Raw genomic sequence first — 55,673 nt, 5'->3', positions numbered from 1 at the left:
CGCCCGCTCTCGATCCGGGCCATATCCAGCACTTCATTGATCAGTCCCAACAGATGACGACTGGACTTTGTGATCTTGCCAAGGCACTCGACCACCCTGTCCTGACTCTCGATATTCGCACCCGCAATGGCGGTCAAGCCAACGATTGCATTCATCGGTGTACGGATATCATGGGACATATTGGAGAGAAATTCTGTCTTGGCGCGGCTTGCGTTTTCCGCCGCCCGGTACGCATCCTTCAGTGCCTTATGGGATTCGATCTCGGCCTTTTTCTCCTGTGACACATCCATAGATGCCAACAGTGCTTTGACCAGCTTTGTGCCCTCCCACTCCAGCGGAATGAAGGAAGCGATCTTATAGGTGTTCTCATCCATGGAGCAGTACTCAAATTTGTAGATGTCGTTCTCGCCCTGCAGATTCTTTCGGATATTTTCCGGTGAAATCAAAGCAGTCAATGCGTCCAGCGGTTCCAGTGTCTTATACTTTGCAACCACCTGCTCCACAAAATCATGGTAGGTTCCCGTCGGCGCGTATATCATTTCACCTTGCAGATTATAGAACCGATACCGGTCATTCTCCAGATCGCAGACCACAAAGCGGTCCAGCAGACGCACCACACTCTTGATCAAAAGATCCATCGATGCGTTATCTGAGGCCATCTGCATCCGCCGTGCCATCTCTATTTTGGACTCTGTGATGTCCCGCAGAAAAATCATCGCATATTCAGAATCTTCGATCTCACCGCGCATGACCACGTTGCTGACCCATCGTTCCTCCCCATTCAGAACGATGCGGCAATCCTGACGCAGCTCCGTCTCCAGCCCCTTTAATTTTTCTGTGATGTAGGCGCGATTATAGAAATCCGTTACAGACTTTTTGTCCTCTTCCACCACATAGTTGTCCACCAAGAATCTGACCAATCCATCCCATGTGTGGTTCTGCTCAAAGGCCGTCATCAAAGAGGGCTCCACTTTGAAGGTATCAAAGGTGTTCTTTTCCAGATTTACAAAGTATTCGCAGAGGTTTGCGCTGGTAAATGCACGGTGAAATGCCGCTGCCCGCTGCGCCTGCATCCGGCTTCTTTTTTCCGCGTCAATGTTGCTGATGATTCCGGCTATTCGATTGGCCGAGCCATCCAGACGGCGTATCACCTCCGCCGATGCCCGGAACCACTGGTATTGGCCATCCTGCATTTTCAGCCGGTACTCAACATTATATTTTGTAGTATTGGTTTTGTCCGCAATCGTTTCCAAAAGCAGCTGCATTACCCGGTCATAGTCCTCCGGGTGCAGAAGGTTCGACCACGAATCCAGTTTGTTCGGAAAATCCAGAATGTCATGATATCCAAGGATCTGCCGGAACGCATGGCTCCAGTTCACATGAACGATCTCACCGTTTTCATTACACTCAAAATACCACAGCGCAGAATGGATGGATTCGTTAACCAGCGCAAGGTTCTCATACGCCCAGTTCATCTGTACTGACATGATCCAGATCGGTGTTCCATCCGTATCGACTGCATCTTTTTTGTAGAGACGCACATAGACGGGAGAGCCATCTGCTGTAAGGATCCGGCCTTCTCCTTCGCCTTGGAGCTGACGAAAGCGTGCATTGTCAAGGAATGTGCCATCTTTCTTGTAGAAAAGATTCTTCAGCGAACCCTTTGTCTGCTCCATCAGGGATGCATAGCTGTGGTTCAGATTATGCAGCAACAGATCACTGACCGACAGGATCGACAATTCGGCATCATAGTACCCGGCAATGGTTCCGACACCGCCATTATGATAGATCGTCTCCTGCATGGCCTGAAATGCATCTTTTCCCAGCCTTACCGTATCGGAAGTGTAGATTTCATCTGTAAGTCTTCTATCGAATTTCATTTTCTTCTTCATCCTCGTAGGGTTTTGACCCCGCCGCACGCTTCCATTCTGGTATGTCTTTTATGGTCAACTGGCATACTGATTTGTGATCACGCTTGTACAATATAACTAGTATAGTATACTTGCGCAGCGTTTCGATTTCAAGCGCTAATTGGCATTGGCTGTGTAAAAAAGAGAGGCCCATCTGCGTGAAAATTTACGCAAGTTGCTCCCTGTACTTTTCCGCAATCCGGCCATCCGTATAGACAGCCGCCCTGCGATGCGGTATACTCGAACCAGATCAACCGTTTCAGGCGGAAAATCATGGCAGGAGAAGACAACAAGGTGGTCGTTGTGACCGGAGGAAGCTCCGGCATCGGACGGTGCACGGCATCCATGTTACCGTCGTGGAATTGGGTGACATCTGCACCGGGTTTACAAAAGCACGTCAGAAAAGCATTCTCGGCGATGAGGAATACGGCGGGCGCATCTCCCGGAGCGTCAGTCAGATGGAGCACGACGAACAAAACGGCATGGACCCGGCACGCATTGGACGATACATCGCCGGTATTGTGGAGAAAAAGAACCCGGCAGTCGTTTATGTTGCCGGCGCACAGTATAAATTCCTGAGCCTTTTGTGCAAACTCCTGCCCGCCGCAGCACGCGGAAAGATCGTGGGGAAACTATACGGGTAACAGACGCATTGCTCCGTAAAGCTGCTATACACCAGCAGAACCTTCCACAAGAAGCTGTTGGATGCCGGAATGACGCAAAGTATGTCCCGTGTTGGCCGCTGTATTGACAATGGCCCGATGGAGGGCTTCTGGGGAATCTTGAAACGTGAATGCTATTACGGACAGACATTCACCAGCCGGGAACAGTTGGTTTCCACCATTGAAGATTACATTGCCTCTATGATACCATCAACCCCGTGCTCTTACAAGAAAAACAAGGAACCACTTTTCTTCTTTGAAATACCAAACGAACATTGCCGGCATATTCAAGATACGTTTTACCCGCCCTGCAATTTCCCTTATAATAGCACCGCAGTCTTGAAACGGCTGCAACATTCCCATATCACAAAGGAGGCTTTCCGGTATGGGACAACGGCAAAGTGAGATCATCAAAAATCACATGGAAGTCTACTGGCACGACTATGCGTCGGCCAGCAAGGGCGTTCCCATTACCGAGGCGGGGCTTGTGGAAAAAGCCTCCGTCATTGGACGCACCGGGCTGATGCTGCTGGAATGCGGCACCGGCGCATGGCGTGTCCGAAGCTCCATGAACACCCTTTCGCGGGAGCTGGGAGTCACAACAACAGCGGACATCGGCCTGTTGTCCATTGAGTTCACCTGCTTTGACGGTGACCAGTGTTATACCCAGTCACTCTGTCTGACAAACACGGGCGTGAATACCTCCCGGCTGAACCGGCTGGAGCATTTCGTCAACGACTTCGACCGGGAAGGAAAATTTATGACCGGCGAAGAACTGCACAGCCACCTCGATGAGATCGAGCGCATCCACGGCTTGTATTCGCCCATCGCACTGGGCTTTGCAGCTGCACTGGCCTGCGGCTGCTTCACCTTTCTGCTGGGCGGCGGCATTGTGGAAATGCTGTGTGCCTTCTGCGGTGCAGGCATCGGCAACTTTGTACGGTGCAAGCTGACAAAGCACCATTTCACCCTGTTTCTGGGCATTACGGCGTCGGTCTGTTCAGCAAGCCTCGTGTATGCCATCCTGCTGAAGCTGGCAGAAGTTCTGTTTGCCGTATCGGCGCAGCACGAGGCGGGGTATATCTGCTCCATGCTCTTCATCATTCCGGGCTTTCCGTTCATTACCAGCGGCATCGACCTTGCCAAGCTGGATATGCGCTCCGGGCTGGAACGTCTGGCCTACGCCGTCCTCATCATTCTGGTGGCAACCATGACGGCTTGGATCATGGCACTGCTGCTGCATTTGCGGCCGGTGCAGTTCCCTGCCCTGAGCCTGACACTCCCGGAAGAGATCGTGTTCCGGCTTCTGGCAAGTTTTGGCGGTGTGTTCGGCTTTTCGCTCATGTTCAACAGTCCCCGGAACCTAGCAGTCTGCGCCGCCCTTATCGGTGCGGTAACGAACACGTTCCGGCTGGAGCTGGTGAGCCTTGCGGGCTTTCCGCCCGCTATTGCAGCGTTTCTGGGCGCACTGCTGTCCGGATTGCTGGCCTCCTGCCTGAAGAGCGCCGTCGGTTATCCCCGCATCTCCGTCACCGTGCCGTCCATCGTTATCATGGTACCGGGACTGTATTTCTACCGTGCCATCTATAATCTGGGCATCCTGTCTCTGATGGACTCCGCCACATGGTTTGCAGATGCCATTCTCATCATCGTGGCCCTGCCGTTAGGGCTGATCTTCGCCCGTATTGTCACTGACAAAACTTTCCGTTATTGCACCTGATGTGCAGCATTTCCATTCTCCTTTATAAGGCAAAACGCAGCGAATCTTTTAACGGTTCGCTGCGTTTTGTTTTGCTGTGATGCACTTTATAAAGGGAGTTCGTTTACAGGGCGTTTACTCGCCGTAAACGATCTTGGTAGCAGTTTCCACATGGCGTTCCAGCCGGTCGGCAAAGTGTTCCAGCGGCAGAAAAACGCCAAGTTCATCGTAGCGGGTTCCGCCGTCCTTGAGCGTATCCTGTCCATAGTAGACCACGGAACGGGGCAGTGCGTGCTGCAGCTTCATCTGGATATCCCAGACGGTGGAGTAGGCCTCCGCTTCCGTTACCTTCTGCTTCACGGTGTCCGGCAGTTCGTAGATCAGCAGCAGCCCCAAATGCTGGTTGTAGTGGTACTCCACCACATCCATCGAGCCTTCGTCGTAGCCGTGATACTTGCAGTAGCCGCTGGCAAGGTACATTTTTACCTTTTCCTGCTTCTGGAACACTTGGATGAACCGGTCGTATACTTTGCTGCTCACGGCAAATTTGTTGTTCGGCAAAAGAACACCGTCATCATCCGTCAGGATCACCGGGTTCGGCTGGCCATCGGCGTTGAATTTAAACGGAATCAGGGCAGCGTTCCGTAGCAGGTCAAACATACTGTGCTGGCAGATCGCCATCAGAAAGGCAGACAGATCCTTGTTCTCGTAGGCGTTGAACAGCGCTGCGGCAAACTGCTGTGCACTCACGGTCGGCGCATCCAGTACGTCTGCCATGTCCAGCGAGTCGTTGAAGGTATCCATCAGGCGGCGGCAGGCTTCTGGATTTTTCAGAATCTCCCCGAACAGTGCCTCTGCCTTTTCTTCTCTTGGAAATATCGTTGCCATCAAAAAGACCCTCTTTCTGTTTATTTCCAACTACCTATTATAGATTCATAATGCCCCGCTGTGAAATACTGCTTTCATATTGCTGCTATATGCAGAACACTTTTTGCACATTTTCCAAGTGACCGTATAATGGACACTGCAATCTTGAAATTGCACGAGGGAAATTGAAAAGTATATAAAGTTGGTTTGAACGGAGGCAGTTCCTATGTCCGAGGTCAAAAAGGTCGTGCTGGCATATTCCGGCGGTCTGGATACTTCCATTATCATCCCGTGGCTGAAAGAGCACTATAACAACTGCGAGGTCATTGCCGTGTGCGGCAATGTGGGGCAGAAAGGTGAGCTGGAAGGCTTGGAGGAGCGTCTCGACCAGATGCTGCCTTGGGGAAAGATCATTCAGGAAAACTTTGCATGACAAAATGAGGCACCCGATTCTGAGTCGGGTGCCTCTTATCTTTCTGTGAACACACTTTCACTGGGCGGTCACTTTCTTGTATGGTGGCCATGAACTCTGCACGATGTCAAGTCCTAGACAACTTTTTTCACATATAAATTTGAAAAAGCTCAAAAAACAAGCCCTACAAGGTTTTCGGTCGGTCTTGTGGTCCAATTTGAGCCTTGTAGGACTTTTTCTCTATTTTACTTCTAATACTTCATCGGATAGCGAATTATCTCAACAAATCGAATAAGCTGCATTTTGCTCTTAATGGCCGACCGTCAGAAGTCCCACCGACACGATAGAACACCCTGTTTCCTGCTTTTCTTGCAGTAAGCAGCCCCATCTCATGGAATTTCATCACAAACGTCCGAATGGTTGCATACGCAGCGTTTCGGAAATCCTTTTCCAGCTGCTTTGTGGTAAACTCCTCTGCACCATAAGCAGACAGAACATACTCCCAAAGCAGCCGTTCTTTTTCTGTGATTTTTCCTTCCGCAAGAGCAGTTTGATATACCTCAAGATCAGTTTTCGGCGGGACTGCATCCACCTGCAGGCGGTTATAGACCTCATTGCAGAAGTAGAACAGAAAGGGAGTCACATCCGTATAGCCGGAAATCAGAGCATTTCTCTCCACGCGTTCGTAGGCTTTGTAATATGCGTCCTTGTTTTCAGCGATGTATCGAGAAAACGGCGTGAATAGTGCCGCAGGATAGCCCTGCTGAACAAGATACCAGAGGTGGAATAGCCGTGCAGTGCGTCCATTCCCGTCAAAATAGGGGTGGTAGTATGCAAAAGCAAAGTGCAGAATGGCAGCCTTATGCAGCTCATTGATGCCGTCATTGGCATTCGCAAAATCGACAAGACATTTCATAGCACCGGGAAGCCGCTCTGCCGGAAGTCCCGGTCTGGGTTCTTCACCGCCCACAATAAAAACATCGCCATGCCGATAAAAGTGGTTTAGCAGTAATCGATCTTCATCCGGGAGATAATCCCCTGTGCTGATCTGATATAGGTGATGCAGATTCTCCTCGGTGATCCTATTCTGACGATTCGCGATAAACTCCAGTCCGCGCTTCATACCATAGATGCGGGCTTCTTGTTCATCACGAGGGGCATAACCATTGAGGATATAACGGATACTGCTGCGGGTCGAGCGGATACTTTCAATTTGAAAAGTAGCATAAATTTCCTCGGTCATCGCCGACAAACCGAAGTTTTGTCCACTGACAGGGACAGAGAGCAACTGCTTCATACCATTTGTTGAAATTTGCGCGAGGTTCGGCAGGTAAAACAGCTTATTCCCCACTTCGTCCAGATTCAAAGCAATGCTTCTGAATCATTTTTACACTCCGAACACTGCTTTCGTCAGCCGGACACCTGCTGCCGTCTTCATCGTATGTTCCATAAAGGTTCGGATTGCCTGTCGGCCGTACCCACTTTCGGACGCATTGACGATATAATCTGCCTCAATCAGAATCTGATAGTCAATGCCGTCGATCTGCGCCGGACTATGGTGGTGCCCTACCAGATAGGCCACACGGTCGATCTGTTCTGCTGTCATGCCGGTATCCGCCAAGAACTCCCGCACCAGCGGGGCACCCTCCTGCTCCTGATATTTACCATTGGTGTTGCCGTACTTTTTGCGGCAGAGCGGGCAGGCGATATCGTGGGTAATGGCCGCCACCTCCAGAATAAACTGCGTGTCTGCGTCCAGCCCCTCCAGCTCACCAATGGTTTTGGCATCTGTTATTCTCCTATGGAGGTACCGCTATCGTCTTTAAGACCACAAATCGCAACTATACCATTATTTTTATAACTCACAACGAGAATGGTATCATTTCCTATTTTCCAACATGCTGTGCCGTTTTCACTGGTATCAGGCTTCCCCCATACCTCTCTAAGCTGGTCAATATGATACCCCGGCAAAAGGCTATTAACATCGGCTTCACTCATTTCTGCGATTGCCGCCAGAGTGGGAAGATTGTCGTTGCTTTTGTGATTGTAGTATCCATAAAACCACGCCGATACACATATCGCAAGAACCAAGATGATTACAGCTATAACAGATAGCTTCTTTTTCATACAATCACACTCCTCGTCAAGTTCCGATTCACAAAATCCCCGTCAGCGCCACTGCAACCAGAACTGTGCATCCAGATCAATAAGTTCACCCAGCAGCGCACCCAACGCCAGCGATAGAATCATGACCATAGAGCCACCGGTGCTCAAAGTTCCATCTGGCCTAACCGTCAGTATCTTGGAGATCGTTCCCAATCCCCGCATTTTCGTTTTTCCTTTGCTTACTGATTCCTGTATTTGTTTAAGACTTCATCCGGGATATGACAGTAGCTGCAATCTTCCGGGTATCGCTCCAGATGGTGCTGATGCTCCTCTGCACTCCGGACGTAATTCGTCAGCGGCAGCACTTCTACAACAATTTTATCCCGGTCCTTCCGGCTGTCAATAAAGGCTCTTGCTTCTTCCAGATGTCCGGGATTTGTGCTGTAAAGCCCCGTGCGATACTTTTTTCCAACATCAACGCCCTGTTTGTTCAGGCTGTACGGGTCGATGATTTCAAACAGATGCTCCATAAGCTCTGTAACACTGGTACATTTCTCATCAAAGACCACTTTAACGCACTCTGCGTATCCATCATACGGGCCGTCCAGCGTGTTTGTTGTTCCGTTGGCTCTCCCGGCTTCGGTCGTCCGTACACCGGGCACCGTGTCAAAAAAATGCTGGACGCCCCAAAGGCACCCGCCTGCAATGTATACCGTTTCCATACTCTTGACTTTCCTTCTTTTACTGGTACAGTTTGCATCCATGCTCTGTACTCCTTACGGTTTCCTTGCTAGCTGCAAATCGATCCATCATACCAACTCACAAAAAGTGCTTCCGCACCATTGGAGAGTAATTATCATATTGTTGAAAGCCATATCGCTCATAAAATGGGATCGTTTTAGGATCAGACGGCATAACTTTCACATACAGAAGATTTTGATAGAAACTCATGATCCGTTTCATCAGCTCATCTCCAATGTACTGTCCCTGATAAGCAGGAGCCACCAAAAAATAATGCAAAAATGCGACGGTTTCTCCATCATCAAGCGCACGAACCAGCCCGACCAGCTTATCACCATCCCATGCAGAAATAACTCGTGTGGAATTGTGCATCGCACGGACAAGTTTTTCGGGATAATTGCCGGATTCCCAGTGAACGGATAAAAACAGTTTCTGCAATTCATCGGCCGTGAAATCTTTTGTTTGTTTATACTCGATTTCCATGATGCACCCCTTTATAACTTCCACAAACGCGAATTTGTTATTGTAAATCATTTTTTGATATTTCAATCGATGGATAGTGTTCTAAACTTGTTAAGTCAACATCTAATGGAGTAACGTATTCCATATAAAATTTTTCAGGATTTTTATCTTGCAATTTTTTAAGTTTATTCTTAATTTTTTCCTCCTCTGTAGAAACAAAAACCACTGATACTACTCCTACCTTTTCACTTGGATTCATTCTGCTATCTTCAACATTTCCACATAAAATCATTCTAACTGTATTCATAATAATCCTCCTCCACATATAACTTACGATTTATCAAATAAGAATTTCCGTCAATTTTTCTCTTGATGTGGCTCGCTTCTAAGAGTAGGAACGAACTGTTCTGTTGCCGGAGACGGACCATTCAGGTCGATCTCCGGCAGTATTTTTGTTATCGCCTATTAAAAAACAGCCGGAACGACTTTCTGCTGCGCTACATCGATGATGCCGTATGTATTCAGTCTGAGTTTTGGAATGACCGGAAGGCTGACGAAGGCGAGGGTCATAAAGATGCCGATATCTTCCGCTACACCATGTGCCTTGAGGGCATCGTTCAGCGCCTGCATTTTCGCCGCAACGCTCTCTGCGCTTTCGGTGCTCATCAATCCGGCCACCGGAAGCGCAAGTTCTGCCACGACCTGTCCATCTGCCACAAACGCAAGTCCGCCTTTGTTTTTCCGCACAGTGTTGCCGGCCAGCATCATATCGGTATCGTTGTCCCCTGCCACGATCAGGTTATGGGAATCATGTGCGATGCTCGATGCAACGGCTCCGCATTTCAGGCTGAAGTTTCCTAAAAAGCCAATGCCCACATGGCCGGAGTGATGATGCCGCTCAAAAACGGCCAGTTTTACGATGTTGTGTTCCGGGTCCACACCGGGAGCTTTGCCCGGCTGCCGTTGGAACGGGATGATTTTTTCCTCCGTAAGCAGCTCGCCCCGGTTCAGGCAGATGACACGCTCCTGCTCCCCGCTCTCCCGAAGTTCCAAATCCTCCAGTGTGATCTCATCCAAATCGAACGAGTTCATGACGCGTGCAAAGCGCGCATGGTCGATTTCAAGCGATGCGGGTTTCTGCACCCTTCCGTGTTCTGCCACCAGCGTGCCGTTCTTGTAAACCTGTTCGACCGTAAAGGATTCCAGATCAGAAACCACAACCAGATCTGCCCGATATCCCGGTGCTACGGCACCGTGCTGCTTGAATCCAAAATACTGTGCCGGGACCAGCGTTGCCATTTTGACGGCCACTGCTGGGTCTGCGCCCAGCCGGATCGCTTTACGGATGTTGGAATCGATGTGTCCGCTGTCCAGCAGGTCACCGGGGTGCTTATCATCCGTCACCAGCATGCAGCGGCTGCAATAAGGCTCCCGGAACAGCGGCATCAGGGCCTCCATATTTTTGGCAGCCGTTCCTTCCCGGATCATGATATATTGTCCGAGCCGGAATTTTTCCATGGCTTCCTTAATGTTGGAGCACTCGTGATCAGACTGAACGCCTGCCGCAATATAAGCATTCAGGTCCTTATCGCTCAAGAGCGGTGCATGGCCATCCACGATCTTTCCCGCTTCGGTGCAGTCGCGGATCTTCTGCAGGATCTTCGGGTCACAGCGCACCGTTCCATAGGCGTTCATCAGTTCCGCAAGCCCCAGCACACGAGGATCGCCGTAGTAAGGCCGCAGCTGTTCTGCGTTCAGCACCGCGCCGGATTCATCCAGATCCGTGGCCGGCACACAGGAGGGCAGCATGAAATAAACCGAAAGGGTCAGATTTTTTGTTGTTTCCAGCATAAAATCCAAGCCTTCCAGCCCCGCAACGTTCGAGATCTCGTGTGGGTCTGTGACCACCGCAGTGGTACCGTGGGGCAGCACTGCCTGCTCGAAAGCCGGACCACAGAGCATGGAGCTTTCGATGTGGATATGCCCATCGATCAGGCCCGGGCAGACATATTTGCCGTGCAGATCAACTTCTTTCCGGCCGTGATACGCACCCACACCCACGATCGAATTTCCGCTGACGGCAATGTCAGCGGTGTCGACCTCATCGGTAAACACATTGACGATTCTGGCATTTTTCAAAACCAGATCGGCCAAAGCATCTCCTCTGCCTGCCGAGATCCGGCGTTTCAGCTCATCAGACTGCATAGAAACATCTCCTCTCTCTGAAGTTCGATTTTCTCACCTGTGGATTGGTTCTGTCCTTATTCTACCACGCCTTGCCGCTGCGGAAAAGATGTCGGGAAACAAAAATGGCCCCGGTGGGCTTGCTGCAGCTCTCCGGGGTCCCTTTGTGTGCGTTGTGCCTTGGCGCAGACCGTCAGCACTCCACTGCCACCTTGATCACGCCGTCCCGTTTCTTTTCAAACAGCTCGTAGCCCTCTGCGATCCGGCGCAGGGGGTAGGTGTGGGTGATGAGCGGTTCGGTATCGATCTTGCCTTCTGCGATGAGACGCAGCGTTTCTTCACAATCGCAGCCGTCCACGCCGCCGGTCTTAAAGGTGAGGTTTTTGCCGTACATTTCCGGCAGCGGCAGGGTCTGTGCCTTATCGTACAGCGCCACCACCGTCACAACGGCGTTGGGCCGTGCGCACTCCCACGCCAGCCGGAAGGTAGTGTCCGCCCCTGCCACCTCCAGCACCACATCGGCCCCGCCGTGGTCGCTGTGGGCGCGCACAAAGGCGGCGCAGTCCTCCGGCTGCACCGTGAGCACCTGCGGGTAGTGCCGACGGATGAACTGCAACCGGTTCTCGTCCTTTTCGCACACGATGATGCGCTTGGGGCTGTGCAGCATGACGCACAGCAACGTACAGATGCCGGTAGGCCCTGCACCGAGGATCAGCACGGTATCCTCGGGGGTAATCTCCGAAATGCGTGCCGCCCAAAAGCCGGTGGCCAGCACATCGCCCACCAGCAGCGCCTGCCGATCGGTAACGCCGTCCGGGATCTTGTTCAGCCCCTGATCCGCAAAGGGCACCCGGACATACTCGGCCTGCCCGCCGTCGATGCGGCAGCCCAGCGCCCAGCCGCCGTTTTGATCGGTGCAGTTGTTCACAAAGCCTTTTTTGCAAAAGAAGCACTCCCCGCAGAAGGTCTCCACATTCACCGTCACCCGGTCGCCGGGTTTCACATTGGTCACCGCACTGCCCACTTCTTCTACGATGCCCACCATCTCGTGCCCTACCGTGATGCCGGGCACCGCCCGGGGCACGCTGCCGTGCTTGATGTGCAGATCGCTGGAGCAGATACTGGCAAGGGTCACCTTTACAATGGCGTCCCGCTCGTGCTGCAGCACCGGCTTTGGTTTTTCCATCAGGGCAAACGTCCCCTCTGAAACATAGGTATAGGTCAGCATGCTTATTCCCTCCATGCGCTTTGATCTTTCCGAACGGAGTATACCGCAAAAGTCAGCCGCTCACCCGGCTCACAGGATATACTCCATCTGCCGTTCCTTTGTTTTCATCCCCATTTTTTCGTAGAAGTGCTCTGCCGAGGTGTTTCCTGCCCAGACGTTCAGCGTCACCTCATAGCAGCCTTGCTCTTTTGCCTGCTGCTTTACATATTCAAACAGGCTTTCTCCGATGTGCTGTCCCCGTGCCTGCTGGTCAACGCACAAATCGTCGATGAAAAGTGACTTAAAGGGCACCATATTCGTAGAAAATGGCTGCTCCTGCATTTGACAGAAAGCGTAGCCCACACACACATCATCCTCGTTCACGGCAACGTAGATGGGTCTATCCTCCTGCTTCAAAAGCTCTGCCAGCTCGCGGACGGTGTATTTGGTGGTGCCGGAAATAAAAACATCGGGACGGATCTCTGCGTGGATCTGCAGTACCTGCCCCAGCAACGCAAGAAGTCTGGGAATATCTTTTTCCTTTGCCTTACGGATTCTCATTTTACGTTTCCTCAAATCTTTCTCCGGGCCGCTCGTTTTCCTGCGGCGGCTCCGAATTCCATAGTGAAGTACCTCTATAAATTCTGAGTTGCTGTTCTCAGTATACCATGTTTTTCCCTTGCGGAAAAGATAGCGAAACAAAAATGCCCCCGGAGGGCTTGTTGCGGCTCTCCGGGGGCATCTTATGTGCGTTGTGCTTTGGCGCACACGACCGGCGTTTTACTCGATCTCGATCAGGTTCGGGTTCTCAGGCAAAGCCTTCGTCTGCTGAGGAGCAGGCAGCTCGACGTGCAGGACGCCATCCTCGAACTTTGCGTGGATGTCTTCCTTCTTCACATCGCCTACGTAGAAACTGCGTGCGCAGGTGCCGGAGAAGGATTCGCGCCGCAGATAGCGGCCCTTCTTATCCTTTTCATCGTTGCTGTGGCTGCGCACTGCCTGAATGGTCAGGTAGCCGTCGTTCAGATCCATCTGAACGTCTTCCTTCTTGCAGCCCGGCAGATCAACCGCTACTTCGTAGCCGTTGTCCGTCTGTTTGACATCGGTCTTCATCATGTTTGCACCGCGCTTACCAAAGGTATCACGAGCCTCACGGTTCATCATACGTTCCAGTGCAGCGTCATTCCAGAACGGATCGAAGAAATCATCGAACAGGTTTTCATGGAAAACAGTCGGCATAAGCATAAATCATTCCTCCAATCCCGGCGTTCGGGTCGGGGCAAAAAATCTGAAGCGTCCACTCGGAAAGGCTTTCCGGGGAGCCTTGCGGCTCTCCTTTTGCCCTTCCTCCTGAGCACGCCACTGTTATAGCACCGTTAATTAGCAGTGTCAATAGAAGAGTACTAAAATTCATGAAAGAATAACACTTTTATAAAATCCTATGCAATCTTTTCAAAATTCAGTTGCATCATCGTGTTTTTATTATTTCTGCCGGTACATCGGCGTAGACAGATATTTCATGCCGTTGTCCGGGACGATGACCACGATGTTCTTTCCCTGATTCTCCGGTCTGCGGCCCACCTGCACCGCTGCGTGCAAAGCCGCTGCTGCCGATGTGCCCAGAAACAGTCCTTCCGCCCGCAGCACCTCATGGGCCGTTTCGTAGGCTTCCTCGGTGCGGACATTGATGCACGCTATGGGGCGTTCCTCTACCGTCCGTAGCGATGCCCGGAAATTTTGATCGATGGCTTTCAATATCTTTTTTACTCCATTCTCTGAATCACCGCACCCAGCCATCGGCACAGGGTATCGCCTGCCTGATTTGCGATCTCCAGCACGCGGGCGTGGCTATGCTTGACCGTCTGGATGCCGGTGGCCATGTTGGTGATGCAGCTGACGGCCAGTACCTTCATGCCCATGTAGTTGCAGACCATGGTTTCCGGCACGGTGCTCATGCCCACGGCATCGGCTCCCATCCCCGCAAAGGCGCGAATTTCAGCCGCCGTTTCATAGCAAGGGCCCATAAAGCCCATGTAAACGCCCTCCTTGTAGGCAATGCCCAGTTCATCGGCGGTCTGCTTGGCAAGGTTCCGCAGTTCCAGACTGTAAGGTTCGGTCATGTCCGGGAAGCGGGGGCCGAAGCGCTCATCGTTGGGGCCAATGAGGGGGTTCGTGCCCATCATGTTGATGAAGTCGGTAATGAGCATCAGGGTGCCCGGCGCAAACTCCCGGTTGATGCCGCCGCAGGCGTTGGTCAACACCACCTTTTCCACGCCCAACAGCTTGAACACATAGAACGGGTAGCAGACTTCCTTCATGGAGTAGCCCTCATAGAAATGGAAGCGGCCTTCCATGGCGTAGACTTCCGTGTCCCCCAGCTTGCCAGCCAACAATGCGCCTTTGTGTCCTGCCACCGTGGATACCGGGAAGTTGGGGATATCCTTGTAGGACAGTTCTTCCGTGTCCGTAAAGTCCGCGGTCAGCTTGCCAAGGCCGGAGCCCAGCACCACTGCGATCTTCGGGCGCTTTTTCGTGTGCGTCTTGATATATTCCGCACTTTCCAGTGCCTTTTCATAAAGATGTTCCATACCGTTCTCTCCTTTTCCCAAAAAATTCGATATACTCTCTGGGTTCAGTATATCGGATTTTTCAGGCCGATGCAAGACACCCTTCATCGAGTCTTATTAAAAACCAAGGAGCAGATACTTCACATCACGAGTGTGTTGTATCTGCTCCTTGGTTCTCCGAATGTCTTATCTCTGGCCGATGTTCCACCGAAACAGCTCATATCCTTCCCGGATATCCTCCGGCAGACGTTTCAAAGTCTCGTCCCGCAGTTTCTGCGGCATCCCATAAAAGGCTTCGGCAATGCCGCCGGTGATGCAGGCAAGGGTGTCGCTGTCGCCGCCCAGAGAGACCGCATTGCGAAGTGCATCCCTTTATATCAAGTTTCGCCTTTGAAATCAGAGAGAATCATAGTATTGATGTATTTTCTCGGCCATCAGTTCCCGACGCCTTTGTAGAAAATCCTGATAGTCGCCAATCTCCATGCTTTCAAATCCGTCTGGAATACAATTCTGTTTAAGATTTTCAGCCAGCCTATCTTGTTCTATGATTCCACCATAAACAGGCTTTTTCGTATTGCATTGCCCTATCACTTCAGTCATATAGTGGGCTGGCGAACTATCTTTAATTTTAATGTTGATTTCCTGTTGAATAAAAGCATAATTCGCAATTTGATTGTATTGTGCTTGCACAATTCCATTTTTTATCAAGTAATTTTTCGGGAACAAATGGTGAATATCGCCTCTGTTTTCCAACATGGACTCAATATCAATTTCCATCGACAAAAAGCCTTTATCGTGTGCCTTGACCTGTGCCACAAGGAACATATTAAAATATGGACTGCTCGCAACCGATGTGTTCAGCCGTTGAACAAGATTTACCTTCCAGTACGCCTCAGATAATTCGCCCGCCTCTGTGATATTCAGGTACTGCATCGGATCATCATAAGCAAAGAATCTCTTAATGTCGTAATCAAATGCAGACTCTGGCGAGCCAGAAGAATATCTTCCCGTCAAAATAGACAAAGCCAGCCACTTGCGTACAATCTTTTCAATTTGATTACTATCCACTTTTCGTTCACGAAGTGCAAGAAAAAGCGCATAGCCAAAGTTCAAAACATTTTGTGAACGAATCAGCGATTTTTTCACAATTCCCGCTGAGCGCACAATCATCAAATACCGTTCGTAATTTGTCTGATTCACCGCTTGCAGAACTGCCTCACGTAATTGATTGAACGACCTCTCTTCTATTTCGATCTTAAATTCACGCGTTTCAAAATCTCGACCTGAAAGCAAGCTAACCAAATCTGCTAGCTTTCCTCGCTTGAATTTATATGTAAATGCAACACGAAGAATATCCGTATAACATGTGCGATAAATCAGTGCATTCTTTGCAGCTGCCCACTTTATAGCTTCGAATTCCGGTCTCGCCGCAAATTCAGCATCATTTTTCTTGATTTCTTTCAAATCCTCCGGAGACTCCAATAAATGACAGAAGTAATCAATCGTTTTTCGGGTCACATTTCCATTATATATTTCATTCGAAGAAATCTTAGACATTGCAAAATCTGCTTGCGACAGAACCACACCCTTAGAATTGATTCGAATAAAAATTTCCGTTACACTGTCAATATCCAAATCTTCTGCCAGCGTAATAACACCAATGCTATTATTTTGTATTGCCCTCAACCGATTGATTGTGTCATTGATTTCCTGTGCTTTGTCCATAATTCCGTTTTTCTGGCAATATTCCATCACAAAAGAAAAAGAACCAAAGGACACATCCAGCACTTTTGCAATATCCGGAATCCATTTACTGCTTTTTTGATTTGCGGAATTTGCCACTTCAAATATTTCGTCAATGGGGTTAAACGCAATACAGACCCGTTTCCATTTATAGTGGCTGTCTAAAACCTCCTGTCCCACAATTGCAGCCGCCATAGCAGTAATACGCTGTTGCCCGTCGATCAGAACTTTTTTCCCTATTGCAACTGTTCCGTCTTTCAACTTTACACTTGGATTTTGCCATACGATAATATATCCGACCGGAAAGCCCTTATAGAGCGAATCCATCAAATCACGCACTTGCGTTGCGTCCCATACAAATGGACGTTGCATTTCCGGAATCGCAATATTACCGGATTTTATATCCGCCAAAAGCACATCCACCGTATAATTATTCACGCTATATCGTGCCATAGTCAAATTCCCTTCTATTGTATCATACTGGAATTCTATCTAAAGTTGTTTTCATACAAAGCGTTATTAAATTTTATTTAATCTTATCACATCCGGCGGGGCGGCGCAAGGGGTGCTCTTGTTTCCTGTCCGCGCAGCTATTATAATAGGTACAGAAAGAAGGTGAGCTTCCTGCACGACATCTGGAATCCATGGCACGGCTGCGTCAAGTGCAGCGAGGGCTGCCAGAACTGCTACATGTATTTTCTCGACCGGATGCGGAACCAGAACGGAGCCGAGATCTACAAAACGAAAAGCGGCTTTTCCTATCCGCTCCAGAAAGACCGCACCGGACACTACAAAATCCAGAGTGGTGAGCAGATCCGGGTCTGCATGACCTCGGATTTCTTCTTGGAAGAAGCCGACCCGTGGCGGGCTGAGGCGTGGAACATCATGCGCCAGCGCAGCGATGTGGTGTTTTTTCTGCTCACCAAACGGCCGCAGCGGGTACGGGAGTGCCTGCCGCCGGACTGGGGCAGCGGTTGGGACAACATCTTTTTCAACGTCACCTGTGAAAATCAGCGCCGCGCCGATGAGCGCATTCCCATTCTGTTTGACCTGCCCTTCAAGCACAAGGGCATCATGTGCGCACCCTTCATCGGGCCAGTAAGCATCCGGCAGTACCTTTCCGCCGGGCAGATCGAGCAGGTCATCTGCGGCGGCGAAAATTACGATGGTGCCCGCCCCTGCAATTTTGATTGGGTCAAGTTTCTCCGGCAGGAATGCGTGGATGCCAACGTGACCTTCTGCTTTATCGAGACCGGCACCGTGTTCATCAAGGACGGCAAGCGTTACCACCTGCCCAGCAAGCAGCTGCAAAGCCGGATGGCTTATAAATCCGGTATGAACTTTCAGGGAAGGCCCATCCGTTTTGACCTCGTGGACGACTGGGGTTACCCCATCCCGCAGGAAGATCTCTATGTGCCTCATTTCCGCACAAACTGCGAGACCTGCGGCAGCAAGTTGATCTGCAACGGCTGCAGTGACTGTGGAAAATGCTTATAAAATAAAGGAGTTCTATGGCCGGGACTATTTTTATTATTCCGCGAACCAGCACTCAATACAAATGGAACTTATGGCTGATCTGGTGTGCAATTTCGTCCGGCAGCGGACGGAACCCGATGCAGGTCAGGGTCATGCCTTCTCCGTTTTCATCAAATTCTTCCGGCTCCAGCTCGGTGTGGCAGGCATCCCGGATGAGGAAAAAATCACGGTTTTCCACAAGGCCCAATTCCTCGGCAATGGTCTTTGCTTTCAGCAGTTGATTGCGGTTCTTTGCCCCGCAGATAGTTTTGGTAAAAGAGCCATCGAACCATTCTTCATAGGTTGCTTTCTCCAACATGATTTCTGCCCGATAGCCGGTAATTTCTCCGTCTTTCTCGATGGGTTCCACGCCCTGTCCCATGCCGATGGGGTCGGTAAGGAACGCCAGCGAAGCGTGGCAGCACTGCGCCGCCAGCTTACCGGGAGACATCTGCAGATCTTTTCGTGCAATGATGAGTTGACGCATTTTCTCTCCTTCTTACGACAGCTTGATCTTCAAATCTGCCAGCAGATTCACCGCTTCCGGCAGGGAAAACTTTGCATCCTTCAGGCGGCTGCCCAGAATGTCCACCTTATAGCCTGTAGCATCCCGGAAATCCGCCTTGCGCAGATCACACTGGTAAAACTCCGTCTCGTGCAGCTCTGTGCCCTTGAAATTTGCCAGCTGCATCTCGCATTTGGCAAACATGGAGCCGACAATTTCGTTGCCGTCCGAAAAGTTGAAACGGTTAAAGTTCATTTCGGTGAAGGTGTTATATTTCAGACTGCACTCTTTCAGCGTGTGGATAGGGTCCGGGAAGGCACCGTTGGACATCAGCGGTGCCCACTCAATTTCATTCAGGCGGCAGTCCTCAAAATCCAGCGACTGCACCGAAGAATGGGTGCTGCGCAGACCTGTGATCTCACACCGCACGAATTTGCACTCGTTCAGCGTGGTATGATCCAGTTCGCATTTGGTAAAGGAGCAATCCACAAACACGCAGTCGGTAAAGTCGCAATCCTCAAAAGTCTCCTCGGTGAACGACAGGTCAGCAAACCGTTCACCCTCACAATAACGCTCTGTCATAAAATTCTCCTGTCAGCGCAGTTCTTCCAGCAGAGCCGTGCAGCCTTCCAGCACGTCCTGCCAAGTGGCCTCAAAGTCCCCGGTATACCACGGGTCGGCCACATCGCCGGGGCGGCGGGTATGATCCATCAGCAGAGACACTTTATGCTCCGGGTCGCCGCCCACAAAGCGCGCCATATTGCGCAGGTTGTTGTGATCCATGGCGATCAGGTAATCGTAGGTTTCGTAATCCCTCCGGGTCATCTGTCGGGCGATTTTACCCTCGCAGGAGATGCCGTGCTCGGCCAGCTTCCGCCGGGCGGGCGGATAGACCGGGTTGCCGATTTCCTCGGTGCTGGTGGCCGCGGATGCGATTTCAAATTTATCAGAAAGCCCGGCTTTGGCCACCAAGTCTTTCATTACAAATTCGGCCATTGGGCTGCGGCAAATGTTGCCGTGGCAGATGAAAAGCACTTTCGTCATGTCAAAATATTTCCTTATATCGTATCATTTTGAATTTTGCACACATGCGTGCAAAATTCAGTTCTGCTTCAAGAACTCCCGCAGCACATCCTCTGGGCGGGGTGTATGGTTCGGGTACTTTTCCCGCAGCGGTGCGGCGGCACCATCCATAATGTAGGGCACACCCACAATGTCCAGCATCGACACATCGTTATAATTGTCGCCAAAAGCCATCACATCGGCAAGGGCGATGTCCAGAGTCTTGCAGATGCTGCGCACACCGATGCCCTTGTTGGCAAAGGTGGTGTCGATCCAGTACGGCCCTGCCACAGCGCAGTTCGCCCCTTTCCATCGTGGGACAAACCGTTCTGTATAGGCCCCCACGCCCTCGTGCAGATACACCGATACTTTTGTGATCTCCTCCGGCACCTCGGAAGGGTCATGGATGATTTGATAATTGTTCCCGATGAACTGAATACGCTTGAGCATTCCCAGACCCCGCTCCATCAGGTATGCAGTATTCTGGCCGGAAAGCATCACTTCGCCCTGCCCGTCGCTGCGGGTCCACAGGTCGTTGGCAATTTCTTCGGCCAATGCACGGGGCATCGGATTCTTGGCGATGCACTGTTCGTCCTTATAGATCACGCCGCCGTTTTCGCAGAGAAACACACAGCAGTCCGCCACCGGTGCAAAGAGCTTGCGCAGGCTGGTATACTGCCGGCCGGATGCCGGGCAAAACAGAATGCCGCGCCGATGCAGCTCCCGTATCTGCTCAAAGATCTCGTCTTCCAGTTCCTTTTTGCCGTATTGCAGCAGCGTACCGTCAATGTCGCTGCAAATCAGTTTGATTGACATTTTCCGTCCTCATTTTTCAAGATAATTTTAGGCAATTCCCCGGCATCCAGAACACGGATGCCTTCGTCCATCAGCATCTTGGCAAAAACACCCTGTCCGGGAATCTTTGTCCCGGAAAACGTTCCGTCGTAGATTTCCTTCACGCCGCAGCTGGGACTGCGGGATTGCAGGATGGCAAGCTCCACCCCATTTTCTTTTGCAATGGCAAGGGCTTTCGCTGCACCTGCCCGGAACTCCCGGTCCACATTGATGCCCTCTTTGTTCGTGACAGCGCCCTGCACGATTTCCGCCGGGCACCGCGGTGTGGGCAGGCCGCCCAAAACCTCCGGGCAGACCGGAACCACCTGATGCCCCCGCGCAAAATCACAGACCGCCTGATTGTAATTGTTTCCGCCGCTGTATTTGCAGTTTTCGCCCAGCAGGCAGGCGCTGACCAGAATCTTCATTGTTGCGCGCTCCGTTTTTCAGATACTGAATCTTTTCCCTATTCTACCACGCTTTTGGGCATTGAAAAAGAGGATTTTGCTTTTTCCTATCCCCATACCCGGAGGTCCGCCGTAATCTTTTTCAATTCCTTGGCAAAATCAACTTTCCTTGCAGACATAAATTGAACATTATTCATAGCCATGATAACCGTCAAAAGAAAAGATGCTTCAGCCAACTTTAAATTCTCATCAAAAAACAGGGAGTGACATCAAATCACTCCCTGTTTGCATTGATTGTATCAGAGTTTCGTCATCCAGAGGCCATGCAGATTGCAGTATGCGTAAACGGCCACCGGCTTTTCACTTCCCAGTTCAAAAACAGTGCCGGGAGCCTGCCCCGGATTCAGATAGCGGATCTGCCCGCCGTTCTCAGTCTCCACAAAAATCCACTGAATATAGTGAACATCCGCCATGGGGTGCTCCACCGCGCCCACTGTGACCGTGAGACGACTGCCGGAAAGCTCTGCCACCGGCAGATGCTTCTCGCCGCTGGCTTCCACCGTATTGGGAACCAGCTCTTTCATTTTCTCCCCGCAGCAGACCAGCGGAACGCCTGCGTTATGGATGGTAGTGACGAGGTTGCCGCAGTGATTGCAGATGTAAAACTTTGCCTTCATATCGAAATCCTCCATTGGAATGTTATCGGTGTGTTTCTTGTGTCTATATGATAACATTTCCTATTTATGATTTCTGTGACTGAATCACGCAAAGCGTTTTTCTGCCGTCTTCACCCTTCCCTCTGCTCCACGATTTCCAGACTATCCCGCCCTACATGGCAGAGCAAAAACAGCACCTGCACACCAGCGGCCTTTGCTTCGGCCAGTGCCGTGCCAAACTCCGGCTGTGTGCTGACATTTGGCCGCACCGCAGTGCCGGGCAGCAATAGCTCCTTGCACCGCCCGGTATTCTTGACATGGACGGTTTCCACTGCTCCATTCACTTCCACATGGGCAATAAAGCGGTTGGGACGGTCAACAAAAATGCCGTCTGCGATTTCTCTGTATTTCAATCTTTACTCCATTTTCATTTTTGTCTGATACACCCGCTCCGTCCGGGCATCGAAGCAGCAGAACATCACCTGCATTGCGTAATCCGCATGTGCTTCCAGCCACTGCGCCACTGTTTTGACCGCAATCTCCGTGGCATCTTCCAGCGGGTAGCCATACACGCCGGTCGAAATTGCCGGGAAGGCAATGCTATGGACATCATGCTCTTTGGCAAGGTTCAGCGAATTGCGGTAGCAGTCCGCCAGCTGCGCGGCATCCTCTGCTGTGCCGGAATAAATCGGCCCCACTGTATGAATGATATACTTTGCTCTCAACCGGTAGCCCTTAGTGATTTTTGCTTCTCCGGTGCGGCAGCCGTGCAGCGTGCGGCACTCCGCCAACAATTCCGGCCCTGCTGCCCGGTGGATGGCACCATCCACACCGCCGCCACCCAGCAGACTGCGATTGGCCGCATTCACGATGCCGTCACAGTCCAGTTTGGTAATATCACCCTGCACCACTTGAATTTGATTTTTGACTTTTTCGGAAATCATTGTAAACACCTCACTTTTTGAGCAGCTCCAGCGCCTTGTCCATGGGCACACAATCGGCATAGCGGTCCGGCCAGAGGAATTCATTGTAATAGCGATAGCTCTGCTCCCCTGTCATGTACTCGTTGTCCTGCGTGGAATTTGCATAGGCAGGAACGATCATGTGCAGGCCATGCTCAAAGCCCGCCTCCACCGTTGCATTGATGCAGAAGTCGGTCATGATGCCGCAGACCATCACATCTTTTTCGCCCTTTTCCGTCAGATATTCCAGCAGACCGCTTTCTTTTTTGAACGCACTGCATACGGTTTTGACGAACCGTTTTTCAGTCAGCAGCGGCGCAAACCCGGAATAGACCTCAAATTCATCGTCCCCGATGGAAAAGCCAGTGCCGGGTCCATCGTCATGCTGGACATAGACGACCTCGATTCCCTGTTCGCGGGCAGTCCGGATTAGTTTCCTGATGTTGCTGACAAACTTTTCAAACGCATACAGGCGTTCATCCACGATACCTTTCTGTGTATCCACAACCAGTAAAACCATGTGTAAGCCCTCCTGTTTTTCTTTGATTTCATGCTACCATAGACCGCCGTTTTCTACAAGCAGATTCGAAAAATCCCCACAGGGAAAACCTGTGTTTCACCTGCAGGGATTGATTCAGCCACCCAAGACGATCAGGATCAGCACCACGACCACTGCAATAGCGATCAGGCAACCGTTTTGTGGCCGCCCGCCGGAAAGTGTATCGAGATAAGATTATTTGCTATTGCCCTTTATGTACTTCATAACGCAGCACCCCATCACGATGACGGGAAGCACGGTTCGTAAACCGAGGTCGCCGACCCGCACATTTACATCAATCACAAGCCCTGCAAACCATGCCGCTAAAGTGAAAACAGTTGCCCATCCGTAATTCATAGAACTGTACTCCTTCCTATGTGAATATTCAAAACTCTCTTCTCAGCTTCAGCTTTCATAGCTGCCCGCAAGGAACTTACATTTATTCGACTCGAATGTTTACCAGATTCAGTGTAAGGTTGCCTCCGCCCGCCACCTTATACCATTTGCCTCTTTCGAGTTTGATTCTTTCCGTTACGCCCTGTGTAATATATCCGATTCTGTATTTTTCTCCAGTCTCTACATCGGTAAAGACCACATCAGTATCACAATCGCCGCTTACTTTTACAGTTCCCCAAAGTGGCTGTATTTGTTCTGTCTTTATGGTGCCTTCATCGTTTGAAAGGGTGAAAGTATGGCTTCTCTGAATATTGATATAAATCGCCACCAGAAAAACCGTTGCCAGACATAAAGCAAACCTTCTTGTTTTCATCGAAACACCTCCTGCAAATTCGGTTTTATCGAATCATATCACATAAGCGGACTCTTCAAACTTACAGTTCAGTTTCAACTGCAAGCTGCTCCTGCTTCTCTTTTTCGTCAGCGATTTGGACATCAACATCTTCGCGCATCTTTTTCAAAAGTGCGAGGACTCGCTTGATTTGACCTTTGGTATTCTCCACTCTGCTCTGTGCCTGATTGATGTGATCCAGAACTGCCCAGTCTGCAAAGAGGCCGTCAAAGAAGAAATCCGCAAATTTCAAAAAGCTGTCCACCGTAACCTGAAGGTCTGCGGTGATCTCAACATCGGCAAGCTCAGTTTTGAACCGCCGCAGTTCCACTTGGAGCTGTTCGATTTGTTCCTGTGCATCGTCCAGTTCCTCATACTTGGCAAGATCGGCCATCAAACCGCCGCCCATTACGTCCCATGTACTCCAGCCCTCGGCATTGTCGAGGGTTTCGAGAACTTCGTTGACCGTATGCAGGGCGGTCTTTCCGGCGTTGATGGCTTCCAGCAGCTCCCGTTTTTGGACTTTCAGCGCGGCAATACGGCTTTCGCTTTCTGCAACCTGCTGTGCGGCAGGATGGGCAGAGACTTTGATGCTTTTGATTTTTTCGGAAAGAGCAGCTTGATACTGCCTTTCGCAATCGGACAGTCGTGCCAGTCTATTTTCAATCTGATCCAAGTCGGCATCAACGGAAGAAAGGTCATGGAGAGCCGCATCGTACTTGACGCGGGCTGCATAGGCTTCCTGCCGTTCTTTGTCCAGCTTTTCATCCATCTTTCCGATGACCTGATAGAAAAATGCGGCAAGGCTGTGTCCCTCCAGACGGTCCACATCAGCCTGCTCCGCCAGCCTGGATTTTTCCAGCTTTTTCAGGCGGTCAGCAAGCGTATCTCTCTGGGCGGTCAGTTCTTTCTGTTTTGCTTCACAGTTCTTCTTTTCTGCGACCTGCTGCCAAAGTTCTTTCAACGTAGAATCACTCATATAGAATGTCCTTTCCCGGCATTACGGCTCTTCATTCAGAAGCTGGTTCAAAAAATGTTGCCGATTATTTACAACTGTTTTGGTGATAACGTAGCTGTCCGTATCTTCATACTGACAAGGATGAATCGTGCCATTGTCGAAGCTAAAAATTTCAGCATCAGGCATTCCGAGGAGAATGGGTGAATGTGATACGATACTATGTAATGTAGGAGAACGCTTAGTTCCGCTCGAATCCAAGATAGCGCGTGCCCTGAAAACTCAGCTTACCGATGTCGCCCTCCACAAGCATTCCGTAGTCCGAACCACTTACGGTAAGCTCCATGCGGTCGCCGCTCTCTACCTGAAAGGTCACATAATAGGTCGTGAACGTATGCGCCATCGTATTGTCTGTATGGTGGCGAGAAACTTCCGTTCGCTTTGCCACAACCGTTGCCGGAACGGTCAGCCGCGGCGAATGGTTGTTTTTATTCCATGTGCTGATATTTCCGATGATGGTGTATAGGATCATACCCAAAACCACAAGGAACAGGATGGGAAACAGAATGCTGAACAGCAGATCAATTCCAGCGTAAAACATTTCACTCCTCCAAAATTTCTTCCAGCAGGTTCTTTACATCGTCCAGAAAAGATTCTTCTCCAAGGGTGTTCACCTTGAAGAACACCGCTTGACTGCCTCCTGCGGTGATGGCAGACAGCCGAATCGGACTGTCCGCATTCTGGAACATGGTCAGCGTCAGACTCAAGCGGTTGCCGCCCATCATGCTGTACCGTTCAAATACACGGACACTGCACCGGGCATCGCCCTCTTTGAAATCACTGCCTGCCTCTAAATCTGCCGACCAACTGCTGTCCGGGATTTCATTTTCCAGCTTCCGAAGCAGCTTGTCAAAGTTTTTGTTTCGGATGGTCTTTTCAAAGATTGCCATAATGGTTCCTCCGTTCTGACAATTAAAATTCAGTCCCTTATTTTTGATACGAGCAGAGCCACAGGAAAATTGCGGAGAAATCGCTTGAAGAGAGGAATTTTGTCTAATTTGATTATAGCATATCTTTTGGAAGAACAAAATACTTTATGTACGCCGCCCGCAGGCGGCAAAAGTCAGTCCGGGGGAAATTCCAGTTCGGCAAGCTCCGCATCGGTCAGCAGTTTCAGCTTTTCGATAACTCCCTCTGAAAACTCCCGCAGGGCAGTCTCATCGGGCATCAGGTAGCACTGCATCAGCCGTAGTTCGTGGATAAGCTCCAGTCGGGTGCCTGTGTTGTAGAGCATCAGCAGCATCAGTTCTTCATGGTTAAAGTTCATGGGCATCCCTCACTTTCCGGCACCCAGTTGGGTTGCACTCCGGGGCATCGCACTTCTCTTTGAGAGTTTGCAGAACAGAGGGGCGTTCCGACTGCTTGTCCAGAAACCCCGGCAGTTCCTTGAAGCCGATGCTGTCCACATAGTGCGCCGAAATTTTCCCGTTCTGGTTCAGCATGATCACATCGCTGACCGACAAGCTGTGCCCATGGTAATCCAGAGGGCGGGCGCAGTTGAATTTTTGGTACAGCTGCTCCAGCAGGTTGTACCTTCTTCATGTGGTCATTTTACCAAACGAGCTGCCCTCTAAAAATCACGTTCAAGAAAAAACACACCATCCGTTTTGTGCTGCCCTCCCACCTTGCCACATAAACTATAGGAGAACTGCTCCGGGAGGTGCTGCTATGCTGTTGTCGCTGCTGCAATTTTTCGCCACGAAGTTTCTGGTGCTGGCGCTGCATTTGGAAGCCGGGAGCTTTCCCAAGCCCCTGACCGCGCGGGAGGAGATCGAGACCTTCGCCGCGCTGCGGGCGGGAGACGGCTCTGCGCGGGAGAAACTCATCCGGCACAATCTGCGGCTGGTGGCCCATGTGGCGAAAAAATACTACGCCCAGCCCGGCGACCAAGAAGATTTAATCTCCATCGGCACCATCGGCCTGATGAAGGCGGTAGACACCTTCGACTCCACCCGCAAGGCGCGGTTTTCCACCTACGCCAGCCGGTGCATTGAAAACGAGCTTCGGATGTATTTCCGGCGGGAGCGCAAGAACGGCGGGACGGTCTCGCTGCAGGAAACGCTGGAAGCGGGCAAGGATGACACGGCCCTGACTCTTTCGGACGTATTGCAGGACGGCTTCTGCATGGAGGACCGGTGCGAGCAGCAGGACGAGGCCCGGCGGCTGCGGCAGCTCATCGAGGGGCTGCCGGCGCGGGAACGGAAGCTGATCTTGCTGCGGTACGGGCTGGCGGGCCAGCCGCCGCTGACCCAGTTGGAAACGGCAAAGCTGCTGCAAATCAGTCGAAGCTACGTTTCCCGGCTGGAGACCCATGCCCTCGCGCTGCTGCGGGAGGGGTGGGAACATAAAACGGCACAGAAAGAGTGAGCTTCTGTGCCGTTCGTTTTATTTCAAAATTTCTGCTTGAAGTTTGTCCAGCTCTTCGAAGCTGTACAGGCGGTTCAGCGCCTCCACCAGCTCCTTTTTCGAGAGCCGGGGCGGAAGACCGAGGGCGTTCAGCAGGGCGTATTTCCGCTCGGCGCTGCCGGGCGTGCCGGAAAGTTTCCAGTTGTACAGGTCGGTGTAGGTGATGGCGCGGCCCGCCGGTTTCGGGGCCGCGGCGGCATTGGCCTCCGGGCCGAGGGCGTCTTTGAGGGCCTGTAATACAATGGCGTCGTCCACGCCTTCGACCCCCAGCAGCCCTTCCTTGCCGGGCTGGGGCTTCCGTTTTTCCTTGCCGTGGATGGCCGGAACATAAGCCTGAACCACATGCTCGGCCCCGACGAGGTTCGTGATATAGGTGCGGATGCGAAACCCGGCGGCGTCCGAATCGGTGAAGAGGATGAGGCCGTTTTTCTTGGCCAGCGCTTTCAGAAGCTGCTGGCGCTTTTTGTCCTTGTAGATGCCGAAGCCGTCCGTCAGCAGGATCATCGCATCGGTCAGGTGAGAGAGGCGGGCCGCGTCGTATTTGCCCTCCACCACCAAGACCCGGTCGGTATGCAGAAGTTCTCGTTGGCTCATCGTCCGCTCCCCGCCAGCGCAAGGCGGCACAGGGCTGCTTCCAGCAGCACTTCGTCGTCTACGGGCTGGCTTTTCAAAAATTTATCGAGGTCCAGCAGCACCTGCAAACAGGCTTCGAGCTGGCCAAGGGTATAGTGGCTGGCCGTTTCGGCCGAGCGCTTGAGGCGGTAGTCGCTGCCCTTGTAGCCGAAATCCTTGAAGACGGCGCTGTAGCTCTTCCGCTTGGCGGCCCCCAGCTTGACCCGGTACAGGTCCACGTAGCTGCCGATCATGGCGGCGGTGATGGCGATGGGCTCCTGCTGCAAGCGGAGAAGGGTCTGCATTTTTTTGCACGCCCCGGTGGCATTTTTTGCCGTGATCATCCGGATCATCTCGAAAACGTCGGCCTCCAAGCTGACGGTGCCCATCTCGGCCACCATGGCGGCGGTGACGGTCTGGTAACCGGACAGGGCGCAGAGCTTATCCACCTCGTTTTCCAGCAGGAAGGGGTCCTCGCCGCAGCGCTCCAACAGGGCGGCGGCGGCGCCTTCGGGCAGGGTGGTGTCCTGCGCCTTGGCCCGGTCGATCAGCATGACCTTGAGCTCATAGGGTTTCGGCTTTGCCAGTTCTTCGGCAAAGCCGATTTTTTTGCACGCGGCGATCAGCTTCTGGGCCCGCTTTCCGGTCTTGAGCTTCCCGCGTTCCAGCGGGAAGACGCTGCCCAGCACGGCCACGGCGTTCTCCAAGCTTTCCAGCGTCCCGCACAGCTCGTCGAGGTCCTTGTCGCTATAGGCGGCGGGGTCGAGCTCCGGCAGCACGACGACGCGCCGGGTGCCGAAAAAGGAGATGGTGCCCGCCGCCATGATGAGCTGTTCCAGCTCCGGGGCCGCACCGTCCAGCACGGTGGCCTCTTCGCCGCTGTCCGCCGAGAGGACCCGCACGGCGGCAGCCACGGCCTGACGCACGAGATACCGCTCGCTGGAATAAAAATAGTAGACCGGGCAGCCGCTGTCCGCCAGCTGCCGGAGTTTTGCTTCCGTTGCCAAAAAAGAACCTTCTTTCGTGGATGCGGGCTTTTTTGCGGCCCGCGGATGCCGGAGAAATCCGTACCGCTAGTGTACCTGAGTTGGGCGGCGTTGTCAATCCGTCCTGCGGTCTGATACCGAAAAAATGCCGCACAGGGGCTTTTCTTAGGGTAAAAAACATGCTATACTGAGCTTGATTTTCGAAAACTGCTGAAGACGGTTAAAACCAGCGAACAAGTACCTCCTGCCCGGAAAAATGAAAGGAAGCCGTCTGAAGTGAAAGGATGGACCGCCTACGAAACGCCCCAAACTGACTTTGCAGCTCCAATATAACTCCCCCCTGATCCTGACCTTTTTTCTGCTGTCGCTGGCAGTGTTCTTCCTCGGCCAGTGGACGAACGGCTGGACGACCATGCACCTGTTCTGCGTCTACCGCTCGTCGCTGAAGGATCCGCTGTTCTATGTCCGCCTGTTCGGGCATGTGCTGGGCCACGCAAGCTGGGACCATTTCCTGAACAATATGCTCCTGCTCCTCGTCATCGGCCCGCCGATGGAAGAAAAGTACGGCAGTGTTCCCCTGTTGGAAGGCATCGTCTTCACGGCGCTGGTGTCGGGCGTGCTGCAATGCGCCCTCTTCCCCCGCACGGCCCTATTGGGGGCCTCCGGCATCGTCTTCATGCTCATCATGCTGGCGTCGCTGTCCGGCTTTTCGGGCGGCATCCCGGTCACGATGCTGCTGGTGGCTGCCCTCTACCTCGGCCAGCAGGTGTATGATGTCCTTTTCGTCCACGACAACGTGGCCAACTTCATGCACATCGTGGGCGGCATCTGTGGCACCGGCTTCGGCTATGTCTACGCCCTGCGCCCCAAAAAGCGGAAGACGGCGGCCTACAAAGCCTCCGGCAAGCCCGGCCTGAAATTCGAAAAGACCTCCCGGCGGAAAAGCCGGTAAACGAAAAAAACGGGGTTGTTGCACAACTCCTTCCGTCATCGCTTACGCGATGCCACCTCCCTCAATGAGGGAGGCTTTCACAGCGAACCGTTACGCCAAGGCTCCCTCCTAGAGGGAGCTGGCACGGCAAAGCCGTGACTGAGGGAGTTATTGCAACAGCCCCGCTGTTTTTTGTCCGATGAAGCTTAGAGAGTCTTACAGAACTCCTTGAGGTAGGCACGGAATGCCTCGCCGATCTCCGGGTGCTGCAATGCCAGCTCGACCTGCGCCTCTGCGACCTTGAGCTTGTTGCCCATGTCGTAGTGCTTGCCGGTGAATTCCACCGCGGTCATGCCGCCGTAATTGCGGGCATACTCGGCCATGGCGTCGGTCAGCTGGATCTCGCCGCCTGCGCCGGGCTTGGTGTGGGCGAGGATGTCGTAGATCTCCGGGGTCAGCAGAACGCGGCCCAGAATGGAGTAGTTGCTGAACTCCTGCCCTTTCTTGGGCTTCTCGATCATGTCATCCACGAAGAAATAGTTGTCGTGAATGGGGGTGGTCTTCAGGCTGCAATAGCGGCTCACGTCGGCCCAAGGCACGGCGGACACGCCCGCTGCCGGGCGGCCGAATTCCTCGTAAGCGCGGATGAGCTGGGCGCAGACCGGATCTTCGCCCCAGATGACGTCGTCACCGTAGATGACCACGAAGGGGTCCTCGCCGGTAAAGGCCTTTGCCATGCTGACCGCATGGCCGAGGCCGAGGGTCTGCTTCTGGCGGACGAAATAAATGTTGGCCATGTTGGAGATGCCGAGACACTCTTCCAGCATTTTCTCCTTGCCGGGGGCAGTCAGCTTCTCTTCCAGCTCCGGAGCACGGTCAAAGTGGTCTTCGATGATGCTCTGGTTGCGGCCCAGAATGATCAGGATATCGGTGATGCCGGAGCGCACCGCCTCTTCCACGAGGTACTGGATGGCGGGCTTGTCCACGATGGGCAGCATACCCTTGGGCATGGCCTTGGTGGCGGGCAGCACGCGGGTGCCGAGGCCCGCAGCGGGGATAACGGCTTTCGTGACGTTCTTCATGATTCGTTCTCCTTCAAATATGTTTCAGGCGGGGTGCATCAGCCGTAAACCAGATTGATGAGGGCGTCCACATTGGGGCCCAGCAGCAGGGTGGCCGCACTGCCGACGACCATCAGCAGCAAAAAGCAGCCGAACACGGCGGCAATGCTCACGCCGCCCTGCGCCGCCAGAACGGCTTTGCGCTGGGCTGCGTCCGGGAACTCGGCCCGGATGCGCTTGATCTTCTCGGCAGCGCTCTTGCGGTAGAGCCACTTGCCGTACATACCGCGCACGACCATCAGCAGGAAGCTCAGCGCCGAGCAGATGCGGGCCAGCAGGACCATGGTGGAGTCGCTGAGAGCCGGGGCCATGGTGCTGCCGGTGATCTGCATCAATTGCAGCAGGGTCGGCACCGCCAGCAGCAGTTCCGCCGCCAAGAAGCCGAAGGCCGGTTTCCACGCCTTGCGGTAGAAGAAATAGAACGGCCCGAACAGCAGCGCCGAAAAGCTCATGGAGACCTTGCTGTGGGCAAGCTGCATCCGGCAGTAGGTGTTCATATAGGCCGGGGATGCGGGGCCGATGTAGCTGGCCCAGTCCGCGCAGGGGATGCCGTCCATGGCTTCCTCCTTGCCGAAGGCTGCCTCATACGCCTGTTTCATGGGGTCTACCGACGGGGTGCCGGTCTCCTGAAACTGGCGGTAGAAGCTGGAATAATCAAAACTGCCCTCGCCGGGGTCCTCGCTGCGGTCGGCGGGTTCTTCGGCCCCCTCCGGCGGCAGCACCGCGCCGCAGCAGCGGCAGTGCTCTTCGCTGCGCAATGTCCGCTCGCCGCACGCCGGGCAGGTGCACAGCTCGGATTCCTGATACGGGAACTTCCACTCATATCCGGCGGCATGGGCGGCGCTGTGGATGCAGCGGCCCAGTTTTTCGTAACAATCCCGGTGATACGGTGCGCCGCAGTCCGGGCAGACAACGATATCGTCCCGCAATGTCAGCGGCTTGCCGCAGCCCTCGCAGGGACAGCCATAATATTTTGGCATAATTTCCTCCCATAATGGTACTTGATGCTATTATACTCCCTTCCCGGAGAAAAGAAAAGGTGAAAATCTTCAAATTTCCAGCACGATGATGATTTTTCCTCTTTACTTTATCATGAATTCCCGGTATACTAATGAAGTATCTGTGTATAAACTGTATCTTTTTGCGAGGTATATGAGAATATGATCACGACCGAAGAACTGAAAGTGAAGCTGGCCGAATACGGCACAGCGGTGAAGGACCTCGAAGAGGCTCTCGCCATCGAGGCTTCCCGCAAGCGTGTGCAGGAGCTGGAGCACACCATGTCCCGCCCCGGCTTCTATGACGACGCCGAGCTGAGCAAGAAGGTGTTCGACGAGGTGGGCGACCTGCGCGGCAAGCTGAACCGCTTTGAAAAGCTGCAGGGCCTGTACGACGACGCCGAGACCATGCTGGAAATGCTGGACGAGGAGTACGACCCCGACATGATCCCCGAAGCCGAGGAGGCCGTCAACACCGTGGAAAAGGCGGTGGACGAGCTGCAGCTCATGACCATGCTGAACGGCGAGTACGACCACAGCAACGCCATCCTGACCTTCCACGCCGGCACCGGCGGCACTGAGGCGCAGGACTGGGCCGAGATGCTCTACCGCATGTACAACCGCTGGGCCGCTGCCCACGGCATGACCGTGGAAGTGCTGGACTATCAGGACGGCGACGAGGCCGGCCTGAAGAGCGCTTCCATGATGGTCAAGGGTGCCAACGCCTACGGTCTGCTCAAGAGCGAGAACGGCGTGCACCGTCTGGTCCGCGTCTCCCCCTTTGACGCCAACGCCCGCCGCCAGACCAGCTTCGCTTCGCTGGAAGTCATGCCGGAGCTGGACAACACCATTCAGGTGGATATCCGCCCCGAAGACATCGAAATGCAGGTCTACCGCTCCTCCGGTGCCGGCGGCCAGCACATCAATAAGACCTCTTCTGCTGTCCGTCTGATCCACAAGCCCACCGGCGTCGTGGTCAGCTGCCAGACCCAGCGCAGCCAGTTCCAGAACCGCGACTACGCGATGGAAATGCTGAAGGCAAAGCTGTATCAGATTGCCCAGCAGCAGCACATGGACAAGATCGAGGATATCAAGGGCGTCCAGAACGAGATCGCATGGGGCCACCAGATCCGCAGCTACGTCTTCATGCCTTACACGATGGTCAAGGATCACCGCACCAACTACGAGACCGGCAATGTGGATGCCGTTATGGACGGCGACCTCGACGGTTTCATCTTTGCTTACCTCAAGGCCGCCAGCCGCGGGGAGCTGCAGGATACCTGATCTGCCCGAACCAAAAAACGCCCACACTTCTCACGAAGTGTGGGCGCTTTTTTCTTTGCAGCGGGGCGGGTCCCATGCTGCGCTATGGTCATTTTGTCGAGCACGGACAATTCGGTGCGCTGTATGCCCTCAGGATGGGCAGGCTGCACATCATTTCAGCACAAGTTCATCTGCCAGCGCATCCATCTGCGCCTTGGCCGCTTCATTGGCGGCGGAACGGATGGTGACGACATTCTCGCAGACGGTGATGTTCTTCATACCCTCCAATTCGGCGCGCATGAGCTTGGCCGCCATGGGGGCCCACGTGCCGTTCTCCATCAGGCCGACGGTGCGGCTCTGGAAGTTCTTGGTCTTGAGGTGGGCCAGCAGATTTTCCATCGGCGGGAAGAGGAAGCCGTCGTAGGTGGCACAGGCCAGCACGATCTTGCCGCAGCGGAAGGCTTCGGTCACGGCGTAGGAGACGTCGGTGCGGGTCAGATCCATCTCCACCACCTTGGCTCCCTTGGCGCGGAGCTTTTCGGCCATGAGGTGTGCGGCCTCACGGGTGTGGCCGTGGATGGAGGCGCTGGCGACGAGAACCTTTTCCGGCTCCTCGGCCTTGTAGCTGGACCACATATCGTAGTAGGCCAGATACTTGCTCAGGTCTCCGGTCAGGACCGGGCCGTGGAGGGGGCAGATGGTCTGGATGTCCAGCGCGGCCGCCTTTTTCAGCAGGGCCTGAACCTGCGGGCCGTACTTGCCCACGATGTTCAGGAAGTAGCGGCGGGCCTCGCTGGCCCAATCAGCGTTTGCATCGTATTTTGCCACGGCGCCGAAGCGGCCGAAGCCGTCGGCGGAGAAGAGGACCTTCTCGGTGGACTCGTAGCTGACCATGACCTCCGGCCAGTGGACCATGGGGGCAAAAACGAAGGTCAGGGTGTGGGCACCCAAGCTCAGGCTCTCGCCGTCCTTGACCACAACGCGGCGGTCCTTGGCGATGGCGTCAGCCCCGAAGAACTGCTCCATATACAGGAACGTCTTGGCGTTGCCCACCACCTGCATCTCCGGGTAGAGCGCGGCGAGCTTGGCGATGTTGGCACCGTGGTCCGGCTCCATGTGGGAGACGACGAGGTAATCGGGGGCTGCGCCGCCCAGTACCTCGGCCAGATTTTCCAGCCACGGGTCGGTGGCGCGGGCATCCACCGTATCGAGGATCGCGGTCTTTTCGTCCCGGATGACATAGGAGTTGTAGCTGACGCCCGTGGGCACGGGGTACTGGCTCTCAAACAGGTCGATGGTGGTATCATCCACACCGATGCCCAGAATGGCATCGCTGATCTTTTTCACGCTCATAGAAGACAACCTTTCTCTGATTTTATCGTTTTTCCGGCGAACCGGAAGTTTTTACTAGGAACTTTTCTTAGTATAGCACATGGATTTTCTTATTGCAAGATTCGTTTTCCTACAATCTTCCCTGTTACTCCGGCAGCTGTGCGGTGACCGGGCGGCCCGGCTCGCTGTCCAGTTCCAGCAGCGTTGCCGCGCTCTCCTCGTCAAGGCTCTGCACGCTCCGCAGTTTCCGGCTGATGGCGCGGGTACGCACGCCGATGAGGTTGTCCAGTTCCTCGTCGGTCTGGCGGAGGCGCTGCTGCATCTTGGCAAGGCCCTGCCCGAACTTGTCGAACTCGGTCTTCACCGCGCCCAGCAGCTGCCAGACCTCGCCGGAGCGCTTCTGGATGGCGAGGGTCTTGAAGCCCATCTGTAAGCTGTTCAGCAAAGCGGCCATGGTGCTGGGGCCGGCCACATTGACCTGATAATCCCGCTGCAGCACTTCCAGAAGCCCCGCGTTGACCACCTCGGCATACAGGCCCTCAAAGGGCAGGAAGAGGATGCCGAACGTGGTGGTATAGGGCGGCTCGACGTATTTTTCGTGGATGTCCTTGGCCTCGCTGCGCAGCACCAGTTCCAGCGCGTGCCGGGCGTTTTCCACGGCCTGTGCATTGCCGGAAGCCTGTGCGTCCTGCAAGTGGGCATAGGTGTCACCGGGGAACTTCGAATCGATGGGGAGCCAGACGGTGCCGCCGTCCACGCCCGGCATCTTGATGGCGTACTCGACCCGCTGGGTGCTGCCGGGGATGGTGGCCACGTTCGTTTCGTACTGCTCCGGGGCGAGGATCTCTTCGAGGATGGCTCCCAATTGAATTTCACCCAGAATGCCGCGGGTCTTGACGCCGGAGAGCACCTGCTTCAGCCCGCCCACATCCGCCGCAAGGCTCTGCATCTCGCCGAGGCCCTTGTACACCTGTTCGAGCTGGGCGTTCACGGCCTTGAAGCTCTCGGTCACCCGCTTCTGCAAGGCGTCCTGCAATTGCTCATCGACGGTGCGGCGGATTTCATCCAGCTTGCGGGTGTTCTCGGCTTGGAGGGCCGTCATGCTGTCGGCCAGCGTCTTGCGCAGCTCTTCGAGCTTTTGGGTGTTGGCCGCTTCCAGCGACTGCAAGCGCCGTTCCAGAATCTGCTGCTGGCCGTTCTGCCCTTGGGCGAGGGTGGTGCTCATGTTCTGCACGGCGGTCTGTAATGTCTCGCTCACGCTGCGGATGGCGGTGTAGTTCTGCTCCGCCAGCGCGGCCTGCTGGGCCGCAAGATCTTTGGCCTGTGCGTCGAACTGCTGCTGCATCCAGCGCTTGAGTTCCTCATTGTTCTGCGCGGCATTCTGCTTTTTGCCGGTGCGCCAGAGCACCACGGCCAGTTCCAAGCAGATGGCAACGAGCAAAAGGGTATAAAGTCCTGCCAGATATTCCATTCGGTTCTCCTGATCTGAAACATTGAAAATGCGGGTCCCGCCGTACTGGGCGGGACCCGGTTTAAGGTCTTATTCTTCCAAAAGTTCGTAGTCCACCAGCTCTTTGCGGGTGTCGAGGGCATCGCCGTAAAGGCCCACGCCGTCCACTTCGCATTCGCCGGACTGGTTGTCGTAGGGGTCGGAGCGGAAACCGGTCATGGGCGGGTCAAAAGGCGCTTCGAAGGCGCGGTTTGCCACCATGCGGCCGGTGTCCAGACTGCCGAAGTAGTGGCGGCGCATGGTCTCGTCCCCCAGCCGCGCCATGGAGGCGCCAAAGGAGCAATCGGCGTACATCCAGCCCTTCGGTGCGATGTAGAACATGGCCCAGTCGTGGCAGCCGACCCCGGTGAGGGAAACGGACAGGCCGCTCTGCCACTGGGCCGGGATGCCCACGATGCGGCAGAGGGTGATGAAGGTCAGCGCCATGATGCCGCAGTCGCCCCGGCGGTCCCGCGCGCAGTGGTCGGGCAGACACTCCTGCACGAAGTAGGCAGGCTGGTAGTGGTAGCGGACGTTCAGGGTAACGTAATCATAGATGCGCTTGGCCTTTTCCGCCGGGTCGGTAATGCCGTCGGTCAGTTGATGGGCCAGCGCTTTCAGGTAGGGCGTAAAGACGATGTGGGGCGCTTCCTCCCCGGTGTCGAAGGTCGGCTGCTCTGCGTCGGGGGTGAAGTCCAGCGGGTCGGTATAAGCAGCCGTCTCACGGTAGCGGTACTGCACGCCGAAGCGGCGGTTCTCGGTAAGGTCGGCCTCCCAGTACACGGTGCGCTGGGGCGCATTTTCGTCCGCAATGCGGGCGGGCGGCTCGGTGAGATCAAGCAGCTCGATCTCGCTCTGGGAAAGGCACGCCGCCGGGATGGGCAGCCACGCCCGGACATGGACGCTGCTCCGCCCTTCCGCCTTGGCCTTTGCCAGCGCTTCGGCAAACGCTTCGTCCGACATGCCGACGCTGGCGCGCAGGGTGATGCGGGCGCTGGCGTTGCCGGTCTGCTCCATCTGCTCGTGCTGGCGGCGGCGGAACTCCCGCGCGGCGGTGTTCGGCGCGGGCGGGTCCAGCTGCCGGGCCGCAAGGTCGGCATGGGTGGCCAGCAGCGTTTCGGCGAAGCGGTCGAGGTAGTGCTTTTCCCCTTCCACGAACCGCCAGTCCACCCGGCCGTGCTTGACGAGCTGGCGGAACTCTTCGGCGGTGAAGTCCTTCACCAGCCCCTGCATCCGGGCTACGGCCTCGGCCTCGGTGTAGCAGTATTCTGCCGGGAGGCGGCGCATCATCTCCCGCTGAGCCAGCATCGCTTCCCGCAGCGCCTCCACGCCCTGCGGCGTCGGGTTCTGGGGCAGCGGGCCGCCCATCGGGTCAAGCCCTTGGCTGCGGGGGCTGTTCTGGGTGTCGGTCCAGTCCTCAGCCAGATATTCGTCGATCCGCTCAATGGCCTCTTGGTAATAGCCCGCGGCCTTCAGCCGCTCCACATCGTCCGGCAGCCCTGCGTTCAGGCTGCGGAATGCCTTGTTCTGATCCTTCATCGAACCATTCCTTTCTTTTTACTTTCGTCGTTATGCGGCGGGCTGCTGTGCCGTATTCTGCGCCGCCTGTTCTTCCCAGAATGCCGCCGCGTCGTACAGCCAGCCGTCGGCATCCGTTCCGGTGCCGATGCCGCTGACATGGGGTGCATGATCGTACACGATATACTTGTGCGGCACATTGTGTGCTGCAAGGGCTGCTTCCAACACTGGTTCCTGCTGGGCTGCGTTCAGGGCAAACAGCGTGATGTCGTCCTTCCCATGCCAGTGGTACGTGGCCGGGAAATCGTCGGTGACATAATCCGAAACATTCATTGTGTAATAGCGAGGCTCCCGGATGCCGGGGTCCTGCAAAAAGCGGTATGCCCCTTTCACCAGCGTCATATTGTTGACCGGATATCCCAGCAGCAGCGCCGCCGGTTTCGGAACCTGATAATTTTTGTATCCTACAGCGTCGGAGCCGAACAGCCCGGTCAGATGCCCGCCCATCGAATACCCCACGATGGCGTAGTTTTCCGGCTGGATGGCGAACTCTGCGGCATGTTCCGTGATGTACCGCACCGCCCGGCCGATGTCCTCCAGCGGGGCGTTATCTCCTGCATCCGTCCAGATGCGGTAGCGCAGCACGAAGACGGCATACCCCATTTCGTGCAGCTGCCACGCAGTGCATGCTCCCTCTTCCAGCTCAGCGCTCTCGTTCCAGCCGCTGCCGGGGATGACGAGGGCATACTTCGCGCCCGCCTCCTTGGCCGGGAAATAGAACAGTGCCGTCTTCGCCTTGGTGGAGTCCTGCGCGATCTCATCCATTGTGTAGAACAGGTGGGTCACCTTGACGCCTGCGTTGTAATTTTCGATGACGAGGTTCATGCCGTCGGCGCTGCCTTGGGCCACATAGCGGTTGGTGTACTGTTCCAGCGTGGTTCGTTCCCACAGGCGCTGGCCCGGCGGGCAGTCCTTATCCTGCGAATAGGTATAAAAGCCGGAGTCCGCGATGCTGGGGTTCTCCCGCAATTCTTTCATGGTGGTCTGCGGGGTGATGTTGGCTTCCCCCTTCTTGCCTTCGGCGAAGGCGGGCAGGGCCAGCACCACCAGCAGGGCCAGCGTGGCCGCCAGCACCCGGCCGGTTCGTGTTTTCTGCATCTTGTGTTTCCACTCCCTTTTTTCGTTTTATGGGGCGGTGTGCGCTTCCCAGAACGCAACCGCTTCCTTGATCCAGCCCTCGGCGTCAGTTCCTTCCCCGATGCCGACGCCGTGTTGGGCGCAGCGGTAGACGTGCTCCTGATAGGGCACGCCGTTCGCCGCCAGCGCCTGTTGCAGCGCGGGGCCCTGCTGCCAATAGTTGAACGCCATCAGCATCACATCGTTCCGCGCGTACCAGAAATACGTGGGCGGGTAATCCGCATCTATGCAGTCGGAGATGTTATGATCGTAATAGCGGCGGCCGTCGCCGTGGGTATCCAGCAGCAGGTGGTAGATCGGTTTTGCCTCATAAAAGTTGTTGATGGGGTAGACCAGCAGCAGCACACCGGGCTTGGGCACATTGTAGTTCCGGTAGCCCAGCTCCTTGCCGCAGAACACCCCCGTGATCTGCCCGCCGGAGGAATAGCCCAGCAGGGCGTAGTCCTCGGTGCGGACGCCGAAGGTCTCGGCGTTGGCGGTGATGAACTGGATGGCCCGGCCAAGGTCTTCCAGCGGGGCGTTGTCCTTGGCCTCCTTGCCGATACGGTAGCGCAGCGCGAACACCGCGTAGCCCCGCTGGTGCAGCTCCCATGCCGTCGAAACACCGCCCCGCATCTCGCCGCTGTAGAACAGCGCATTGCCGGAAAGCACCACCGCGTACTTCGCGTTGGGCTGCTCCGCCGGGAAATAATACAGCTCCACATGGTCGCGGCTCTTGTCCTGCGCGATCTCCTCCGGGGTGAAGAGCTTATAGGTGATCTGCGTGCCCGCGTTGTAGGTCTCGATGATGAGATTCATCCCGGCCACGCAGCTGTTGACCGACTGCTTGCCGATGACCTGCTGCAGGGTGTCGTTGTCCTTGCTGTTCTGCAAAAAGCCGCAGTCCCGCTCCCAGACGTACACATAGGTGTACAGCCCGGAGCCTTTGATGCTGGGGTTCTCCCGCAGTTCTTTCATGGTGGTCTGCGGGGTGATGTTGGCTTCCCCCTTCTTGCCTTCGGCGAAGGCGGGCAGGGCCAGCACCACCAGAAGGGCCAATGCAGCCAGCAGGATGCGCAAGATTCGATTCCGGTTCGTCATGTACGGTTTCCTTCTTTGTTATTCAGCGGTCTGGGCTTCCCAGAAGGCAGCGGCGGCGTCGAGCCAGCCTTCTGCGTCGGTGTTCGTTCCAGTGCCGACACCATGGGTCGCCCGCTTGTAAAGCCGCTCTTCATAGGGGATGTGATGTGCTTGCAAGGCCTTGTTCAGTGCCGGGCGCTGAGCCGGATACCACAGCAGCGGGAAGACATAATCATCCATCCCGTACCAGTGGAACACGGGCGGGTAGTCGTCGGTGATGCAGCCGGAGATGGTCCACTCATAATAGCGGGATTGCAGGGTGTGGGGGTCCATCGCCAGATGGTAGATCGGCTTATACTCGAAGAAGTCGTTAATGGGGTAGCCCAAGATCAGCGCACCGGGCCGGGGGACGCCATAATTGCGGTAGCCGTGGGCCTCGGAGCCGAAGATGCCCGCCAGATGGCCACCGGAGGAATAGCCCAGCAGCGCGTAATCTTCCGGCTGGGCGCCGAAGGTCTCGGCATGGGCCGTGATGTACTGCACGGCCCGGCCCAGATCATCCACCGGGGCGTTGTCTTTTGCCTCTTGGAAGACGCGGTAGCGCAGCACAAAGACGGCATATCCCCGCTCGTGGAGCTGCCACGCGGTCGCATAGCCCTCGGCGAGGTTGGAGGTCTTGTTCAGCACATTGCCGGACATCACAATGACATACTTGCCGCCCGGCGTTTCGGCGGGGAGATAATACAGCTCCACATCGTTCCGGGTGGGCTGCGCGGCGATCTCCTCCTCGGTGTAGACTTTATAAGTTACCTGCCCGCCCGCTTCGTACCGGTCCAGCAGGGCGTTTATCATCTTTGCGCAGTCGTCCGCCACGGATTCGCCCACATAGTCCCGCAGGGTGGTCTCTGCGGCTTTCGGTTCCGGGTCATCGTTAGCCTTCTGGTAGGTCCAGATGCCGGAAGCCTGTACGCGGGGGTCCGAGCGGATCTCACCCATCGTGGTCTCGGTGGTGATGGTGCCCGCCGCAAACGTAGGCAGCGCCAGCGTCATCATCAGGCCAAGACAGCACAGCGCCGCCGCCAGCTTCGTTCTCTTTTTCATGGGTACGCTCCTTTGCTGCTGCCCGGATTGCATTTTTCCGCGAAGTGGTCTATAATGATTTTCTGCACGGGCAAATACAGCCCAAAATATTTACTCTATTGTATCACAACCGATCCTTTTCGGAAAGGTTTCTGCCATAAAAAAGGAGCAGGTCATCGTCGGCTGCGACGCCCACGCGCCGGAAAAGCCGGACGCGGCGCCCCTGCTGCGGGAAAAGCAGTCCTGCCTGCGCAGCCTCGGCATCAAAGTGCCGGGTTCTCTGCCCGGCCCCGTCTGAGCCGTTGTACTTTGCCGAAAAGTCTGCTATACTGAAGCTGTCAGAAGGAATTTTGTGAGGGAAATGCGGAGCATTGCGGCTCCGGTCAGGGGAACGTATGAACGAGATCACAGTCCGGCCCATGACGCCGGAAGATTGGTCCGCAGTCGCCAAGATCTATCTGGAAGGCATTGCCACCGAGCACGCCACCTTCCAGACCGACTGCCCGCCTTATACCGCGTGGGATGCCTCCCACACCAAGGAATGCCGCCTTGTGGTGGTGGATGACGGCGTGCTGGCCGGGTGGGCCGCCCTGCACCGGGTAGACCCGCGCTGGTGCTACCGGGGCGTGGCCGAGATCAGCATCTACATTGGTGAGCGCTTCCGGGGCCGGGGGCTGGGTTCCCAGCTCCTGAACGCTCTCTGCCAAGAAGCCGAGGAGGCCGGGTACTGGACGCTGCAATCCACCGTCCTGCAGGACAACGCCGCCTCCAAGGGGTTGCACCTGAAATGCGGCTTCCGCCTTGTGGGCCGCCGTGAGCGGATCGCGCGGGACTGCCACGGCCGCTGGCTGGACACCCTTTTGATGGAACGCCGCTGCAAGGACGATGAGCCTTCCGGCTACCGGAAACTGTAACGAAAACTGAGAAAAGAGCGGGGACCCTGTGTGCGGCACAGAGTTCCCGCTCTTTCTTATCGCCCTTCACCCTGCACAAAGGGGGCCGAAAGTTCTCCACCGTTTCTTGGTATAAGCGCCGAAGAGTGTTAATCTTTTTTGACACCCCTTGCAATTCCTAGAAAGTTGGTATAGTATAAAGGTCGAGAGTTATCCTACCACACCACTCTGAATTGAGAGTGCGTGCGGTATTGCGTTACAAGGAGGTAGATCCTATGAGCAGTCCCCTGCTGGAAGTCAAAGATTTACAGGTCACGGTCGGCGAGGAGCAGAAGGTGCTTCTGGACGGCCTGAACCTGACCGTCAACCCCGGTGAGACCCATGTTCTGATGGGCCACAACGGCGCGGGCAAATCCACCCTGATGAGCGCCCTGATGGGCGATCCCCGCTATACCGTCACCCGCGGCAGCATTGTTTTCCGCGGGCAGGATGTGACCCACGAGAGCGCGGACGTCCGCGCAAAGCTGGGCATGTTCCTTTCCTTTCAGACGCCGGAGGAGATCCCCGGCATCACGCTGGAAAATTTCCTGCGCACCGCACAGGGTGCCATCACCGGCAAGCCCGTCAAGGTCTTCGCCTTCCGCAAGGAGCTGGCACAGCAGATGGAGGCCCTTGGCATGGACCCCAGCTATGCCGAGCGCTACCTGAACGTGGGCTTCTCCGGCGGCGAGAAGAAGAAGAGCGAGATCTTGCAGCTCCTCATGCTCAAGCCGAAGCTGGCATTGCTGGACGAAACGGACTCCGGCCTTGACGTGGACGCCGTAAAGACCGTGGCGCAGGGCGTCCGCGCTTACCACAACGAGGAGAACGCCCTCCTCATCATCACCCACAACGCCAAGATCCTTGAGGGCCTGAAGGTGGATTTTGTGCATGTGCTGGACGATGCCCGCATCGTGCGCACCGGCGATGGCAGCCTTGTGAACGAGATCATCGAGGAGGGCTTCCACGCGCTGAAGGAGGACGAAGCGAAATGAGAGCCTTTGAGACCGAAAAGACCGATGTTGCCGAAGTGGACCGCAGCATTTACGACATCAAGGACGCCGCAAACGCCGCCTTTGAGGTAAATTCCGGCCTGACACCCGACATCGTGGCCAAAATTTCCGAGGAAAAGCACGACCCGGAGTGGATGCGTGGGTTCCGCCAGAAGAGCCTTGAAATTTACAACAAGATGCCGGTGCAGAACTGGGGCCCTTCCATCGAAGGGCTGGATATGCGCAATATCGTCACCTACGTCCGCCCCAACACCGAGATGCGGGGCAAGTGGAGCGAGGTGCCGGAGGACATCAAGAACACCTTTGAGCGCTTGGGCATTCCCAAGGCCGAGCGGGCTTCGCTGGCCGGCGTGGGTGCGCAGTACGACTCCGAGGTGGTCTACCACAACGTCAAAGCAGAGGTGGCCGCGCAGGGCGTCGTCTACACCGACATGGAAAGCGCCCTCACCGGCCCCTACGCCGACATGGTCAAGAGCCACTTCATGAAGCTGGTGCCCCCCACCGACCACAAGTTCGCGGCCCTGCACGGGGCGGTGTGGAGCGGCGGCTCCTTCGTGTACGTTCCCGCCGGGGTGCATGTGGAGATCCCGCTGCAATCCTACTTCCGCCTGAACGCCCCCGGTGCGGGCCAGTTCGAGCACACCCTCATCATCGTGGACAAGGGTGCCTACCTCCACTTCATCGAAGGCTGCTCGGCCCCGAAGTACAACGTGGCCAACCTCCATGCGGGCTGCGTGGAAATTTACGTGGGCGAGAACGCCCGCGTCCGCTACTCGACCATTGAGAATTGGTCGAAGAACATGTACAACCTGAACACCAAGCGCGCCAAGGTGGAAAAGGGCGGCACGATCGAATGGGTCTCCGGTTCCTTCGGCTCCCATACCTCCTGCCTCTACCCCATGAGCATTCTGGCGGGCGAGGGTGCCCGGATGGAGTTCACCGGCATCACCTTTGCGGGTGCCGGGCAGGACCTCGACACCGGTGCCAAGGTGGTCCACGCGGCCCCCAACACCAGTTCCCACATCACGACCAAGTCCATCGCGCGGGACGGTGGCATCTCGAACTTCCGCAGCTCCGTCACGGTGCTGCCGGGCGCGAAGAACAGCCGCAGCGCCGTCTCCTGCGAGAGCCTGATGCTGGACGACCGCTCCCGCTCCGACACCATCCCGGAGATGGACATCCGCTGCGACGCGGTGGATGTGGGCCACGAAGCCAAGATCGGCCGCATCAGCGAGGAAGCGGTCTTCTACCTGATGAGCCGCGGCCTGAGCGAAGAGGATGCCCGCGCCCTCATCGTGGGCGGTTTTGCAGAACCCATTGCCAAGGAGCTGCCCGTGGAGTACGCGGTGGAGATGAACAACCTCATCCACCTCGAAATGAAGGGTAGCATCGGCTGAAAGGAGGGCCGGAAGTGTTATGAATGACTTGAACATGAATCGTCTGCCGGTTCCTACTTGGAACCAGTGCGGCGTCAACAGCGCTCCCAAAGCAGCGGCGCTGCCGGAGATCCCCGGCGACGACTGGGGTGAAGCGAACATCGCCTTCACCCTGCCCGCCGGGGTCGGCGAAGCCGAGAACGACTTCACCGCCTTTTCGGAGAGCGGCATGGGCGAGGCCGTCGATACCTATCTGCTGGAAAATGCCACCGTCCGCCATGCGCTGACAGTGGCCGAAGATACCAAGGTGGAAGCGCCCGCCCTCTTTGAGGTCACGCTGGACGCTGCCCACCCCAACGCCCTGAGCGTCCTTTCCGTGGACGCCAAGGCGGGCAGCAGCCTGACCGTGGTGCAGGTGGTGCGGGGCGACGCGGAAAACGGTGCCGCCGCTTCCCTCACCCGCATCCGCGCGGGCGAGAACGCCCACGTCAAGCTGGTGCAGGTGCAGCTGCTGGGTTCCCACGCCCGCCGCTGGAACGCCGTCGCCATCGAGGAAGCCAAGAGCGCCAAGGTGGAGCAGGTGCGCATCGAGCTGGGCGGTGCCCTCTCGGCATGCGGTGCCAAGGCACAGCTCGCCGCTTCCAAGAGCGAGTACGACCTTGATGCCGTCTACTTCGGCAGCGGCGACGCCGTGCTGGATTACAACGATGTCTCCGTTCACACCGCCAAGGACACCCTGTGCGAGATGCACACTGCCGGCGTCCTGACCGGCCATGCCGATAAGATCCTGCGCGGCACCATCGACTTCCGCCGGGGTGCCAAGCGCAGCGTCGGCCACGAGAGCGAGGACGTGCTGCTGTTCAGCCCCGCCGCCCGCAACCGCACCGCGCCGCTGATCCTCTGCGGCGAAGAAGAAGTCGAGGGCCAGCACGCTGCCTCCATCGGGCGGCTGGATGAGGCCAAGCTCTACTACCTGCGCTCCCGCGGCCTTTCCGAGGAACAGGCACGCCGCCTGATGGTGGACGCCCGCTTTGCCCCGGCCATCGAAAAGATTCCCCTCGCGGCGCTTCAGGACGAAGTGCGCGAGGCGGCAGCAAGGAGGCTCGACGATGCAGAATCCATGGATTAAGGATTTCCCGATCCTGAGCGCCGACGAAAACGGCACCCGGCTCGTTTATCTGGACAGCGCCGCCACCACCCAGCACCCCACGCAGGTGCTGGACGCCGTGACCCGCTACTACACCCACGACAACGCCAACCCCCACCGGGGCGTGTATGACCTCGCCATGCGGGCCACCGACGCCCACGAGGGGGCCCGGCACCGGGTGGCCCAGTTCTTCCACGCGGAGGACGATGAGATCGTCTTCACCCAGAACACCACCGAGTCCCTGAACCTTGTGGCCTACAGCTACGGGCTCCACTTCCTGCACGCGGGCGACGAGATCGTGATCTCGGTCGCGGAGCACCATTCCGACCTCGTGCCGTGGCAGCGGGTGGCCGAGGCCACGGGCGCAGCCCTCGTGTACCTCTACCCCGGCCCGGACGGCCGCCTGACCACCGATGAGCTGGACCGGAAGATCACCGCCAAGACCAAGCTCGTGGCCATCGGCATGGTGTCCAACGTATTGGGGCTGCGGGCCCCGGTGGAAGAGATCGTGGCCCGCGCCCACGCTGTCGGGGCCGTCGTGGTGCTGGACTGCGCCCAGAGCGCGCCCCACATGCCCGTGGACGTGAAGGCGCTGGACGTGGATTTCGCGGCCTGTTCCGCCCACAAGCTCTACGCCCCCATGGGCATGGGCGCCCTCTACGCCCGCAGGGAGCTGCTGGACAAGATGCCCCCCTTCCTCAGCGGCGGCGACATGATCGGCGCGGTCCATGAGCACAGCGCCACATGGGCCGAGGGCCCCCGCAAGTTTGAGGCGGGCACCCGGAACGTGGGCGGCGAGGTGGGCTTTGCCGCCGCGCTGGACTACATCGACCACATCGGCTGGCAGACCATGATGGATCACGAGCACGCCCTGCTGGAGCGGATGCTCAAGGGCATGGCCGATATGCCGTGGCTGACCGTGTACGGGGACCCCACCGCCGCCAAGCGGTTCGGCGTGGTGTCCTTCAATGTGCAGGACGTCCACCCCCACGACGTCGCCACCATTCTGGATGCGGGCGGCGTGGCCATCCGGGCCGGGCACCACTGTGCCCAGCCCCTGATGGACTTCCTCGGCATCGGCTCCTGCTGCCGCGCCAGCGTGGCCATCTACAACACGCCGGAAGACATCGACGCGCTGCTGAACAATCTCGAAAATGTACGAAAGGTGATGGGTTTATGAATCTGAACGAGCTTTACACCCAGATCATTACCGAAAACAGCCGCAGCAAGGAGAACCGCCACCCCGTCGAGGGGGCCACCCACAGCCTTGAGGGCGTCAACCCCAGCTGCGGCGACGACATCACCCTTCAGCTGCGGGTCAAGGACGGCGTCATTGAGGACGCCGGGTTCATCGGCACCGGCTGCGCCATCTCCCAAGCGTCGGCCTCCCTGATGATCGACCTCGTGAAGGGCCGCACCGTGGAGGACGCACGCCGCCTCATCGGCCTGTATTTTGATATGATCAAGGGCAAGATCACCCCGGAGCAGCTCGACGACCTCGAAGACGCCGCCGCGCTGCAGGGCATCGCCCATGTTCCCGCCCGCGTCAAGTGCGCGGTCCTCGCGTGGCACACGCTGGAGGAAGCGCTGGACGGCGAAGGCACGATTGAATCGAAGTAAGGATTCCCCTCTACGCAAAAACTCCCGGACACTTCGTCCGGGAGTTTTTCGTTTTAACGTACGATCTTACCAGAACCAATACCGCTTCTTGACCGCGATATAGGCGATCAGACAGGCGACGACCACTACACCGGCCCCGATGAAGAAGGTCCAGTTGATGCTGGTGAACCGCAGATTCTGGTTCGTCAGCAGGTACTCGCCCGCCACATCGGCGTGGAGGACGCCGTCCTTGTAGCTGTTCAGGAACTGCCACTTGCCGCTGACGCTGTTGTGTAGGTAGAGGCGGCTGTAGGCTGCATTCTCCCCGGTCAGGGCGATCTGCACCCCGCAGGGCATCTCGCCGCCGTCGTTCAGGGTAAAGCGGAGGCCGTTCTCGTCCTGCGTAAAGGTCAGCGCGGTGGCGATCTCACTGGTGGTGTTGCGGATAGCGCTGCCGTCCACGGTCAGGGTGTAGTCCTTGGCGTCGAGCACGAGGGTGCGGCCCGTGGTGCGCAGGGCGTTGAGCATCTCGGTGGTGATCACCGGCACCTGCTCCTGCGGGTAGGAGATGGTGTCCGACGCCGCATTCTCGATGGCGTTCACGATGGGGTCGCCGTCGGCGGGTTCGGTGCCGTCGCCGTCGGCGGTGCCGCCGTTGCTGCTGGAAGACGCCGTGCGGTTGACGATGACCGTCACCGACGAAGAGACCGTGCCGTTGGAGACGACCACGGAGGTCGCACCGGTGGAAACGCCGGTAACAACGCCGCTGGCGCTGACGGTGGCGATGCTCTTATCGCGGCTGGTGAAGGTCAGGGACTGGGACGCCGTGGAGGGTGCCACCGAGCCGGTGATCTTGCCGGACGCGCCCGGCTTGAGCACGAGGTAGTTCGTGTTCAGGGAGAGGGACTCCGCCGCGCCGGTACTGGAGCTGGGCGCCGCCACCACCGTGACCGTCGCCGAGCAGCTCACATCGCCGGTGGAAGCCGTGATGGTCGCTTTGCCGGGGGCGATGCCCGTCACCTTGCCGAAGTTGTTGACGGTGGCCACGCTGGGGTCGGAAGAAGTCAGCGTCACATTGATGTAATTTGCCGCCGTAGTGGGCAGGACCGCCAGCGAGACGTTGGTGTGATCGCCCACCGCGATGGTGCTGGACGCCAGCGTGATGTCCATCTCGGTGGCGATCATCGTGCTGTCGGGCTGGGTGGTGATGGCATAGGTGCAGCTCACGCCGCCGCAGGTGGCCGTGATCTGGGCCGTGCCGAGGCCGACGGCCTGTACCACGCCGTCCTCCGTCACCGAGACGATGTTCGGGTTATCGGAAACGTAGCTGACGCCGTTGCGCTTCGCGGCCTTGGCGGGGGTGACCACCGGCGAAAGCTGCTGCGCGGTGCCCACGGTCATGGAGGCGGCATAATCGCCGGTCTCCACGCTCTCGGTGGCGACGACGCTCCACGGGAAGGTGATGGCCGCGGGAGCAGAAATGGGGCTGGCGGCTGTGGCGGGCAGCGCGGCCCCTGCGGCCAGCAGGGTGAGCAGCGCGGCGCTTACGGCCAACTGTTTCGGGTTCAATTTCATTCTATCGTACCTCTTTGGGCGTTGGTTTACGGACGCTGTTTAACGGAACAAAACGCCCAGAGCCTCCATCACGTAGTCGAAGTAAGTCAGCTCGTCGTACTCGACACGGGCGGTCACGCTCATGCCGTTGGCCAGATCGACCTTGTCGCCGCCGTTGCTCACCACATAGGTGCTGTTGGGCTTGATGGTCATCTTGTAGTAGGAGCCGGACGTGCTGGAGGTCACATCGCTGTCGATGGAAGTGACGGTGCCGGTCAGGTTGCCGTAGGAATACTCGGACAGGCCGGTGATGGCGATCTTGCATGGGTCGCCCACGTTGACGAGGGGCCGGTCGCTGACGGTCAGGGCCGCCACCACCTCAAGGTCGCTGTTCTCGCTGGCGACGGTGGCCAGCGCGGAACCGGCGCTCAGCACCATGCCCTCCTTGTAGGGGGTGTCCATGTGGATGACGCCGGAGGTGGGGGCATAGATATAGTAATCGTTCGCGCCGCTTTCCAGTGCGTCCAGTTGGGTCTGCAGGTTGTCGATGTTGGCCTGAACGCTGGTCAGGTTCGCGGTCACCGACTGCAAAGTGGAGTAGTACAGTGACTCGATCTCGCTCTGGTTCTGCTCCATCAGGGCCTTGATCTGCTCCTCGGAGTAGCCCGCGGCCTGATAGGGCGAAGCGTCAAAGGCCTTCTGCTGTACTTGGCTCTTGTAGTTCTCGTACTGATAATAGTACGGCTGATCGTCGATATCCGTCTCGCTGAAGTAGTTCTTGTCGTCCTGAATGGACTTGAGCAGCTTCTCGTACTGGGACTTCTGCTTTTCGTAGATCTCCAGCTGGCTCTTGTAGCCGTCGGTCTGCATATCGATGTCCGTGCTCTTGATGTGGGCAATGAGGTCGCCCTCGTTGACGTAGCTACCCTCAGAGACGTTCAGCTCGGTCAGGGTGCCGGAGTAGCTGGACATGATGTAGGTTTTATTGCTTGCCTGCACGGTGCCGACCGACTGGCTGACGTAGGTGCGGTAATTCTTGGTGCTCCAGATGGTCAGGAACACCAGCAGGAATGCCACGAGGAGGATCATCGCATAGCCGAAGGGCGGCAGCTTTTTCTCCATCATGATGCGGCGATCCTGCAGATCGGAAAGATTCTGAATGGTCGTCATAATTATTTGGTCTCCATAAAGACGTCAAGCACGCCTTCGTCTTCGTCCTGATTGACATAGATGCTGTACACATCGCCGGTGCGCTCGATCTCGTTCTCAAAGGCATAGATGTCGAGCTTCTGGCTGGCGAGGCTGCTGTGATCCATGGGGCCGACATAGTGGGCGTAGAGGCAGTTGCGCACACGCAGCACCGCGTCCATCTCGTAGCCGGGGTCCAGCCGGGTGATCAACTGGTTGACCTGCTGCATAAAGTAGATGTCCGCCGTGGGGTTGGGGCCGGTGCGCATTTTAACGCACTGGATGATGGGGCCAACGGGCATGGCGTTGTGGCTGCGGATAAAGTTCTGCATCTGGGTCAGCACCACGGGCAGGTTGCCCAGCTCGCTGCCGTCCACCTTCCGCGCCAACACGTTGGTCAGCTTCAGGGTCTTGTGTTCTGCAACTTGAATTTCTCTCATCGTTTTGTCCACCTGTTTCATTAGATTTTATGGTAATGGGTGATCGTCTGTGGGAAAGGGGAAATTGTTATCCTACACCCTCGCTTGAATCTCTTGATGGATTTTCTCGCACACCACATCGAACTGCTGTTCCACCTCGCGGTTGGAAAAGCGCAATACCTTCAAGCCATACTCGCGCAGGATCTGGCTCCGCTCTTCGTCGTAAGCCTTCCCCTGTTCAGTATAATGCTGTAAGCCGTCCAATTCAATAACCAATCGTGCTTCCGCACAGTAAAAATCTACCACAAAAGATTCAATGATCCGCTGTTTGTAGATTTTTACTGGGTAGGAGCGCAGAAAGCGAAACCAAAGGTGTTGCTCTGATAAGGTCATTTCACGGCGCAATCTTCGGGCAACCGGAAGCATTTTGTTGTTTTTCACAACCGTGGTTTCCTTCACAAAAATGCCCCTTTCTGCCGTTTCTTGGGTCTGCCCTATCATACGCATCTGCTAAACTGAGGCGAAGTCTCCCCGCCAGCGTCCTCGCCCTCTCAGGCGCTTCGCGCCAGCTCCCCCAAAGTGGGAGCCCTTGGCAAAGGCGTGAAGTCTGAGCGCAGCGCCTGACGGCTCCCCTTGCGGCAGCAGGGCGTAAAGTATTAAACCGAAAACTCGGCGGACTGCCAAGGCCTCTCACTTTGGGAGAGGTGGCATCGCGAAGCGATGACGGAGAGGGCAAGCCCGCTCACAAGAACGTACCGCGTCAGTTTAGATTGAGGCTTTCGGAAGTCTGCCCCATCGTAAGCGTCATCTAAACCAACCAGTCGTCTCCCCGTCAGCGTCCTTGCCCTCTCAGGCGCTTCGCGCCAGCTCTCCCAAAGGGAGAGCCCTTGGCAAAGGCGGAAAGTTTCCGCGTAGCGCCTGACGGCTCCTTTGCGGCAGCAGGGCGTAAAGTACCGAACTGCAAACTTGGCGGACTGCCAAGGCCTCTCACTTTGGGAGAGGTGGCATCGCGCAAGCGATGACGGAGAGGGCAAGCCCGCTCACGGCGGCGCACCGCGTCCGTTTAGATTGCACTTGCGATGGAGCAGCTTACACTTGCGATAGGACAGATAGCACTTGCGATAGAGCAAATGGTTTTATTTTTCCACACACGATCACCTATTACCGCCCCTCCCCGCCGTTGCATCCGGTTTACGACAAAGCCCTCACCGGGCGCGGAGCGTTGCGGGGCACATAATAAGTGACGCTATAAAAATAAGGTGTGCCAGAAGGCTCACGCCTCCTGGCACACCATTACGAGGCATTGTCATCAGCCCCGCCTAACAAGTAGGGCGGTGCAAATGAAATACTCTTTCTATTTAGTTGTTAAGCCAAATTAGCCAACGACCTTGAAAATCTCTTTCCAATTGCCATCCTCGCCGAGGTAGGAGAAGGTCTTGGAAGCGGGGCTACCAGCCTTCAGCTTCACGTCGCCAGCCTTGTTAGCAACAGTGGTGTTGCCCAGCAGGTAAACAGCAGCAACATTGCCCAGAGTGTGAGCAATAGAGTCGCCGACGTTCTTGTTCTTAGCAACGAAGAAGCCCTTGAAAGCATCGCCAATGCCCTTCCAGTTAGCGTTGCCGCCGAAGACATAGCCCAGAGTGTTGTGGACCATGTCGTCAACGAAAGCGTTGCCAACGATGGTCACAACGTTGGTGTTGAAGGTCTTGACGTTAGCAGCAGTCCAAACGGTAGCAGTGCGATCGCCAACCCAGTCGATAAAGGATGCGCCGCCCTCGACATAGGACAGCTCGTTCTCTGCGATAACAGAGTAGTTTGCAGGCATCATCATAATGAATTACTCCCTTCAAATGATTGAATCGAATTTGAGGCTTTTTTCCGGCTGCGCAACCTTCCAAAAGCCGTTTTTATGTAATCGAGTGCGCACTCGATTGCAACTTAATAAGTAATGGCCTCCTCACCGTCGTCATCTTCCTCGACAACGGCCGCTGCCACGGGTTTGGGCGCTTCCTTCTTATGGCGGAAGATGCCCTGCTGGAGGTTCCAAAGCTCGTAATACTTGCCCTTTTTCTCCAGCAGCTCCTCATGGGTGCCGCGCTCCACGATCTCGCCGTGATCCATGACCAAGATCAGGTCACAATCGCGGATGGTGGACAGGCGGTGGGCCACAATGAGCATCGACTTATCAGCCAGTTGGTTGTAGATCATGTCAAAGATGGTGTTCTCTGTGCCAAAATCCAGACTGCTGGTCGATTCGTCCAGAATATAGAGGTTCGAGTCCTTCAGGAAAGCTCGTGCCAGAGCGATCCGCTGCTTCTCACCGCCGGACAGGCCGTTGCCGGCTTCCTCCAAGTAGGTGTTGTACTGCAGCGGCAGCTTGCGGATGAACTCGTGTGCATCGGCCTTCTTCGCTGCTTCCTTCACCTGTTCCATGGTGGCGTTCGGGTTGGAAATGCGGATATTCTCAAACAGAGTCTTGCTGAACAGCTCGACATTCTGCGGAACGTAAGAGATCGCGCGGCGCACCGATGCGTTGGTGTACTCGTCGAGGTTGATGCCATTCACATCGATCTCGCCGCTCTCCGGCTCATAATACTTGAGCAGGAGCTTGGTGATGGTGGACTTGCCGCTGCCGCTGCTGCCCACCAGCGCCACCTTCTTGCCCTGCGGGATCGTGAAGGAGATGTGGTTCAGTGCGGGGTTGCGGTTGCCATACCGGAAGGTAACATCCTTGAACTCGATGTCGCCCTCGATCTGCTCCATCTCGGTGTGCTCCTCGTCTTCCGACTGCTCGGACTCGTAGTCCATGATCTCGGTCAGACGCTTCATAGAGATATCAGCTTCCTGAATCGACATCTGCATCCCGATCAGGTCGCTCACCGGAGAAGTAAAGTAGCCCGAAAGCGTGCTGAACGCCATGTAACCGCCCAGCGTCAGGTCGCCGTTCAGCACCTGCATGATACCGGCATAGGTCGTGACCATGCCCAGCACCGTGGTGATAACGGTGGAGATCAGGGATTGCCCGGTGCTGATCTTGCTGGACCGGAGGCTGATCTTCAGGCTCTTGATGTACTCCCGTTCCAGCGCTTCCAGTTCGCGGTCTTCGCACGCATTGCACTTGATGGTCTCAATGCCGCGCAGACTCTCGATCATCTGGCTGTTCAGGATCGCCGACTGCTGCATCGTTTCTTCATTGATCCGCTTGTACGGCTGCTTGAAGATGATGACGAGCAGGAAGCTCAGCGCGGTGCTGAACAAGGTGAGGGAGAACAGCGTGGAGTTCATCCGGAACAGCACGACGCCCACACCCAGCGCCATGACCACGTCCATGACGATACTCATCGCCATGCTGGTCAGAACGGACTTGATGGTGCTTGCATCGGAGTAGCGGGTGGTGATCTCGCCGGTCTTCCGCGTTGCGAAGAACTTCATCGGCAGTTTGTACACATGCTCGAAGTAGCCCATCATCAACGGGATGTCTACCTTGATGGACAGGAAGATCAAGATCCACTCGCGAACCGTGCTGAGCAGGTTGCTGGTGAGGTTGACCACGCTGAACACGATGATCAAGGAGACGAGCAAGTTCTTCAATCCGTACGGGAGCACCTCGTCCATCAGCGCCTTGTTGAACACTGTGGAGACGATGCCGATCACCGTCAGGATCACCGAACTGAGGATAGCGTAGAAAAAGAGTTTCTTTTGCGGCCACAACAGGTCGATGTACCGCTTCAACATGCGGTGCTTGCCTTCCTTGTAGCTGAACTCTTCCTTGCCCTTACCATCGTCCTTCGCGGTGCCGTTGACACTGGTGGACTTTTTCGCCTTGCCGCCCTTGAACTCGGAAGTCGGGTTCAGCAGCAGCAACACGCCGGTAAAGTTCTTATAGAACTCATCAAGGCTGATCTTCTCAAGGTCTTTTGCCGGGTCGCCGATGATCACGGTGTCCTTGCATTTATACTTCTTGGTCTTATCGGCCTTGCGTTCCTCTTCCTGCTGCACATGCTTGTGGCGGGCGGTGTCGTCCTTGATGGTGGTCTTTTTGAAGACCACCACGAAGTGTGTCATGCCCTGATCCGTAATGACCTGTGCGATACAGGGAAGCGTAAAATCACTTAAAAAGTTCTCGCGGTCCACACGGACAGCTGCCGTGTTGAAGCCCATCTCATTGGCGGCTTTCTGCAGACCCACGAGGTTCGTGCCCTTCATGTCGGTACCCATCATGTCGCGTAAGCGGGTGATGGTGATTTCCTTTTTGTAATGGAGGCACACCATTGCGAGACTGGCAGCTGCACAGTCGGTCGTGTCGTGCTGCCGCACATAGGTATAACGCATAGATGTTTCCTTTACAAGAGACCGACAACCAATGGGAAACGATCTCTCTTCAACTTTCTAATATTCAAAACTGCCTCCCATATTCTAGCACAATACGGTCAAATACACAAGCAAAACTTTGTGCGCACCGCAAATGCAGAGCATCTTCAGCAGATTTTGACGCAGGAGAAAGGTTCTTCGCTCTCAAAAAGCAGCGCATAGCCCTCTGCTTTGCCCTGCCCTGCGGAGAACCAAGGCAAAGCAGAGGCCAAGCTGCTATCAAAAAGAAGGGAGCGCCTACCCTTTGATCGGTTCATCGCTTCAGGAAAACTTCCTAAAGCTTAGGTGCAGTATACCACAATCTGACAGCTTCTTCAAGAGGACATTTTTTAAGAAACCGTTAATTTTGAAAAAAATGTGAAAAAAGAAACAGAATGGTTACAGCCCACACCGATAAAAAAGGGCGGCGGATCAAAAACCCGCCGCCCAAATTACTGGCGCCTCTTGCCTGACTCGAACAGGCGACACCCTGATTAACAGTCAGGTGCTCTAACCGACTGAGCTAAAGAGGCATCTTTATTCAGAGCTTTACAGCGGTGAAAGCTGCTGCGAGTAGGATTATACCTCTTTTACGGACTATTTGCAAGCCTTTTTTGAAATTTTATGTAAAATAGGGGTCCTATAGGAAGCGCCAGCTAAACCGGGGCGAAGTCTGCCACATCATTCGCACTATCTAAACCTACGCCCTGCGCCGCCTCTGCCGGGCTCGCCCTCTCAGGCGCTTCGCGCCAGCTCCCCCAAAGTGGGAGCCCTTGGCAAAGGCGTGAAGTCTGAGTGCAGCGCCTGACGGCTCTTTTTGTGGCAGCAGGGCGTAAAGTATAAAACCGGAAACTTGGCGGACTGCCAAGGCCTCTCACTTTGGGAGAGGTGGCATCGCGGAGCGATGACGGAGAGGGCAAGCACGCTGACAAGAACGCACCGCGTAAGTTTAGATCAAGCCTTTCGGAAGTCTATCCCATCGTAAGCATCAGCTAAACCGGGGCGCAGTCTGCCCCATCATATGCACTATCTAAACCTACGCCCTGCGCCGCCTCTGCCGGGCTCGCCCTCTCAGGCGCTTCGCGCCAGCTGTCCTCCCTCTGTCGCATATGCGACATCTCCCTCCGGCCGGAGGGAGTCTTTCCCAAAGGGGGAGCCCTTGGCAAAGGCGTGAAGTCTCCGCGCAGCGCCTTCGGCTCCTTTGCGGCAGCAGGGCGTAAAGTGCTGAACTGCAAACTTTGCGGACTGCCAAGGCCTCTCAC

The 55,673-nt window shown here is 55.6% G+C and carries 61 protein-coding genes, 1 tRNA gene and 2 pseudogenes (1 of these 64 running past the window's edge); 14 read left to right on the top strand and 50 right to left on the bottom strand.

What is annotated here, in order from left to right:
• Window positions 1–1,880, bottom strand: partial view of a hybrid sensor histidine kinase/response regulator gene (locus C4N23_RS05550; RefSeq protein ID WP_112144666.1) — the 5' portion only. It extends 1,333 nt beyond the left edge of the window; only the first 1,880 of its 3,213 coding nucleotides appear in the window; the start codon lies at window positions 1,878–1,880; its stop codon lies beyond the left edge, outside the window.
• Between the two features lie 362 nt (window positions 1,881–2,242).
• On the opposite strand from C4N23_RS05550, the gene C4N23_RS05540 reads away from it, so the two are divergent.
• From C4N23_RS05540 to C4N23_RS05525, 3 genes are all read left to right on the top strand, one after another.
• Complete coding sequence (locus C4N23_RS05540; protein ID WP_242983733.1) at window positions 2,243–2,554, top strand: Rossmann-fold NAD(P)-binding domain-containing protein; 312 nt, start codon at window positions 2,243–2,245, stop codon at window positions 2,552–2,554.
• A gap of 69 nt (window positions 2,555–2,623) precedes the next feature.
• Window positions 2,624–2,977: an IS3 family transposase gene (locus C4N23_RS14390; RefSeq protein WP_425349584.1), complete on the top strand. Its 354-nt coding sequence runs from the start codon at window positions 2,624–2,626 to the stop codon at window positions 2,975–2,977.
• Window positions 2,958–4,292, top strand: a complete 1,335-nt coding sequence (locus C4N23_RS05525) for a threonine/serine exporter family protein (protein ID WP_055191209.1) — start codon at window positions 2,958–2,960, stop codon at window positions 4,290–4,292. The genes C4N23_RS14390 and C4N23_RS05525 overlap by 20 nt, the downstream gene beginning before the upstream one ends.
• 114 nt (window positions 4,293–4,406) lie before the next feature.
• Here C4N23_RS05525 and C4N23_RS05520 read toward each other — a convergent pair whose 3' ends face one another.
• Window positions 4,407–5,159: a DUF4866 domain-containing protein gene (locus tag C4N23_RS05520; protein ID WP_112144661.1), complete on the bottom strand. Its 753-nt coding sequence runs from the start codon at window positions 5,157–5,159 to the stop codon at window positions 4,407–4,409.
• A gap of 205 nt (window positions 5,160–5,364) precedes the next feature.
• Here C4N23_RS05520 and C4N23_RS05515 point away from each other — a divergent pair.
• Window positions 5,365–5,520: pseudogene (locus C4N23_RS05515) on the top strand (argininosuccinate synthase domain-containing protein); the annotation flags it as partial.
• A gap of 304 nt (window positions 5,521–5,824) precedes the next feature.
• Here the strand turns inward: C4N23_RS05515 and C4N23_RS05510 are convergent.
• The 15 genes and pseudogenes from C4N23_RS05510 to C4N23_RS05445 all read right to left on the bottom strand — a co-directional run bounded on the left by C4N23_RS05510 (window position 5,825) and on the right by C4N23_RS05445 (window position 17,013).
• Window positions 5,825–6,916, bottom strand: a complete 1,092-nt coding sequence (locus C4N23_RS05510; RefSeq protein WP_242983732.1) for a Fic family protein — start codon at window positions 6,914–6,916, stop codon at window positions 5,825–5,827.
• 21 nt (window positions 6,917–6,937) lie between these two features.
• A complete protein-coding gene (locus C4N23_RS05505; protein WP_342587748.1) occupies window positions 6,938–7,285 on the bottom strand; it encodes a phosphohydrolase in 348 nt (115 codons plus the stop codon).
• Between the two features lie 56 nt (window positions 7,286–7,341).
• Window positions 7,342–7,677 carry a hypothetical protein gene (locus tag C4N23_RS05500; RefSeq protein ID WP_097838923.1) on the bottom strand — a complete coding sequence of 112 codons (336 nt, stop codon included), beginning with the start codon at window positions 7,675–7,677 and terminating at the stop codon, window positions 7,342–7,344.
• Window positions 7,678–7,719: 42 nt separating this feature from the next.
• Entirely contained in the window at window positions 7,720–7,869 is a 150-nt protein-coding gene (locus C4N23_RS13985; protein WP_181567076.1) for a hypothetical protein, read from the bottom strand.
• Between the two features lie 26 nt (window positions 7,870–7,895).
• A complete protein-coding gene (locus C4N23_RS05495; RefSeq protein WP_227621720.1) occupies window positions 7,896–8,420 on the bottom strand; it encodes a peptide-methionine (S)-S-oxide reductase in 525 nt (174 codons plus the stop codon).
• A 55-nt stretch (window positions 8,421–8,475) separates the two neighbouring features.
• Window positions 8,476–8,880 carry a GNAT family N-acetyltransferase gene (locus C4N23_RS05490; protein ID WP_112144775.1) on the bottom strand — a complete coding sequence of 135 codons (405 nt, stop codon included), beginning with the start codon at window positions 8,878–8,880 and terminating at the stop codon, window positions 8,476–8,478.
• Between the two features lie 37 nt (window positions 8,881–8,917).
• Window positions 8,918–9,166 carry a hypothetical protein gene (locus C4N23_RS05485; RefSeq protein WP_003697696.1) on the bottom strand — a complete coding sequence of 83 codons (249 nt, stop codon included), beginning with the start codon at window positions 9,164–9,166 and terminating at the stop codon, window positions 8,918–8,920.
• Between the two features lie 158 nt (window positions 9,167–9,324).
• Window positions 9,325–11,064, bottom strand: a complete 1,740-nt coding sequence (gene ade, locus C4N23_RS05480) for an adenine deaminase (protein WP_112144659.1) — start codon at window positions 11,062–11,064, stop codon at window positions 9,325–9,327.
• 172 nt (window positions 11,065–11,236) lie between these two features.
• Window positions 11,237–12,271, bottom strand: coding sequence for an alcohol dehydrogenase (locus C4N23_RS05475; protein ID WP_112144657.1), 1,035 nt, complete (start codon window positions 12,269–12,271; stop codon window positions 11,237–11,239).
• A gap of 69 nt (window positions 12,272–12,340) precedes the next feature.
• On the bottom strand, window positions 12,341–12,811 hold the full coding sequence (locus C4N23_RS05470) for a GNAT family N-acetyltransferase (RefSeq protein WP_112144654.1): 471 nt from the start codon (window positions 12,809–12,811) through the stop codon (window positions 12,341–12,343).
• A 219-nt stretch (window positions 12,812–13,030) separates the two neighbouring features.
• A complete protein-coding gene (locus tag C4N23_RS05465; protein ID WP_005932430.1) occupies window positions 13,031–13,495 on the bottom strand; it encodes an Hsp20/alpha crystallin family protein in 465 nt (154 codons plus the stop codon).
• A gap of 237 nt (window positions 13,496–13,732) precedes the next feature.
• Window positions 13,733–14,005 (bottom strand): pyridoxal-phosphate dependent enzyme, encoded by a 273-nt coding sequence (locus C4N23_RS05460; protein WP_242983730.1) that lies wholly within the window; start codon window positions 14,003–14,005, stop codon window positions 13,733–13,735.
• Window positions 14,006–14,013: 8 nt separating this feature from the next.
• Window positions 14,014–14,838 (bottom strand): purine-nucleoside phosphorylase, encoded by an 825-nt coding sequence (locus tag C4N23_RS05455; RefSeq protein ID WP_097785016.1) that lies wholly within the window; start codon window positions 14,836–14,838, stop codon window positions 14,014–14,016.
• Window positions 14,839–15,108: 270 nt separating this feature from the next.
• A pseudogene (locus C4N23_RS14385) lies at window positions 15,109–15,177 on the bottom strand (hypothetical protein); the annotation flags it as partial.
• Between the two features lie 36 nt (window positions 15,178–15,213).
• Window positions 15,214–17,013 carry a DUF262 domain-containing protein gene (locus C4N23_RS05445; protein ID WP_055191183.1) on the bottom strand — a complete coding sequence of 600 codons (1,800 nt, stop codon included), beginning with the start codon at window positions 17,011–17,013 and terminating at the stop codon, window positions 15,214–15,216.
• 162 nt (window positions 17,014–17,175) lie between these two features.
• On the opposite strand from C4N23_RS05445, the gene C4N23_RS05440 reads away from it, so the two are divergent.
• Window positions 17,176–18,057 carry a DUF5131 family protein gene (locus C4N23_RS05440; protein ID WP_342587742.1) on the top strand — a complete coding sequence of 294 codons (882 nt, stop codon included), beginning with the start codon at window positions 17,176–17,178 and terminating at the stop codon, window positions 18,055–18,057.
• A 52-nt stretch (window positions 18,058–18,109) separates the two neighbouring features.
• Here C4N23_RS05440 and C4N23_RS05435 read toward each other — a convergent pair whose 3' ends face one another.
• The 16 genes from C4N23_RS05435 to C4N23_RS05360 all read right to left on the bottom strand — a co-directional run bounded on the left by C4N23_RS05435 (window position 18,110) and on the right by C4N23_RS05360 (window position 26,364).
• Window positions 18,110–18,562, bottom strand: a complete 453-nt coding sequence (locus C4N23_RS05435; protein WP_112144650.1) for an aminoacyl-tRNA hydrolase — start codon at window positions 18,560–18,562, stop codon at window positions 18,110–18,112.
• 12 nt (window positions 18,563–18,574) lie between these two features.
• Window positions 18,575–19,162 (bottom strand): pentapeptide repeat-containing protein, encoded by a 588-nt coding sequence (locus C4N23_RS05430; RefSeq protein ID WP_112144648.1) that lies wholly within the window; start codon window positions 19,160–19,162, stop codon window positions 18,575–18,577.
• A gap of 12 nt (window positions 19,163–19,174) precedes the next feature.
• On the bottom strand, window positions 19,175–19,624 hold the full coding sequence (locus C4N23_RS05425; RefSeq protein WP_112144645.1) for a low molecular weight protein-tyrosine-phosphatase: 450 nt from the start codon (window positions 19,622–19,624) through the stop codon (window positions 19,175–19,177).
• Window positions 19,625–19,681: 57 nt separating this feature from the next.
• Window positions 19,682–20,458, bottom strand: coding sequence for an HAD-IIB family hydrolase (locus tag C4N23_RS05420; protein ID WP_112144643.1), 777 nt, complete (start codon window positions 20,456–20,458; stop codon window positions 19,682–19,684).
• Window positions 20,443–20,904: a 2-thiouracil desulfurase family protein gene (locus tag C4N23_RS05415; RefSeq protein WP_112144641.1), complete on the bottom strand. Its 462-nt coding sequence runs from the start codon at window positions 20,902–20,904 to the stop codon at window positions 20,443–20,445. The genes C4N23_RS05420 and C4N23_RS05415 overlap by 16 nt, the downstream gene beginning before the upstream one ends.
• 278 nt (window positions 20,905–21,182) lie before the next feature.
• Window positions 21,183–21,560 carry a desulfoferrodoxin family protein gene (locus tag C4N23_RS05410; protein WP_112144638.1) on the bottom strand — a complete coding sequence of 126 codons (378 nt, stop codon included), beginning with the start codon at window positions 21,558–21,560 and terminating at the stop codon, window positions 21,183–21,185.
• Between the two features lie 110 nt (window positions 21,561–21,670).
• Window positions 21,671–21,952 (bottom strand): DNA/RNA nuclease SfsA, encoded by a 282-nt coding sequence (locus tag C4N23_RS14435; protein WP_070100019.1) that lies wholly within the window; start codon window positions 21,950–21,952, stop codon window positions 21,671–21,673.
• Between the two features lie 3 nt (window positions 21,953–21,955).
• Window positions 21,956–22,483 (bottom strand): O-acetyl-ADP-ribose deacetylase, encoded by a 528-nt coding sequence (locus C4N23_RS05400; protein ID WP_112144636.1) that lies wholly within the window; start codon window positions 22,481–22,483, stop codon window positions 21,956–21,958.
• Between the two features lie 10 nt (window positions 22,484–22,493).
• On the bottom strand, window positions 22,494–23,021 hold the full coding sequence (locus C4N23_RS05395; RefSeq protein ID WP_112144633.1) for an isochorismatase family protein: 528 nt from the start codon (window positions 23,019–23,021) through the stop codon (window positions 22,494–22,496).
• 213 nt (window positions 23,022–23,234) lie between these two features.
• Complete coding sequence (locus C4N23_RS13980; protein ID WP_170126684.1) at window positions 23,235–23,396, bottom strand: hypothetical protein; 162 nt, start codon at window positions 23,394–23,396, stop codon at window positions 23,235–23,237.
• A gap of 82 nt (window positions 23,397–23,478) precedes the next feature.
• Entirely contained in the window at window positions 23,479–23,808 is a 330-nt protein-coding gene (locus tag C4N23_RS05390; RefSeq protein WP_112144630.1) for a hypothetical protein, read from the bottom strand.
• A 61-nt stretch (window positions 23,809–23,869) separates the two neighbouring features.
• The gene (locus C4N23_RS05385; RefSeq protein ID WP_112144627.1) at window positions 23,870–24,805 is read right to left on the bottom strand and encodes a hypothetical protein; all 936 of its coding nucleotides are present in this window, start codon (window positions 24,803–24,805) and stop codon (window positions 23,870–23,872) included.
• A gap of 217 nt (window positions 24,806–25,022) precedes the next feature.
• Complete coding sequence (locus tag C4N23_RS05375; RefSeq protein ID WP_112144625.1) at window positions 25,023–25,382, bottom strand: DUF2500 domain-containing protein; 360 nt, start codon at window positions 25,380–25,382, stop codon at window positions 25,023–25,025.
• 1 nt (window position 25,383) lies between these two features.
• On the bottom strand, window positions 25,384–25,731 hold the full coding sequence (locus C4N23_RS05370; protein WP_112144622.1) for a DUF6054 family protein: 348 nt from the start codon (window positions 25,729–25,731) through the stop codon (window positions 25,384–25,386).
• A gap of 173 nt (window positions 25,732–25,904) precedes the next feature.
• Complete coding sequence (locus tag C4N23_RS05365) at window positions 25,905–26,108, bottom strand: transposon-transfer assisting family protein (RefSeq protein ID WP_112144619.1); 204 nt, start codon at window positions 26,106–26,108, stop codon at window positions 25,905–25,907.
• Window positions 26,098–26,364 (bottom strand): YodL domain-containing protein, encoded by a 267-nt coding sequence (locus tag C4N23_RS05360; protein WP_342587747.1) that lies wholly within the window; start codon window positions 26,362–26,364, stop codon window positions 26,098–26,100. Before C4N23_RS05360 ends, C4N23_RS05365 begins: the two co-directional genes overlap by 11 nt.
• A 145-nt stretch (window positions 26,365–26,509) precedes the next feature.
• On the opposite strand from C4N23_RS05360, the gene C4N23_RS05355 reads away from it, so the two are divergent.
• Window positions 26,510–27,208 (top strand): sigma-70 family RNA polymerase sigma factor, encoded by a 699-nt coding sequence (locus C4N23_RS05355; RefSeq protein ID WP_112144617.1) that lies wholly within the window; start codon window positions 26,510–26,512, stop codon window positions 27,206–27,208.
• Between the two features lie 18 nt (window positions 27,209–27,226).
• On the opposite strand, the gene C4N23_RS05350 is transcribed toward C4N23_RS05355, so the two are convergent.
• Together C4N23_RS05350 and holA are read right to left on the bottom strand one after the other, a co-directional pair.
• Window positions 27,227–27,841, bottom strand: coding sequence for a ribonuclease M5 (locus tag C4N23_RS05350; protein ID WP_112144614.1), 615 nt, complete (start codon window positions 27,839–27,841; stop codon window positions 27,227–27,229).
• Complete coding sequence (gene holA, locus C4N23_RS05345; protein WP_112144612.1) at window positions 27,838–28,866, bottom strand: DNA polymerase III subunit delta; 1,029 nt, start codon at window positions 28,864–28,866, stop codon at window positions 27,838–27,840. The genes C4N23_RS05350 and holA overlap by 4 nt, the downstream gene beginning before the upstream one ends.
• 295 nt (window positions 28,867–29,161) lie before the next feature.
• Here holA and C4N23_RS05340 point away from each other — a divergent pair, with 295 nt between their 5' ends.
• Entirely contained in the window at window positions 29,162–29,797 is a 636-nt protein-coding gene (locus C4N23_RS05340; RefSeq protein WP_112144610.1) for a rhomboid family intramembrane serine protease, read from the top strand.
• A gap of 185 nt (window positions 29,798–29,982) precedes the next feature.
• On the opposite strand, the gene C4N23_RS05335 is transcribed toward C4N23_RS05340, so the two are convergent.
• A complete protein-coding gene (locus C4N23_RS05335; protein ID WP_055190433.1) occupies window positions 29,983–30,858 on the bottom strand; it encodes a UTP--glucose-1-phosphate uridylyltransferase in 876 nt (291 codons plus the stop codon).
• A gap of 38 nt (window positions 30,859–30,896) precedes the next feature.
• Entirely contained in the window at window positions 30,897–31,877 is a 981-nt protein-coding gene (locus tag C4N23_RS05330) for an RING finger protein (protein WP_112144608.1), read from the bottom strand.
• Between the two features lie 180 nt (window positions 31,878–32,057).
• Here C4N23_RS05330 and prfB point away from each other — a divergent pair, with 180 nt between their 5' ends.
• On the top strand, window positions 32,058–33,179 hold the full coding sequence (prfB, locus tag C4N23_RS05325; protein WP_097838948.1) for a peptide chain release factor 2: 1,122 nt from the start codon (window positions 32,058–32,060) through the stop codon (window positions 33,177–33,179).
• 150 nt (window positions 33,180–33,329) lie between these two features.
• Here prfB and C4N23_RS05320 read toward each other — a convergent pair whose 3' ends face one another.
• The 6 genes from C4N23_RS05320 to C4N23_RS05295 form a co-directional block, all read right to left on the bottom strand.
• On the bottom strand, window positions 33,330–34,511 hold the full coding sequence (locus C4N23_RS05320; RefSeq protein ID WP_112144605.1) for an FprA family A-type flavoprotein: 1,182 nt from the start codon (window positions 34,509–34,511) through the stop codon (window positions 33,330–33,332).
• 124 nt (window positions 34,512–34,635) lie between these two features.
• The gene (locus C4N23_RS05315) at window positions 34,636–35,961 is read right to left on the bottom strand and encodes a DNA recombination protein RmuC (RefSeq protein WP_055190427.1); all 1,326 of its coding nucleotides are present in this window, start codon (window positions 35,959–35,961) and stop codon (window positions 34,636–34,638) included.
• A 69-nt stretch (window positions 35,962–36,030) separates the two neighbouring features.
• Complete coding sequence (locus C4N23_RS05310; RefSeq protein WP_112144603.1) at window positions 36,031–37,518, bottom strand: transglutaminase-like domain-containing protein; 1,488 nt, start codon at window positions 37,516–37,518, stop codon at window positions 36,031–36,033.
• 30 nt (window positions 37,519–37,548) lie between these two features.
• A complete protein-coding gene (locus C4N23_RS05305) occupies window positions 37,549–38,655 on the bottom strand; it encodes an alpha/beta hydrolase (RefSeq protein ID WP_112144600.1) in 1,107 nt (368 codons plus the stop codon).
• A gap of 27 nt (window positions 38,656–38,682) precedes the next feature.
• Window positions 38,683–39,774 (bottom strand): alpha/beta hydrolase, encoded by a 1,092-nt coding sequence (locus tag C4N23_RS05300; protein ID WP_242983729.1) that lies wholly within the window; start codon window positions 39,772–39,774, stop codon window positions 38,683–38,685.
• Between the two features lie 18 nt (window positions 39,775–39,792).
• Window positions 39,793–40,854, bottom strand: a complete 1,062-nt coding sequence (locus C4N23_RS05295; RefSeq protein WP_181567075.1) for an alpha/beta hydrolase — start codon at window positions 40,852–40,854, stop codon at window positions 39,793–39,795.
• Window positions 40,855–41,228: 374 nt separating this feature from the next.
• On the opposite strand from C4N23_RS05295, the gene C4N23_RS05290 reads away from it, so the two are divergent.
• From C4N23_RS05290 to sufU, 6 genes are all read left to right on the top strand, one after another.
• Complete coding sequence (locus C4N23_RS05290; RefSeq protein ID WP_112144597.1) at window positions 41,229–41,747, top strand: GNAT family N-acetyltransferase; 519 nt, start codon at window positions 41,229–41,231, stop codon at window positions 41,745–41,747.
• 254 nt (window positions 41,748–42,001) lie between these two features.
• Entirely contained in the window at window positions 42,002–42,760 is a 759-nt protein-coding gene (sufC, locus tag C4N23_RS05285) for a Fe-S cluster assembly ATPase SufC (RefSeq protein WP_055190413.1), read from the top strand.
• Window positions 42,757–44,175 carry a Fe-S cluster assembly protein SufB gene (sufB, locus tag C4N23_RS05280; protein ID WP_112144595.1) on the top strand — a complete coding sequence of 473 codons (1,419 nt, stop codon included), beginning with the start codon at window positions 42,757–42,759 and terminating at the stop codon, window positions 44,173–44,175. The genes sufC and sufB overlap by 4 nt, the downstream gene beginning before the upstream one ends.
• 19 nt (window positions 44,176–44,194) lie before the next feature.
• A complete protein-coding gene (locus C4N23_RS05275; RefSeq protein WP_112144592.1) occupies window positions 44,195–45,283 on the top strand; it encodes a SufB/SufD family protein in 1,089 nt (362 codons plus the stop codon).
• On the top strand, window positions 45,264–46,481 hold the full coding sequence (locus tag C4N23_RS05270) for an aminotransferase class V-fold PLP-dependent enzyme (protein ID WP_112144589.1): 1,218 nt from the start codon (window positions 45,264–45,266) through the stop codon (window positions 46,479–46,481). Before C4N23_RS05275 ends, C4N23_RS05270 begins: the two co-directional genes overlap by 20 nt.
• Window positions 46,478–46,921, top strand: coding sequence for a Fe-S cluster assembly sulfur transfer protein SufU (sufU, locus tag C4N23_RS05265; protein ID WP_112144587.1), 444 nt, complete (start codon window positions 46,478–46,480; stop codon window positions 46,919–46,921). Before C4N23_RS05270 ends, sufU begins: the two co-directional genes overlap by 4 nt.
• Window positions 46,922–46,987: 66 nt before the next feature.
• On the opposite strand, the gene C4N23_RS05260 is transcribed toward sufU, so the two are convergent.
• The 7 genes from C4N23_RS05260 to C4N23_RS05230 all read right to left on the bottom strand — a co-directional run bounded on the left by C4N23_RS05260 (window position 46,988) and on the right by C4N23_RS05230 (window position 54,944).
• Entirely contained in the window at window positions 46,988–48,475 is a 1,488-nt protein-coding gene (locus tag C4N23_RS05260) for an Ig-like domain-containing protein (RefSeq protein WP_112144585.1), read from the bottom strand.
• Between the two features lie 39 nt (window positions 48,476–48,514).
• Window positions 48,515–49,624, bottom strand: coding sequence for an HlyD family secretion protein (locus C4N23_RS05255; protein ID WP_242852816.1), 1,110 nt, complete (start codon window positions 49,622–49,624; stop codon window positions 48,515–48,517).
• Between the two features lie 2 nt (window positions 49,625–49,626).
• Window positions 49,627–50,082 carry a GyrI-like domain-containing protein gene (locus C4N23_RS05250; RefSeq protein WP_055190398.1) on the bottom strand — a complete coding sequence of 152 codons (456 nt, stop codon included), beginning with the start codon at window positions 50,080–50,082 and terminating at the stop codon, window positions 49,627–49,629.
• A 72-nt stretch (window positions 50,083–50,154) separates the two neighbouring features.
• Window positions 50,155–50,520: an endonuclease domain-containing protein gene (locus tag C4N23_RS05245; protein WP_207657357.1), complete on the bottom strand. Its 366-nt coding sequence runs from the start codon at window positions 50,518–50,520 to the stop codon at window positions 50,155–50,157.
• Between the two features lie 916 nt (window positions 50,521–51,436).
• Window positions 51,437–51,892 carry a hypothetical protein gene (locus C4N23_RS05240; protein ID WP_112144583.1) on the bottom strand — a complete coding sequence of 152 codons (456 nt, stop codon included), beginning with the start codon at window positions 51,890–51,892 and terminating at the stop codon, window positions 51,437–51,439.
• Window positions 51,893–51,999: 107 nt separating this feature from the next.
• Window positions 52,000–54,393 carry a peptidase domain-containing ABC transporter gene (locus C4N23_RS05235; protein WP_112144581.1) on the bottom strand — a complete coding sequence of 798 codons (2,394 nt, stop codon included), beginning with the start codon at window positions 54,391–54,393 and terminating at the stop codon, window positions 52,000–52,002.
• A gap of 474 nt (window positions 54,394–54,867) precedes the next feature.
• A tRNA-Asn gene (locus C4N23_RS05230) sits at window positions 54,868–54,944 on the bottom strand.
• Window positions 54,945–55,673: the final 729 nt, after the last annotated feature.

Origin of the sequence: Faecalibacterium hattorii, from assembly GCF_003287455.1 — a bacterium.
GTDB lineage: Bacteria > Bacillota > Clostridia > Oscillospirales > Ruminococcaceae > Faecalibacterium > Faecalibacterium hattorii.
This window is presented reverse-complemented; position numbering and strand designations above follow the sequence as displayed.

Bases quoted from the DNA above. Each gene is read 5' to 3' on its own strand.
- C4N23_RS05315 (WP_055190427.1), bottom strand. From the start codon at position 35,961: ATGGAATATCTGGCAGGACTTTATACCCTTTTGCTCGTTGCCATCTGC.
- C4N23_RS05330 (WP_112144608.1), bottom strand. From the start codon at position 31,877: ATGCCAAAATATTATGGCTGTCCCTGCGAGGGCTGCGGCAAGCCGCTG.
- C4N23_RS05485 (WP_003697696.1), bottom strand. From the start codon at position 9,166: ATGAATACAGTTAGAATGATTTTATGTGGAAATGTTGAAGATAGCAGA.
- C4N23_RS05240 (WP_112144583.1), bottom strand. From the start codon at position 51,892: ATGATGATGCCTGCAAACTACTCTGTTATCGCAGAGAACGAGCTGTCC.
- C4N23_RS05355 (WP_112144617.1), top strand. From the start codon at position 26,510: ATGCTGTTGTCGCTGCTGCAATTTTTCGCCACGAAGTTTCTGGTGCTG.
- C4N23_RS05475 (WP_112144657.1), bottom strand. From the start codon at position 12,271: ATGCTGACCTATACCTATGTTTCAGAGGGGACGTTTGCCCTGATGGAA.
- C4N23_RS05445 (WP_055191183.1), bottom strand. From the start codon at position 17,013: ATGGCACGATATAGCGTGAATAATTATACGGTGGATGTGCTTTTGGCG.
- sufB (WP_112144595.1), top strand. From the start codon at position 42,757: ATGAGAGCCTTTGAGACCGAAAAGACCGATGTTGCCGAAGTGGACCGC.
- C4N23_RS05525 (WP_055191209.1), top strand. From the start codon at position 2,958: ATGGGACAACGGCAAAGTGAGATCATCAAAAATCACATGGAAGTCTAC.
- prfB (WP_097838948.1), top strand. From the start codon at position 32,058: ATGATCACGACCGAAGAACTGAAAGTGAAGCTGGCCGAATACGGCACA.
- C4N23_RS05370 (WP_112144622.1), bottom strand. From the start codon at position 25,731: ATGGCAATCTTTGAAAAGACCATCCGAAACAAAAACTTTGACAAGCTG.
- C4N23_RS05490 (WP_112144775.1), bottom strand. From the start codon at position 8,880: ATGGAAATCGAGTATAAACAAACAAAAGATTTCACGGCCGATGAATTG.
- C4N23_RS05310 (WP_112144603.1), bottom strand. From the start codon at position 37,518: ATGAAGGATCAGAACAAGGCATTCCGCAGCCTGAACGCAGGGCTGCCG.
- C4N23_RS05300 (WP_242983729.1), bottom strand. From the start codon at position 39,774: ATGACGAACCGGAATCGAATCTTGCGCATCCTGCTGGCTGCATTGGCC.
- sufU (WP_112144587.1), top strand. From the start codon at position 46,478: ATGAATCTGAACGAGCTTTACACCCAGATCATTACCGAAAACAGCCGC.
- C4N23_RS05400 (WP_112144636.1), bottom strand. From the start codon at position 22,483: ATGATTTCCGAAAAAGTCAAAAATCAAATTCAAGTGGTGCAGGGTGAT.
- C4N23_RS05435 (WP_112144650.1), bottom strand. From the start codon at position 18,562: ATGCGTCAACTCATCATTGCACGAAAAGATCTGCAGATGTCTCCCGGT.
- C4N23_RS05275 (WP_112144592.1), top strand. From the start codon at position 44,195: ATGAATGACTTGAACATGAATCGTCTGCCGGTTCCTACTTGGAACCAG.
- C4N23_RS05500 (WP_097838923.1), bottom strand. From the start codon at position 7,677: ATGAAAAAGAAGCTATCTGTTATAGCTGTAATCATCTTGGTTCTTGCG.
- C4N23_RS05260 (WP_112144585.1), bottom strand. From the start codon at position 48,475: ATGAAATTGAACCCGAAACAGTTGGCCGTAAGCGCCGCGCTGCTCACC.
- C4N23_RS05385 (WP_112144627.1), bottom strand. From the start codon at position 24,805: ATGAGTGATTCTACGTTGAAAGAACTTTGGCAGCAGGTCGCAGAAAAG.
- C4N23_RS05390 (WP_112144630.1), bottom strand. From the start codon at position 23,808: ATGAAAACAAGAAGGTTTGCTTTATGTCTGGCAACGGTTTTTCTGGTG.
- sufC (WP_055190413.1), top strand. From the start codon at position 42,002: ATGAGCAGTCCCCTGCTGGAAGTCAAAGATTTACAGGTCACGGTCGGC.
- C4N23_RS05465 (WP_005932430.1), bottom strand. From the start codon at position 13,495: ATGCTTATGCCGACTGTTTTCCATGAAAACCTGTTCGATGATTTCTTC.
- C4N23_RS05425 (WP_112144645.1), bottom strand. From the start codon at position 19,624: ATGACGAAAGTGCTTTTCATCTGCCACGGCAACATTTGCCGCAGCCCA.
- C4N23_RS05410 (WP_112144638.1), bottom strand. From the start codon at position 21,560: ATGAAGGCAAAGTTTTACATCTGCAATCACTGCGGCAACCTCGTCACT.
- C4N23_RS13980 (WP_170126684.1), bottom strand. From the start codon at position 23,396: ATGAATTACGGATGGGCAACTGTTTTCACTTTAGCGGCATGGTTTGCA.
- C4N23_RS14390 (WP_425349584.1), top strand. From the start codon at position 2,624: ATGACGCAAAGTATGTCCCGTGTTGGCCGCTGTATTGACAATGGCCCG.
- C4N23_RS05455 (WP_097785016.1), bottom strand. From the start codon at position 14,838: ATGGAACATCTTTATGAAAAGGCACTGGAAAGTGCGGAATATATCAAG.
- C4N23_RS05495 (WP_227621720.1), bottom strand. From the start codon at position 8,420: ATGGATGCAAACTGTACCAGTAAAAGAAGGAAAGTCAAGAGTATGGAA.
- C4N23_RS05470 (WP_112144654.1), bottom strand. From the start codon at position 12,811: ATGAGAATCCGTAAGGCAAAGGAAAAAGATATTCCCAGACTTCTTGCG.
- C4N23_RS05365 (WP_112144619.1), bottom strand. From the start codon at position 26,108: ATGAACTTTAACCATGAAGAACTGATGCTGCTGATGCTCTACAACACA.
- C4N23_RS05395 (WP_112144633.1), bottom strand. From the start codon at position 23,021: ATGGTTTTACTGGTTGTGGATACACAGAAAGGTATCGTGGATGAACGC.
- C4N23_RS05270 (WP_112144589.1), top strand. From the start codon at position 45,264: ATGCAGAATCCATGGATTAAGGATTTCCCGATCCTGAGCGCCGACGAA.
- C4N23_RS05335 (WP_055190433.1), bottom strand. From the start codon at position 30,858: ATGAAGAACGTCACGAAAGCCGTTATCCCCGCTGCGGGCCTCGGCACC.
- ade (WP_112144659.1), bottom strand. From the start codon at position 11,064: ATGCAGTCTGATGAGCTGAAACGCCGGATCTCGGCAGGCAGAGGAGAT.
- C4N23_RS05350 (WP_112144614.1), bottom strand. From the start codon at position 27,841: ATGAGCCAACGAGAACTTCTGCATACCGACCGGGTCTTGGTGGTGGAG.
- C4N23_RS05305 (WP_112144600.1), bottom strand. From the start codon at position 38,655: ATGCAGAAAACACGAACCGGCCGGGTGCTGGCGGCCACGCTGGCCCTG.
- C4N23_RS05250 (WP_055190398.1), bottom strand. From the start codon at position 50,082: ATGAGAGAAATTCAAGTTGCAGAACACAAGACCCTGAAGCTGACCAAC.
- C4N23_RS05420 (WP_112144643.1), bottom strand. From the start codon at position 20,458: ATGTCAATCAAACTGATTTGCAGCGACATTGACGGTACGCTGCTGCAA.
- C4N23_RS05255 (WP_242852816.1), bottom strand. From the start codon at position 49,624: ATGACGACCATTCAGAATCTTTCCGATCTGCAGGATCGCCGCATCATG.
- C4N23_RS05415 (WP_112144641.1), bottom strand. From the start codon at position 20,904: ATGAAGATTCTGGTCAGCGCCTGCCTGCTGGGCGAAAACTGCAAATAC.
- C4N23_RS05430 (WP_112144648.1), bottom strand. From the start codon at position 19,162: ATGACAGAGCGTTATTGTGAGGGTGAACGGTTTGCTGACCTGTCGTTC.
- C4N23_RS05375 (WP_112144625.1), bottom strand. From the start codon at position 25,382: ATGTTTTACGCTGGAATTGATCTGCTGTTCAGCATTCTGTTTCCCATC.
- C4N23_RS05320 (WP_112144605.1), bottom strand. From the start codon at position 34,511: ATGAGCGTGAAAAAGATCAGCGATGCCATTCTGGGCATCGGTGTGGAT.
- C4N23_RS05290 (WP_112144597.1), top strand. From the start codon at position 41,229: ATGAACGAGATCACAGTCCGGCCCATGACGCCGGAAGATTGGTCCGCA.
- C4N23_RS05235 (WP_112144581.1), bottom strand. From the start codon at position 54,393: ATGCGTTATACCTATGTGCGGCAGCACGACACGACCGACTGTGCAGCT.
- C4N23_RS05295 (WP_181567075.1), bottom strand. From the start codon at position 40,854: ATGAAAAAGAGAACGAAGCTGGCGGCGGCGCTGTGCTGTCTTGGCCTG.
- C4N23_RS05520 (WP_112144661.1), bottom strand. From the start codon at position 5,159: ATGGCAACGATATTTCCAAGAGAAGAAAAGGCAGAGGCACTGTTCGGG.